Annotated in this window: 55 protein-coding genes (1 of these 55 running past the window's edge); 25 read left to right on the forward strand and 30 right to left on the reverse strand. The window is 57.4% G+C overall.

Annotation, left to right across the window (positions count from 1 at the left end; genetic code table 11):
- The first annotated feature begins 132 nt into the window (after nt 1-132).
- From PHT20_RS00880 to PHT20_RS00890, 3 genes are all read left to right on the forward strand, one after another.
- Nucleotides 133-1,488 (forward strand): acyltransferase family protein, encoded by a 1,356-nt coding sequence (locus PHT20_RS00880; protein ID WP_301019018.1) that lies wholly within the window; start codon nt 133-135, stop codon nt 1,486-1,488.
- A gap of 600 nt (nt 1,489-2,088) precedes the next feature.
- On the forward strand, nt 2,089-2,829 hold the full coding sequence (locus tag PHT20_RS00885; protein WP_300081349.1) for a glycosyltransferase family 2 protein: 741 nt from the start codon (nt 2,089-2,091) through the stop codon (nt 2,827-2,829).
- Nucleotides 2,830-3,109: 280 nt separating this feature from the next.
- Nucleotides 3,110-4,306, forward strand: coding sequence for an amino acid aminotransferase (locus tag PHT20_RS00890; RefSeq protein ID WP_300081352.1), 1,197 nt, complete (start codon nt 3,110-3,112; stop codon nt 4,304-4,306).
- Nucleotides 4,307-4,320: 14 nt separating this feature from the next.
- Here PHT20_RS00890 and PHT20_RS00895 read toward each other — a convergent pair whose 3' ends face one another.
- Nucleotides 4,321-5,226 (reverse strand): dienelactone hydrolase family protein, encoded by a 906-nt coding sequence (locus PHT20_RS00895; protein WP_301019019.1) that lies wholly within the window; start codon nt 5,224-5,226, stop codon nt 4,321-4,323.
- 206 nt (nt 5,227-5,432) lie between these two features.
- On the opposite strand from PHT20_RS00895, the gene PHT20_RS00900 reads away from it, so the two are divergent.
- From PHT20_RS00900 to PHT20_RS00910, 3 genes are all read left to right on the forward strand, one after another.
- Nucleotides 5,433-6,674, forward strand: coding sequence for a 3-methyl-2-oxobutanoate dehydrogenase (2-methylpropanoyl-transferring) subunit alpha (locus PHT20_RS00900; RefSeq protein WP_301019020.1), 1,242 nt, complete (start codon nt 5,433-5,435; stop codon nt 6,672-6,674).
- An 80-nt stretch (nt 6,675-6,754) separates the two neighbouring features.
- Nucleotides 6,755-7,759, forward strand: coding sequence for an alpha-ketoacid dehydrogenase subunit beta (locus PHT20_RS00905; protein WP_301019131.1), 1,005 nt, complete (start codon nt 6,755-6,757; stop codon nt 7,757-7,759).
- Between the two features lie 3 nt (nt 7,760-7,762).
- Nucleotides 7,763-9,085, forward strand: coding sequence for a dihydrolipoamide acetyltransferase family protein (locus PHT20_RS00910; protein WP_301019021.1), 1,323 nt, complete (start codon nt 7,763-7,765; stop codon nt 9,083-9,085).
- Nucleotides 9,086-9,088: 3 nt separating this feature from the next.
- Here the strand turns inward: PHT20_RS00910 and PHT20_RS00915 are convergent, their stop codons facing one another.
- Genes PHT20_RS00915 through PHT20_RS00945 form a run of 7 tightly spaced genes read right to left on the reverse strand, consistent with a single transcriptional unit; the run spans nt 9,089 to nt 15,195 of the window.
- Nucleotides 9,089-10,171: a chemotaxis response regulator protein-glutamate methylesterase gene (locus tag PHT20_RS00915; RefSeq protein ID WP_301019022.1), complete on the reverse strand. Its 1,083-nt coding sequence runs from the start codon at nt 10,169-10,171 to the stop codon at nt 9,089-9,091.
- 10 nt (nt 10,172-10,181) lie between these two features.
- The gene (gene cheD, locus PHT20_RS00920; RefSeq protein WP_300081368.1) at nt 10,182-10,829 is read right to left on the reverse strand and encodes a chemoreceptor glutamine deamidase CheD; all 648 of its coding nucleotides are present in this window, start codon (nt 10,827-10,829) and stop codon (nt 10,182-10,184) included.
- On the reverse strand, nt 10,816-11,676 hold the full coding sequence (locus PHT20_RS00925; RefSeq protein ID WP_301019023.1) for a CheR family methyltransferase: 861 nt from the start codon (nt 11,674-11,676) through the stop codon (nt 10,816-10,818). The genes cheD and PHT20_RS00925 overlap by 14 nt, the downstream gene beginning before the upstream one ends.
- A 21-nt stretch (nt 11,677-11,697) precedes the next feature.
- Entirely contained in the window at nt 11,698-12,186 is a 489-nt protein-coding gene (locus PHT20_RS00930) for a chemotaxis protein CheW (protein WP_301019024.1), read from the reverse strand.
- Between the two features lie 29 nt (nt 12,187-12,215).
- Nucleotides 12,216-14,360: a chemotaxis protein CheW gene (locus PHT20_RS00935; RefSeq protein ID WP_301019025.1), complete on the reverse strand. Its 2,145-nt coding sequence runs from the start codon at nt 14,358-14,360 to the stop codon at nt 12,216-12,218.
- A gap of 47 nt (nt 14,361-14,407) precedes the next feature.
- A complete protein-coding gene (locus tag PHT20_RS00940; RefSeq protein WP_301019026.1) occupies nt 14,408-14,770 on the reverse strand; it encodes a response regulator in 363 nt (120 codons plus the stop codon).
- A 32-nt stretch (nt 14,771-14,802) separates the two neighbouring features.
- The gene (locus PHT20_RS00945) at nt 14,803-15,195 is read right to left on the reverse strand and encodes a hypothetical protein (RefSeq protein WP_300081415.1); all 393 of its coding nucleotides are present in this window, start codon (nt 15,193-15,195) and stop codon (nt 14,803-14,805) included.
- Nucleotides 15,196-15,323: 128 nt separating this feature from the next.
- Between PHT20_RS00945 and PHT20_RS00950 the strand changes: the two genes are divergently transcribed.
- Together PHT20_RS00950 and PHT20_RS00955 are read left to right on the forward strand one after the other, a co-directional pair.
- Nucleotides 15,324-16,436: a sensor histidine kinase gene (locus PHT20_RS00950; RefSeq protein WP_300081383.1), complete on the forward strand. Its 1,113-nt coding sequence runs from the start codon at nt 15,324-15,326 to the stop codon at nt 16,434-16,436.
- Nucleotides 16,433-17,062: a response regulator transcription factor gene (locus tag PHT20_RS00955; RefSeq protein ID WP_301019027.1), complete on the forward strand. Its 630-nt coding sequence runs from the start codon at nt 16,433-16,435 to the stop codon at nt 17,060-17,062. The genes PHT20_RS00950 and PHT20_RS00955 overlap by 4 nt, the downstream gene beginning before the upstream one ends.
- A gap of 6 nt (nt 17,063-17,068) precedes the next feature.
- Here PHT20_RS00955 and fliR read toward each other — a convergent pair whose 3' ends face one another.
- From fliR to fliF, 13 genes are all read right to left on the reverse strand, one after another.
- Nucleotides 17,069-17,836: a flagellar biosynthetic protein FliR gene (gene fliR, locus PHT20_RS00960; protein ID WP_300081389.1), complete on the reverse strand. Its 768-nt coding sequence runs from the start codon at nt 17,834-17,836 to the stop codon at nt 17,069-17,071.
- Between the two features lie 10 nt (nt 17,837-17,846).
- Nucleotides 17,847-18,116, reverse strand: a complete 270-nt coding sequence (gene fliQ, locus PHT20_RS00965) for a flagellar biosynthesis protein FliQ (RefSeq protein ID WP_300081391.1) — start codon at nt 18,114-18,116, stop codon at nt 17,847-17,849.
- Between the two features lie 9 nt (nt 18,117-18,125).
- Nucleotides 18,126-18,869 (reverse strand): flagellar type III secretion system pore protein FliP, encoded by a 744-nt coding sequence (fliP, locus tag PHT20_RS00970; protein ID WP_301019132.1) that lies wholly within the window; start codon nt 18,867-18,869, stop codon nt 18,126-18,128.
- Between the two features lie 38 nt (nt 18,870-18,907).
- Nucleotides 18,908-19,225, reverse strand: coding sequence for a flagellar biosynthetic protein FliO (locus tag PHT20_RS00975; protein WP_301019028.1), 318 nt, complete (start codon nt 19,223-19,225; stop codon nt 18,908-18,910).
- Nucleotides 19,226-19,231: 6 nt separating this feature from the next.
- The gene (gene fliN / locus PHT20_RS00980) at nt 19,232-19,669 is read right to left on the reverse strand and encodes a flagellar motor switch protein FliN (RefSeq protein ID WP_301019029.1); all 438 of its coding nucleotides are present in this window, start codon (nt 19,667-19,669) and stop codon (nt 19,232-19,234) included.
- On the reverse strand, nt 19,659-20,663 hold the full coding sequence (fliM, locus tag PHT20_RS00985; RefSeq protein ID WP_301019030.1) for a flagellar motor switch protein FliM: 1,005 nt from the start codon (nt 20,661-20,663) through the stop codon (nt 19,659-19,661). Before fliM ends, fliN begins: the two co-directional genes overlap by 11 nt.
- Nucleotides 20,664-20,681: 18 nt before the next feature.
- Nucleotides 20,682-21,266 carry a flagellar basal body-associated FliL family protein gene (locus PHT20_RS00990; protein ID WP_301019031.1) on the reverse strand — a complete coding sequence of 195 codons (585 nt, stop codon included), beginning with the start codon at nt 21,264-21,266 and terminating at the stop codon, nt 20,682-20,684.
- A gap of 115 nt (nt 21,267-21,381) precedes the next feature.
- Entirely contained in the window at nt 21,382-22,704 is a 1,323-nt protein-coding gene (locus PHT20_RS00995) for a flagellar hook-length control protein FliK (protein ID WP_301019032.1), read from the reverse strand.
- Nucleotides 22,701-23,165: a flagellar export protein FliJ gene (gene fliJ, locus PHT20_RS01000; protein WP_301019033.1), complete on the reverse strand. Its 465-nt coding sequence runs from the start codon at nt 23,163-23,165 to the stop codon at nt 22,701-22,703. Before fliJ ends, PHT20_RS00995 begins: the two co-directional genes overlap by 4 nt.
- 3 nt (nt 23,166-23,168) lie before the next feature.
- Entirely contained in the window at nt 23,169-24,593 is a 1,425-nt protein-coding gene (fliI, locus tag PHT20_RS01005; RefSeq protein WP_301019133.1) for a flagellar protein export ATPase FliI, read from the reverse strand.
- Nucleotides 24,583-25,278 carry a FliH/SctL family protein gene (locus PHT20_RS01010; RefSeq protein WP_301019034.1) on the reverse strand — a complete coding sequence of 232 codons (696 nt, stop codon included), beginning with the start codon at nt 25,276-25,278 and terminating at the stop codon, nt 24,583-24,585. Before PHT20_RS01010 ends, fliI begins: the two co-directional genes overlap by 11 nt.
- 2 nt (nt 25,279-25,280) lie before the next feature.
- Nucleotides 25,281-26,279 carry a flagellar motor switch protein FliG gene (fliG, locus tag PHT20_RS01015; protein WP_300088411.1) on the reverse strand — a complete coding sequence of 333 codons (999 nt, stop codon included), beginning with the start codon at nt 26,277-26,279 and terminating at the stop codon, nt 25,281-25,283.
- A gap of 47 nt (nt 26,280-26,326) precedes the next feature.
- Nucleotides 26,327-28,018, reverse strand: a complete 1,692-nt coding sequence (gene fliF, locus PHT20_RS01020) for a flagellar basal-body MS-ring/collar protein FliF (RefSeq protein ID WP_301019035.1) — start codon at nt 28,016-28,018, stop codon at nt 26,327-26,329.
- Between the two features lie 176 nt (nt 28,019-28,194).
- Here fliF and fliE point away from each other — a divergent pair, with 176 nt between their 5' ends.
- The 17 genes from fliE (at nt 28,195) to PHT20_RS01100 (ending at nt 47,714) form a co-directional block, all read left to right on the forward strand.
- Nucleotides 28,195-28,512 (forward strand): flagellar hook-basal body complex protein FliE, encoded by a 318-nt coding sequence (fliE, locus tag PHT20_RS01025; RefSeq protein WP_301019036.1) that lies wholly within the window; start codon nt 28,195-28,197, stop codon nt 28,510-28,512.
- A 119-nt stretch (nt 28,513-28,631) separates the two neighbouring features.
- The gene (gene grxD, locus PHT20_RS01030) at nt 28,632-28,958 is read left to right on the forward strand and encodes a Grx4 family monothiol glutaredoxin (protein WP_300088246.1); all 327 of its coding nucleotides are present in this window, start codon (nt 28,632-28,634) and stop codon (nt 28,956-28,958) included.
- Nucleotides 28,959-29,073: 115 nt separating this feature from the next.
- Nucleotides 29,074-31,248: a methionine--tRNA ligase gene (gene metG / locus PHT20_RS01035; RefSeq protein WP_301019037.1), complete on the forward strand. Its 2,175-nt coding sequence runs from the start codon at nt 29,074-29,076 to the stop codon at nt 31,246-31,248.
- Between the two features lie 130 nt (nt 31,249-31,378).
- Nucleotides 31,379-31,696 (forward strand): hypothetical protein, encoded by a 318-nt coding sequence (locus tag PHT20_RS01040; RefSeq protein WP_301019038.1) that lies wholly within the window; start codon nt 31,379-31,381, stop codon nt 31,694-31,696.
- Between the two features lie 5 nt (nt 31,697-31,701).
- Complete coding sequence (locus tag PHT20_RS01045; RefSeq protein WP_301019039.1) at nt 31,702-32,004, forward strand: type II toxin-antitoxin system RelE/ParE family toxin; 303 nt, start codon at nt 31,702-31,704, stop codon at nt 32,002-32,004.
- Nucleotides 32,005-32,240: 236 nt separating this feature from the next.
- Nucleotides 32,241-32,531, forward strand: coding sequence for a helix-turn-helix domain-containing protein (locus PHT20_RS01050; protein WP_301019040.1), 291 nt, complete (start codon nt 32,241-32,243; stop codon nt 32,529-32,531).
- On the forward strand, nt 32,531-33,865 hold the full coding sequence (locus PHT20_RS01055; protein ID WP_301019041.1) for a type II toxin-antitoxin system HipA family toxin: 1,335 nt from the start codon (nt 32,531-32,533) through the stop codon (nt 33,863-33,865). The genes PHT20_RS01050 and PHT20_RS01055 overlap by 1 nt, the downstream gene beginning before the upstream one ends.
- 26 nt (nt 33,866-33,891) lie before the next feature.
- A complete protein-coding gene (locus tag PHT20_RS01060) occupies nt 33,892-36,495 on the forward strand; it encodes a DNA methyltransferase (protein ID WP_366520864.1) in 2,604 nt (867 codons plus the stop codon).
- Nucleotides 36,395-37,846, forward strand: a complete 1,452-nt coding sequence (locus tag PHT20_RS16695; RefSeq protein WP_366520865.1) for a type IIL restriction-modification enzyme MmeI — start codon at nt 36,395-36,397, stop codon at nt 37,844-37,846. The genes PHT20_RS01060 and PHT20_RS16695 overlap by 101 nt, the downstream gene beginning before the upstream one ends.
- A 61-nt stretch (nt 37,847-37,907) precedes the next feature.
- Nucleotides 37,908-38,876: a LysR substrate-binding domain-containing protein gene (locus tag PHT20_RS01065; protein ID WP_301019042.1), complete on the forward strand. Its 969-nt coding sequence runs from the start codon at nt 37,908-37,910 to the stop codon at nt 38,874-38,876.
- Nucleotides 38,877-39,147: 271 nt separating this feature from the next.
- Entirely contained in the window at nt 39,148-41,154 is a 2,007-nt protein-coding gene (locus PHT20_RS01070; protein WP_301019043.1) for a proton-conducting transporter membrane subunit, read from the forward strand.
- Entirely contained in the window at nt 41,151-42,083 is a 933-nt protein-coding gene (locus PHT20_RS01075; RefSeq protein ID WP_301019044.1) for an NADH-quinone oxidoreductase subunit H, read from the forward strand. The genes PHT20_RS01070 and PHT20_RS01075 overlap by 4 nt, the downstream gene beginning before the upstream one ends.
- Nucleotides 42,080-42,670, forward strand: coding sequence for a hypothetical protein (locus PHT20_RS01080; protein WP_301019045.1), 591 nt, complete (start codon nt 42,080-42,082; stop codon nt 42,668-42,670). Before PHT20_RS01075 ends, PHT20_RS01080 begins: the two co-directional genes overlap by 4 nt.
- 106 nt (nt 42,671-42,776) lie before the next feature.
- Nucleotides 42,777-43,826, forward strand: a complete 1,050-nt coding sequence (locus PHT20_RS01085) for a PDDEXK nuclease domain-containing protein (protein WP_301019046.1) — start codon at nt 42,777-42,779, stop codon at nt 43,824-43,826.
- A gap of 82 nt (nt 43,827-43,908) precedes the next feature.
- The gene (locus PHT20_RS01090) at nt 43,909-45,348 is read left to right on the forward strand and encodes a proton-conducting transporter membrane subunit (protein ID WP_301019047.1); all 1,440 of its coding nucleotides are present in this window, start codon (nt 43,909-43,911) and stop codon (nt 45,346-45,348) included.
- Between the two features lies 1 nt (nt 45,349).
- On the forward strand, nt 45,350-46,927 hold the full coding sequence (locus PHT20_RS01095; RefSeq protein ID WP_301019048.1) for an NADH-quinone oxidoreductase subunit C: 1,578 nt from the start codon (nt 45,350-45,352) through the stop codon (nt 46,925-46,927).
- Between the two features lie 22 nt (nt 46,928-46,949).
- Entirely contained in the window at nt 46,950-47,714 is a 765-nt protein-coding gene (locus PHT20_RS01100; RefSeq protein WP_301019049.1) for a 4Fe-4S dicluster domain-containing protein, read from the forward strand.
- Between the two features lie 25 nt (nt 47,715-47,739).
- On the opposite strand, the gene PHT20_RS01105 is transcribed toward PHT20_RS01100, so the two are convergent.
- The 9 genes from PHT20_RS01105 to hyfB form a co-directional block, all read right to left on the reverse strand.
- A complete protein-coding gene (locus PHT20_RS01105) occupies nt 47,740-48,927 on the reverse strand; it encodes an ATP-binding protein (protein ID WP_301019050.1) in 1,188 nt (395 codons plus the stop codon).
- Between the two features lie 109 nt (nt 48,928-49,036).
- Nucleotides 49,037-50,056, reverse strand: a complete 1,020-nt coding sequence (locus PHT20_RS01110; protein ID WP_301019051.1) for a virulence RhuM family protein — start codon at nt 50,054-50,056, stop codon at nt 49,037-49,039.
- A complete protein-coding gene (locus PHT20_RS01115; protein WP_301019052.1) occupies nt 50,053-50,391 on the reverse strand; it encodes a hypothetical protein in 339 nt (112 codons plus the stop codon). Before PHT20_RS01115 ends, PHT20_RS01110 begins: the two co-directional genes overlap by 4 nt.
- A 121-nt stretch (nt 50,392-50,512) precedes the next feature.
- A complete protein-coding gene (locus PHT20_RS01120; protein ID WP_301019053.1) occupies nt 50,513-51,040 on the reverse strand; it encodes an NADH-quinone oxidoreductase subunit B family protein in 528 nt (175 codons plus the stop codon).
- An 11-nt stretch (nt 51,041-51,051) separates the two neighbouring features.
- On the reverse strand, nt 51,052-52,638 hold the full coding sequence (locus PHT20_RS01125) for an NADH-quinone oxidoreductase subunit C (RefSeq protein WP_301019054.1): 1,587 nt from the start codon (nt 52,636-52,638) through the stop codon (nt 51,052-51,054).
- Between the two features lie 4 nt (nt 52,639-52,642).
- Nucleotides 52,643-54,097 (reverse strand): hydrogenase 4 subunit F, encoded by a 1,455-nt coding sequence (locus tag PHT20_RS01130; protein WP_301019055.1) that lies wholly within the window; start codon nt 54,095-54,097, stop codon nt 52,643-52,645.
- A 2-nt stretch (nt 54,098-54,099) separates the two neighbouring features.
- Nucleotides 54,100-54,759, reverse strand: a complete 660-nt coding sequence (locus PHT20_RS01135) for a formate hydrogenlyase (protein ID WP_300084862.1) — start codon at nt 54,757-54,759, stop codon at nt 54,100-54,102.
- A complete protein-coding gene (locus PHT20_RS01140; protein WP_301019056.1) occupies nt 54,759-55,712 on the reverse strand; it encodes an NADH-quinone oxidoreductase subunit H in 954 nt (317 codons plus the stop codon). The genes PHT20_RS01135 and PHT20_RS01140 overlap by 1 nt, the downstream gene beginning before the upstream one ends.
- On the reverse strand, nt 55,709-57,545 hold the 3' portion of the coding sequence (gene hyfB / locus PHT20_RS01145) for a hydrogenase 4 subunit B (RefSeq protein ID WP_301019057.1). The gene runs 188 nt beyond the window's last position; the window shows 1,837 of its 2,025 coding nt (coding positions 189-2,025); its start codon lies beyond the right edge, outside the window — the gene reads right to left on this strand; the stop codon is at nt 55,709-55,711. Before hyfB ends, PHT20_RS01140 begins: the two co-directional genes overlap by 4 nt.

Genomic DNA, 57,545 nt, shown 5'->3' on the forward strand with positions numbered 1-57,545 from the left:
TAGGCGTGCCAAGTTAGTTATCGGGATGCTCGCTCCCAAAGAATTTTCTCGGCATCGACCCCGTCACCTCCACCCTAGAGTTTCTTTCATCATCCGGGGCGTCGGCTTGGATTCATGACAGTTAGTTTTTTTATGCTGCCAACCCGCGCATGGGAGCTGTTGGCAGGTGTGATGCTGGCACAGGGCATGTTGCCTGCGCCCCGTAGCGTGCGAGGGGAGTGGTTGCGCGCAGGGGTTGGCATGGGTTTGATCGCTTTCGCGTTGGTGTTTTATACCGAGAAAACGCCTTTCCCTGGGCTTGCAGCCCTACCACCTGTACTGGGTGCGGTGTTGATTATTTCTGCAGGTTTGCGTAACGCGCGGGGGGTAAACGTTTGGTTGTCAAGCAAGCCCATGGTTTTCATTGGGCAAATTTCATACCCTCTTTACCTATGGCATTTTCCGCTGTTGGGGTTTGCTGGTTACATGAGTCTGACTGGTTTGGGCGTGGCGCAAACGGTTGCGGTGAATGGGGTGATTGTGTTGTGCGCGCTGGTGTCTTGGCGGTTTGTGGAGCAGCCCATACGCCAACGCAGAGTGTTGGCTGGTCAACGGTTGATGTTTGCGTTTGGGGTGGCGTGCATTGCAGTCACGTTATTGGCCGGGCTGTTAATCCATTTTGGCCGTGGTTTTGAGTCGCGTTTTGAGGGTGACCGCCAGAAAATTGTACGTGCTATGACAGACCGCATAGCCAACAAAGATGCCTGCATGAACTTTGCCCCAGATCAGATTTCCAAGGGTGAGTTGTGTCATCTGGGTGTAGAAGACATGAGCCAGACTGATGTAGTGGTGTGGGGTGATTCGCACGCTGGGGCATTAGCCCCTGGCATTGCAGACATGGCAGCCAATGCGGGTAGAAGTGCCTTGTTTGCCGGGCAACATGGCTGCGGGATAGGCTTGCATTTCCAAGAAACGGGCTGGTCAGATCGAGCCTGTGTAGCGTTCAGCAAGGCCATGCTGGCTTACCTGATGACAACACCAAGCATCAATAAGGTTGTACTGGTGTCGCGCTGGAGTTCACTGCGCGCACCACCACTGCAAGCACCGGCGAAATCAAGTCCAGCATCTGTTACAGCGGCGCAGGCATTGGGTCAAGTGGTGGCGCAATTGAGAATGGCTGGCAAACAGGTGTGGCTGGTTGGCCCGGTGCCAGATGTCAAAACCTTGGTGCCAAGGGCGTTGTATTTGAAGTCAATGGGTTTTGCGCAAGACTTTGAAATCAGGCAGAGTTTGGCGGAATACGTCGAAATTCAAAAAAACACACTTGCAGTGCTGCGCCATTTGGCAGAGCAACCCGGTGTGTCATTGGTGTTGCCGCATGAGCGGCTGTGTCAAACCGCGTGGTGCGACGTAGCACAAGACGGCTACCCGCTGTATTTTGATGACAACCATCTGTCAACCCATGGTGCAAAGATTGCTGCTCAAGTATTAGCACCCCTATTCAAGTAACCTATTTTGAAAATCTCCGTCATCACCGCCGTTTACAACCGCGAAGATTCCATCACCCAGGCGGTGCAGAGTGTGCAGGCGCATACAAACTGACAGCCGAAACAAGTGCTATTGTGGTATTCTTTTTTGCATGCACACCATCATCACACCTTCGCCAGTCAAGCGGAAAGCACCAGGCGCTGCCTCTAATGTCCGTAAGACAGCCTTCAGGTCGTCGTCTGCGCCTATGCGTGCCGTACCAAAGCTGAGCACGGAAGAAGATTCTTTTCTAAGTGGCATCACTTCCACCGGGCAGTTCACAATCAAAAAATCTCAGGGTATGTATGCCGGTGCACGGTCATTGCGCATCGTGAAATAGCAAAGTGGATGAAGGTTCGCGTTACAAGCCAGCTTACGGCGCAGTTGCTCGCTGTTGGCGCGCATGATCTTTGGTTGCCAGTGATTCAAAAGCTTCTTGCAGACTTTGTGGTCGTCGCGGACAACTTTGATTTCAATGGGTCAATTCCCTAAGGGTAGGTTGACGTCATTGATGATTGCGACATCTATCCGATAGGTATTAGTAGCTCTGCTATTTGTAGCAAAACATCAGAAAGTTGCGTTTTGAAAATCACCGTCATCACCGCCGTTTACAACCGCGCAGATTCCATCACCCAGGCGGTGCAAAGTGTGCAGGCGCAGTCTTGGCCTAACGTGGAGCATGTGGTCATAGACGGGGCGTCCACCGACGGCACCTTGCAGGCGCTGCAGGCATGCATGAACGCCCAAACTGTGTGGGTCAGTGAGCCAGACAAAGGCATTTACGACGCCCTCAACAAAGGGCTGGCGCGCGCCACCGGCGATGTGCTGGGCTTCATGCATTCAGACGACTTTTATGCCGACAAAGATGTGCTGCAAAGCGTGGCCGCCGCCTTTGCCAACCCCGCTGTTGATGCGGTGTATGGCGACCTGGACTATGTGGCCAAGGCAGACCCAGCGCGCATCATTCGCCGCTGGCGCTCGGGGCAATACAGCGCCGCCAAGCTGACCCACGGCTGGATGCCGCCGCACCCCACGCTGTATGTGCGCCGCAGTGTGTTTGAGCGCTGGGGCGGGTTTGATACCCGTTTCAAAATCGCCGCAGATTACGACGCCATATTGCGCTACTTTGGCCAGGGCAAGATTGCGCCCGCCTACATTCCCCGAGTGTTGGTCAAAATGCGCTTGGGTGGTGAAAGCAACCGCTCGCTGGCGCGCATTTGGCTCAAAACCCGTGAAGACTACCGCGCCCTGCGCCGCAATGGGGTGGGCGGCATGGGGGCGCTGGTATGGAAAAACCTGAGCAAGCTGGGGCAGTTTGTGTGAGGGCCGAGCGGTTTGCCAATGGTGTCTTTTGCTTTGGGCAGGGCGGGTAGTCAGCATTGGCATCATGTACATGTTGGGTTGCGGGTGATTTACTACTTTTGGTCAGGCAGTGACCAATTTTGGCCGAGTCCAGACCGATTTCAACCTGACGGCGAAACCATGCATCGTGCGAACTGGCTTTCTGCTGGTGCTGCACAAATTCCCGCATGTAGTCACGCAGCATCCGTACAAACCCGCAGTCTAAAATCGAGCGATTTTTTAACCACCAAGAAAGCCTGTCATGTCTCTCTTTTCCGCCGTCGAAATGGCCCCTCGCGACCCCATTTTGGGTTTGAACGAACAATTTAACGCTGACACCAACCCCGCCAAAGTGAATTTGGGTGTGGGCGTGTACTTTGACGACAACGGCAAGCTGCCCCTGCTGCAATGCGTGCAAGCCGCTGAAAAAGCCTTGCTCAGCGCTCCCAAGCCGCACGGCTATTTGCCCATTGACGGCATTGCCGCTTATGACGCTGCCGTGAAAGCGCTGGTGTTTGGTGCCGACAGCGAGCCGGCGGCCTCTGGCCGTGTGGCCACGGTGCAGGCATTGGGCGGCACGGGTGGTTTGAAGCTGGGTGCTGACTTTTTGAAAAAGCTCAACCCTGCGGCCAAAGTGCTGATTTCTGACCCCAGCTGGGAAAACCACCGCGCGCTGTTTACCAATGCCGGTTTCACGGTGGAAAGCTACCGCTATTACGACGAAGCCACCCGCAGCTTGAACTTTGCCGGCATGTTGGCCGACCTGAATGCCGCCGCCGCTGGCACCGTGGTGGTGTTGCACGCCTGCTGCCACAACCCCACTGGTTACGACATCACCCCCGCCCAATGGGACGAGGTGATTGCCGCGGTGAAAACCCGTGGTTTGGTGCCGTTTTTGGACATGGCTTACCAAGGCTTTGGCTACGGCCTGGCTGAAGATGGCGCGGTGATTGGCAAGTTTGTGGCCGCTGGGCTGATGTTTTTTGTGTCCACGTCATTCAGCAAGAGCTTTAGCCTGTATGGCGAGCGCGTAGGCGCTTTGAGCGTGGTGTGCAAAGACAAAGAGGAAATGGGTCGGGTGTTGAGCCAGCTCAAGATTGTGATTCGCACCAACTACAGCAACCCACCCACTTTTGGTGGTGCGCTGGTGGCCGCCGTGCTGAGCACGCCAGAGCTGCGTGCGCAGTGGGAGCAAGAGCTGGGCGAGATGCGGGTGCGCATCAAGGCCATGCGCCAAAAGCTGGTGGATGGCCTGAAAGCCGCTGGCATTGCGCAAGACATGAGCTTTATCACCACGCAAATTGGCATGTTCAGCTACTCAGGCCTGAACAAAGACCAAATGGTGCGCCTGCGCAATGAGTTTGGCGTGTATGGCACAGACACCGGCCGCATGTGTGTGGCCGCGCTCAACAGTAAAAACATTGACTATGTGTGTGCCAGCATAGCCAAGGTGATCTAAATCGCATCAGCCCGTCAAGCCACACCGTGCGTTTTGAACCAGTTCAGGGCACGGGCAAAGCCGTCTGCGGCGGGCTCTTTGCGGTAGCTGGGGCGGTAGTCGGCATGGAAAGCGTGGGGTGCGTCGCGGTACACCACAAATTCTGAGGCCTGTGCCGCCGCATTGCCCTTGGCGGCAGCCAGGGCGTCTTTCATTTGGTTGATGGTGGTCAGGGGAATGCCTTTGTCTTCGCCGCCATACAGCCCCAGCACAGGAGCTTTCAGTTGGGCTGCCAACTCCAGCGGGTGCTTGGGCGTGAGTGCGGTAGAGGCACCGACCAAACGGCCATACCAGGCCACGCCAGCCTTGACGTGCTGGCTTTGCTCGGCATAAAGCCAGGTGATGCGCCCACCCCAGCAAAAGCCGGTGATGCCCACTTTTTTCAAATTACCACCATGGGTGCCGGCCCATGCCACGGCACCGTCCAGGTCTTGCATGACTTGCGCGTCGGGCACTTTAGACACCACTTCGGCCATCAGCTTGGCCATTTCACCGTAGCTGCCTGGGTCGCCCTGGCGGGCGTACAGATCGGGCGCAATGGCCAGGTAACCGGCATGCGCCAGGCGGCGACAGGTATCGGCAATGTACTCATGCACGCCAAAAATTTCTTGAACCACCAAGATCACTGGCAAGTTTTTCTTGCCTGCGGGTGCGGCGTGAAAAAACGGCACAGCAAAGCCGTCCACATCGTAAATGCCCTCGCCTGTGACCAAGCCTTGCGCGCTGGTTTTGATGGCGGTTTGCGCCATGATGGGCATGGTGCTGGCGGCGTAGCCCACCCCCAGCGCCACTTTCATGGCGGTGCGGCGGCTGGTGCCTGCCAGTGTGGATTGGCCGGGCAAGAGAGCATCGAAGTCTTTGGCTTGGTCTGGGGTCAACATGAAACAGCTCCGTGGTTGAAAAAAACCTGCAGCATAAAGCGCCTTGCAACTTGAGCTTTTTGTAGGGGTTTGCGGTATGCTTTGCACCGCAAACACGGCTGCTGGTGATCCTGACAGCGGGTTTGCACCTACCGCGTCACGTGCTTTACCCCTGGCACAAGACGCTATTTCTTTTTTGACCACAAGTCTGCAAGGAGACCCTCACCATGCCACAGCGCAAACCCCTGCATCTGCACGTGCCAGAGCCCACTGGCCGACCCGGGCACGACACCGATTTTTCTTACCTGCCCTTGTCTGCCGCCGGTGCCAAACGCCGCCCGCCGGTGGATGTGGCTGCCGCGCAAACCAACGACCTGGCCTTTGCGCTGATTCGCGTGTTAGACGACTCCGGCCAAGCCCAAGGCCCTTGGGACCCCCACATCAGCCCCGAAGTTTTGAAACGCGGCCTGCGCGCCATGATGCTGACCCGAGCCTTTGACGCCCGCATGCTGATAGCCCAGCGGCAGAAAAAAATGTCGTTTTACATGCAGTGCCTGGGTGAAGAGGCCATAGCCTGCGCCCATGCGCTGGCCATTGGCGAGGGCGACATGTGTTTTCCCACCTACCGCCAGCAAGGGCTGCTGCTCAGCCGCCCCGACAACCAGATGGTTGACATGATCTGCCAGCTCTACAGCAACACCCGCGACCCCATGAAGGGCCGCCAGCTGCCGGTGATGTACAGCAGCAAAAAACAAGGCTTTTTCTCTATTTCTGGCAACCTGGCCACGCAGGTGATTCAAGCCGTGGGCTGGGCCATGGCCAGCGCCATCAAGGGCGACGACAAAGTGGCCAGCGCCTGGATTGGCGACGGCGCCACCGCCGAGGCTGACTTTCACACCGCGCTGACCTTTGCCCACGTTTACCGTGCGCCAGTCATCATCAACGTGGTCAACAATCAGTGGGCCATTTCCACTTTTCAAGCCATTGCCGGCGGTGAAGGCACCACCTTTGCAGCACGCGGCGCGGGCTGCGGCATTGCCAGTTTGCGGGTGGATGGCAACGACTTTCTGGCCTGTTATGCAGCCAGCAAATGGGCGCTGGAGCGCGCCCGCTCCAGCTTTGGCCCGACGCTGATTGAGTGGGTCACTTACCGCGCCGGCCCGCATTCGACCAGCGACGACCCCAGCAAATACCGCCCCGCGAATGATGCTGCACGCTTTCCGCTGGGTGACCCCATTGCCCGCCTGAAACAGCACCTGATGGCGCTGAACGTGTGGACCGAGGCCGAGCACCAAGCGACCCAAAAAGAGGTTGAAGCCGAGGTGCTGGCTGCGCAAAAAGAAGCTGAGACCTACGGCACCCTGGCCGACAGCCATACCCTGGATGTGGTCAGCATGTTTGAAGATGTGTACCAACACATGCCTGTACACCTGCTGCGCCAACGCGCTGAACTGGGAGCCGCAGCATGAGCCAGCACGCCACCCCAACTTCAGCACCCAACCAAGCCGGTGCAACCCTGCCCAGCAAGGAGTCCACGCCACCCACCCCCATGACCATGATCCAGGCGCTGCGCTCGGCCATGGACGTGATGCTGGCACGCGACCCCGATGTGGTGGTGTATGGGCAAGACGTGGGCTACTTTGGTGGCGTGTTTCGCTGCACCGAAGGGCTGCAGCAAAAATACGGCAACCAGCGCGTGTTTGACGCGCCTATTTCAGAGGGCGGCATTGTGGGCACGGCCGTTGGCATGGCTGCCTACGGCTTGCGCCCGGTGGTAGAGATTCAGTTTGCCGACTATGTGTACCCGGCCACAGATCAGATCGTGTCAGAGGCAGCGCGCCTGCGCTACCGCTCGGCGGGCGACTTTACCTGCCCAATGACGATTCGCATGCCCTGCGGCGGCGGCATTTATGGCGGCCAAACCCACAGCCAAAGCCCCGAGGCCATGTTCACCCAGGTGTGTGGCCTGCGCACGGTGATGCCGTCGAACCCGTTTGATGCCAAAGGCTTGCTGATTGCTGCCATAGAAAACAACGACCCTGTGATCTTTTTGGAACCCAAGCGCTTGTACAACGGCCCGTTTGACGGCCACCATGAGCGCCCGGTGGTGCCCTGGAGCAAACACCCACTGGGTGCCGTGCCTGAAGGTTATTACAGCGTGCCGCTAGACACGGCTCGCATCACCCGCGCCGGTGCAGCGGTGACGGTGATCGCCTACGGCACCATGGTGCATGTGGCTGAGGCTGCGGCGCTTGAGTCTGGCGTGGACGCTGAAATCATTGACCTGCGCAGCTTGTGGCCGCTGGACCTGGACACTGTGGTGGCATCGGTCAAGAAGACTGGCCGCTGCGTCATCGTGCACGAAGCCACCCGCACCAATGGGCTGGGGGCGGAGCTGATGGGTCTAGTGCAGGAGCATTGCTTCTACCACCTGGAGGCGCCCATTGAGCGCGTGACCGGCTGGGACACGCCCTACCCTCACGCGCAAGAGTGGTCTTACTTTCCGGGGCCCGCGCGCGTGGCGGCGGCTTTGCAACGTGTGCTGGAAGGCTGAACCATGAGCATCAAAACCATCAAAATGCCAGACATTGGCGAAGGCATTGCCGAAGTGGAGCTGGTGGCCTGGCATGTGCAAGTGGGCGACGAGGTGACCGAAGACCAGATTTTGGCCGACGTGATGACCGACAAAGCCACGGTTGAAATCCCCTCACACGTGGCTGGCACCGTGCTCAGCCTGGATGCAGTGGTGGGGCAAGTGGTGGCTGTAGGCACTGAGATTATTCATATCAATTCGGCTGTAGCGCCCGTATTACAAGCACAAGCAGCTATTGATAATGATGCAAGCAGTGAAGTCTGCGTTGACACCGTACCCACTCTAGCAAGCGCACCAGCAACAGCACCAACACCTGTATCGGCACCAAATGCACCCAGCCCGGCCTTACCCCCTCCCTCTTTTGGAGAGGGTTGGGGTGGGGGTTTGCCAGCCCGTCCAACCACCCACTTGCGCCCGATTGCCGCGCCCGCCGTGCGCAGGCGCGCCTGGGAGCTTGGCGTTGACCTGAGCCAAGTGCCCGCCACGGGGCCTGCCGGGCGCATCAGCCAGGCTGACCTGGCAGGTTTTGCTGCAACCCACTCCATAAATAATAGCAACTCATGCAATGAAGACGAGCGCTACAGGCCAATGGATGCCACAGAAATGGTGCCCGTGATCGGCCTGCGGCGCAAAATTGCGCAAAAGATGCAAGAAGCCAAGCAGCACATTCCGCACTTCACTTACGTCGAAGAAATCGACGTGACTGAGCTGGAGACACTGCGCGCACAGCTCAACGCCCAACACGCCAACCAACGTGGCCGATTGACGCTGCTGCCCTTTTTGATGCGCGCCATGGTGATGGCTGTGCGCGAGCACCCGCAAGTGAACGCCCGGTTTGATGATGCGGCCAACATGCTGACCCGATTTTCAGCGGTGCATTTGGGCATTGCCACGCAAACGCCTGGGGGCTTGATGGTGCCGGTGGTGCGCCACGCCGAAACGCTTGACCTGTGGGCCAGTGCCGCCGCCGTGACGCGTGTCAGTGAGGCCGCCCGCAGTGGCCACGCCACCCGCGAAGACTTGAGCGGCTCCACGCTGACCCTGACCAGCCTGGGGGCGCTGGGTGGTGTGGTCAGCACACCAGTCATCAACTACCCCGAGGTGGCCATTGTGGGCACCAACCGCATGGTGGAGCGGCCGGTTTTTCAAGGCGGGCTGGTGGTGGCGCGCAAACTAATGAATCTATCAAGCTCGTTTGACCACCGGGTGGTTGATGGCATGGATGCGGCCAAATTCATTCAGCACATCCGCACGCTGCTGGAGTGCCCAGGCCTGCTGCTGGTGTGAGGGTTAAACCCTGAAACGGTCGGCCGTGGCGTTGAGCTTGGACATCAGCGCGGCGGCGATGTCTTTCAGGGGCAGCACTTCGTCTGCGGCGCCATGGGCAATGGCTTCTTTGGGCATGCCAAACACCACGCATGAGGCTTCGTCTTGGACGATGTTGTAGCTGCCAGCGTCTTTCATCTCACGCATGGCACGGGCGCCGTCGTTGCCCATGCCGGTGAGCATGATGCCAAAGGCGTTGCGCCCAGCCACCTTGGCGCCTGAGCGAAACAGCACCTCGACCGAGGGTTTGTGCCGGTTCACCGGCTCGCCGTCTTCCACCACAGCCACGTAGTTGGCACCACTGCGGTCAATTCTGAACTGCTTGCCGCCCGGTGCCAGGTAGGCATGGCCGGGCAAAATGCGCTCGCCGTACTCGGCTTCACGCACAGCAATGCGACACAGGTTGTTGAGCCGAGCAGCAAAACTGGTGGTGAAGCCAGGTGGCATGTGTTGGGTAATGACAATGGCTGGAAAGTCAGCCGGCAATGGCATCAAGACTTCTTTGATGGCCTCGGTGCCGCCGGTTGAGGCGCCAATGAACACCAGCTTTTCAGTCGACACCCGGCCTTGCAAGCCGCCTAACATGGCGGCAGGCTGCGCCTGGGGTGTGGAGGTCTTATTGACCTGCGCCACGATGCGCCGAATGTGAGCGCTGGCCGCAATGCGGATTTTTTCAACAATTTGACTCGACAGCTCGTTGATGCCATCTGCCACGCCCATGCGTGGCTTGGAGACAAAGTCCACCGCGCCCAGCTCCAGGGCTTTCATGGTGACCTCGGCACCGCGCTCGGTCAGTGTGGAAATCATCACCACGGGCATCGGGCGCAGGCGCATCAAACGGCCTAAAAAATCAATGCCGTCCATGCGCGGCATTTCAATGTCAAGGGTGATCACGTCGGGGTTGAGCTCGCGAATCATCTCGCGGGCAATCAACGGGTCATGCGCGGCACCCACACACTCCATGTCGGGCTGGCGATTGATGATGCCCGCCAACAAACTGCGCACCAGCGCCGAGTCATCTACCACCACCACACGAATTTTCTTCAATTCAGCACCTTCAAAACAAATCAACAGAGCCACCGGAGGTAGTCTTGGCCAACGAGGCGGCGTTGCCCTTGCGCTCTTCCACCGCCAGGGTTTCGGGGTGAGAGTGCGCCAGCCGCTTGACCAAAGCCTTGCCCGTGGTCGGGAAAAAACACACCTTGCGTGGGTGGATGTCGAGCACGTCTTGCGACACCACCGGAATGCGCTCGGTGGCCAGGTAGTCGAGCACAAACTTGGTGTTGCGCTCGCCCACGTTCATCGAGGTAAAGCCGGCCATGACCTGAGCGCCACCAAACACTTTGGCTTGCATGGTTTCGCGCCGCGCCCCCATTTTGAGCATTTGGTTGATGAGCAGCTCCATGGCATAAGAGCCGTAGCGTCCACCACCGTCGGCACTGTCGCCGTCAGGCAGCATGAAATGGTTCATGCCGCCGGCGCGGATGCGTGGGTCCCACAAACAAGCCGCAATGCAGGAGCCTAGCACGGTCATGATCATCAAGTCTTCGTTCGACACAAAATACTCGCCAGGCAACACCTTGACGGCGTCGTACTGAAAGTGATGGTCGCTGTAAAAAAACGAGGCTTCGCCCGGGTTGCGCGGCAAAGATTTCAGGTAGTCAACCCTGGAAGCGCGGGCACGAACCACTTTAACGCCGCTCATACACCGTCTTTCCCTTGAGCACAAACAAGTCACGCGACTCACTGAAGTTTTCAGCATGCCCCACAAACAAAAGCCCGCCGGGCACCATGACGCGGTGGATACGCTCGAGCACTTTGCGCTGGGTGGGGGCATCAAAGTAAATCATCACGTTGCGACAGAACACCACGTCAAAAGGCTCGCGAAATGGCCAATCATCTCGCACCAGGTTGACACTGATGAAGTCCACCATGCGCTGCAGCTCAGGCTTGACCCGCACCATGCCACTGTTGCCACCCTTGCCTCTGAGAAAATATTTTTGAAGCTGCGCTTGCGTGACATTTTTCAGGTTTTCCAGCCGGTAGACGCCTTGCGCTGCGCTGGCTAACACTTTGGAGTCGATGTCGCTGGCCGTGAGCTTGAGGTGGGCGTTGCTGCCCAGGGCATCGGTGGCCGTCATGAGGATGGAATAGGGCTCTTCACCAGTAGAAGCTGCACTGCACCACACGCGCCATGGCGCATGACCGGGATGGCTTTGAAGATACTCACTGAAAATGTCAAAGTGATGGTGTTCGCGAAAAAACGAGGTCAGGTTGGTGGTCAGCGCATTGATGAATTCTTGCCACTCAGAGCCCTCTTGGTTTTCCAGCCAAGTCAAATAAGCCTTGAAGCTTTGGTGCCCGGTTTCACGCAGGCGGCGTGACAAGCGGCTGTAGACCATGGCGTGTTTGCCATCGTGCAGGCTGATGCCAGCGCGCTGGTAAATGAGCTTTTGCACGCGGTCAAAGTCTGCATCTGACCAAGCAAACTCACGCCCTTGCACCTCACTCATGCCGGCGTCTGGCTGAAATTGTCCGGCTAAAACTGACATGCGTGTGCGGGGGGAATGACCTCAGAAGGCGTCTGATGACAAGCCCATGTCAGGGGCGGACATGAGTTTTTCAATGTCAAGCAAGATCAACATGCGATCAGCCAGGGCACCCAAGCCGATGACGCAGTCGCGGTCAATCACGCTGTCGACCTCTGGCGCGGGGCGCTGGTCTTCAGCCGAAAGCTCCATCACGTCGCTGACCGAGTCCACCACAATGCCCACAATGCGGTGATGCAAGTTGAGAATGATGACCACGGTGAAGGCATCGTATTGCGCCTGGGCGCAATTGAACTTCAAGCGCATGTCCACAATCGGCACGATGGTGCCGCGCAAGTTGACAACGCCTTTGATGAACGAAGGGGCGTTGGCAATGCGTGTGGGCGGCTCATAGCCACGGATTTCTTGCACTTTCAGAATGTCAATGCCGTACTCTTCACGGTCTAGCCGGAAAGTCAGGTATTCACGGGCACCCACAGCCAGGGCGTCGTTCATTTTTTCTATTGCACTCATCTTTTTTCTCCTGAGGTGAGTTGGGCGGGTCAGTGGCGAGACCGGCGAACCAAGGCAGCAGTGTCCAAAATCAAGGCCACTTTGCCGTCGCCCAAAATGGTAGCGCCCGACACATTGGGCACTTTACGGTAGTTAGACTCCAGGTTTTTCACCACCACTTGCTGTTGGCCCAGTAGTTCATCCACCAAGAGCACCACCCGGCTGCCTTCGGCCTCGATCACCACCATGATGTCACTGGCTCTTTCGGTGTCAAAGCGCGGCACCTGAAAGACTTTTTCAAGTTCAATGACCGGCATGTATTCATCGCGCACCTTGACCAATTGGGCATCTTGACCCACTGTGCTGACGGCATTGGATTTGACCTGGAAAGACTCTACTACCGACGACAACGGCAATATGTAAACCTCGTTGCCTACGCCTACCGACATGCCGTCCATGATGGCCAGCGTGAGCGGCAGTCTCACCGACACTTTCATGCCATGACCTTCATCTGATTCAATGTCTACTGTGCCATTGAGTGAGGTGATGTTGCGCTTGACCACATCCATGCCCACACCGCGGCCAGACACATCGGTGACCACTTCAGCGGTCGAGAAACCTGGTGCAAAAATCAATTGCCAGACCTCAGCATCGGTCATGGTGTCAGACACATCCAGACCTTTTTCACGCGCCTTGGAGAGGATTTTTTCGCGCGACATGCCTTTGCCGTCGTCGCGCACCTCAATCACAATCGAGCCGCCTTGGTGTGCCGCGGAAAGGGTAATGGTGCCCGTTTCAGATTTACCGGCTTTGAGTCGATCAGCGGGCAGTTCAATGCCATGGTCACAACTGTTGCGCACCAAATGCGTGAGGGGGTCGGTGATTTTTTCAACCAGGCCTTTGTCAAGCTCAGTGGCCTCGCCCTGGGTCACAAAGTCAACTTTTTTACCCAGTTTGCTGGCCAGATCACGCAGCATGCGTGGGAAACGGCTGAAAACGATGGACATGGGGATCATGCGAATCGACATCACAGACTCTTGCAAGTCGCGGGTATTGCGATCCAGGTCTGTCAGCCCGGTGAGCAGTTGTTGGTACAGCGCCGGGTCAAGTGCGCGGCTGTTTTGCGCCAGCATGGCCTGGGTAATAACCAATTCACCCACCAGGTTGATCAACTGGTCAACCTTGTTGATGGCCACCCGGATGGTGGCGGCTTCGGGCTGTACGCCGCCCGCTGGGGCAGCGCCGGCTGGTCTGGCTGCAGCTTTGGCCACTGGCACAGGTGCTGGTGCTGGTGCTGAAGTGGATTCAACCGCTTGCGCCATTGCTGGCAAGGTGGGAACTTCGGGGGCTGCAGCAGGGGCAGACGTGCCAGGAGCACCGGGAGCGCCGTCAAAAAAGCCAAAAGTTGCCTCTGGTTCGGCCGATTGTTCTTGAATCTGGACGTTTTCACGTGCCACATGAAACACAAAAAGGTCAAGCAAGTCTTCATTGCTTGAGGTGGTCAACACATCAAACAATCGGCTGCCTGGTGCTGCACTTGGCACCTCTTTGACATCTCCCAAACCTGGAATGTCCCGAAACAATTCCATCAATGCATTGGCATGGTCTTGGCTTTCCATGTGCGCGATGGTGATCAGCAAATGACGTTTGCCGTCAGGGTCTGCACCTTTAGATGGCGCAGGGGCTGCAACGGCCACCGCTGCAACAGGCATTGCCACAGGAGCTGTTACTGGCTCTGCAACAGGCGCAACCACGGGTGTAGCCACGGTTTCACCCGCCACCAGTGCACGAATCCGGCGAACCAAGTCGACCGTGGATGGCCCCTCGCCAGTGTCACCCGTTTGGTGACGCGCCAGCAAACTGCGCGATGCGTCTGCCGACTCAAGCAACACATCGACCATGGCCGCATTGGGCATCAGCTCGTGGCGGCGCAATTTATCCAGCAAAGACTCCATTTGATGCGTGAGCTCTGCCACATCAGAAAAACCAAAAGTGGCGGCACCGCCCTTGACCGAGTGGGCACAGCGAAAAATGCCATTGAGCTCTTCATCGTCCGCCGTTTCCAAATTCAGACTAAGCAACATTTGCTCCATCAAATCGAGGTTTTCACCAGCTTCTTCAAAAAAGATTTGGTAAAACTGACTCAGATCAAAGTCTGCGCCTGAGCTGCCTGATTCTTGATGTACATCTGCCATCACGGTCTCCTGAGAATATGGACGTTGCCTGCGTTGGTGAGGCGGTGTTACTTGATTACTTTTTTGAGAACTTCAATCAGCCGCACGGGGTCAAAAGGCTTGACCAACCAACCGGTCGCACCCGCCGCCCGGCCGGCTTGCTTCATGAGGTCACTGGATTCGGTTGTCAACATCAAAATAGGAGTGGTTTTGAAATTCGGGTGCTCGCGCAGTTTGCGCGTCAAACCCAAGCCGTCCAGACGTGGCATGTTTTGATCGGTCAACACCAAATCAAAGGTTTGAGTTTGGGCTTTTTCAAAGGCATCTACGCCATCAACAGCTTCAACCACCTGGTAACCGGCGCCCACCAATGTGAATGACACCATCTTGCGCATCGACTGCGAATCATCAACAGCTAGGATCAAAGGCATGAAAAACTCCGACAAATTCAGACATAAAACATTTAAAAAAGCTCAATGGAACCCGCTTGCATTTCATCTTGTGTGACCGGGTTGGGACGCTCCGGAACTTCTTCAACAAATGGCACTGCATCACCATCTTCAAACCCCATGGCATCTGAAGCCAAACGGTAAGCGCAACCCTGCAAAATTTTGGAGGTGTGCCCGATCAACTGTGAGGCCATGTCTTGAAACTGCAATTCGGTCACTGCCGCGTGCAATGCGGCGCGCGCTTGCTCCAGCTCCTTGACGGTTGCCAAATCAGGGGCGGACAGGCCTGCGCTGGCTTGCGTGAAACGCAGCATCAAATTCTCCATGGTGTGCGCCAACAAGCCATCGAGTCGATTGAGGTCGTGCACAACCACCAACAGCGAGTCCTGCACCTCAGCCACCAGCATCAAGGGCAGTTCGACGGTGGGTACTGAAAATGATGTTTGATCAGGCGAAACAGCCAATCATCTCTCCTGTGAGCGGGAAGCCAAAAGAATAAGCCTTACCATTGCAGACAATCATAGCGCCAATCACCATGCGTCAAGCTTCAAACTCAGCCCCCTTGCGAATACTGCACCTGGAAGATTCCACGCCAGATCATGAGCTGGTCAAGCGGGCGCTTAGCAAGGCTGAAGTTTTTGCTGTGTTGACTCAGGTAGACACGCTAGAAGGTTTTTCAAATCTTCTCTCAACGGCTGAGTTTGATGTCATCTTGGCTGACTACAGGCTGCCAGGCTTCACGGCTTTGGATGCCTGGCAAGTGCTTCAGAAATTGAAGTTGCGCACGCCTTTTGTGTTGCTCTCAGGTGCCATTGGTGAAACAGCTGCTGTGGCAGCTATCCAACTGGGCATGAGCGACTACCTGCCCAAAGCAGACTTGAGCAAACTTGGGAGAGTGGTGAATCGTGCCTTGGAAGTGCACCACATGCAGCTAGAAAAAGAGGCTGCACACCTGGAACTGGCAGCGTCTGAAAAGCGTTTGGCCAGTTTCGCTGAGCACTTGCAAAGCGCCATCGAACAAGAGCGTGCAGCCATTGCGCGCGAAATTCACGATGACATTGGGGGCTCTTTGGCCGCCATTCGCTTTGACCTGGCCTGGGCCATGCGCCACACCCATGATGAGTCCTCTTTATCTCATTTATCCAGTGCCAACGAGATGCTCTCGCACGCCTTGCAAGCCAGTCAGCGCATCATGATGAATTTAAGGCCGGCGGTACTCGATCAAGGCTTGGTGGCTGCATTGCATTGGCTGACCACTGATTTCTCAAAAAGAACCAGTTTGCCGGTCAACCTGCGGGCACCTCAGAAAATTGAGTCTTTGAGCAAGGCGGTGCAGTTGACTGCCTACCGTACCGCACAAGAAGCACTCACCAACATCAGCAAATATGCCTGCTGCAGTGCAGTTCGTGTTGAACTTTCAGACAGTGGAGGGCTGTTGACTCTTGAAGTCAGCGACGATGGCATCGGCGTCACCGAGCAAGACATGGCCAAAGCCAGCTCTTTTGGCATCAGAGGTTTGAAGGAGCGTGCGCGAACCGTGGGCGGATGGGTAGATGTGAGCTCGACAGAGAGCCATGGCACGTCGATCACGCTCTCTATCCCCCTTGACTCAGAGTCAACTGAATTTCTTGGAGAAGCCAACACATGATCAAAGTCATTCTTTGCGACGACCATGCCATGGTGCGCCGTGGCATACGCGACACCTTGTCTGAAGCGGTAGACATTCAAGTGACCGCCGAATCTGGCAGCTATGCAGAAGTGCGCGAAGCCATACGGTCGAATGCCTGCGATGTACTGGTGTTAGACATCAACCTGCCAGGACGCGGCGGGCTGGAGGTGTTGGCTAGCCTGCGAGAAACAGAGTCGTCCATCAAGGTTTTGATGGTGTCGATGTACCCTGAAGATCAATACGCGATTCGTTGCCTCAAGGCGGGCGCTCAAGGCTATTTGAACAAGGCCGGTGACCCGGCGGAGCTGATTGCCGCCGTGCGCACTTTGGCGCAGGGACGCAAATACGTGACCCCGGTCGTGGCTCAAATGCTGGTGGAAAACCTCAACACCCCTGAGAGCAGCAGCCCGCACGCGAGTTTGTCAGAACGAGAGCTGCAAACCTTGTTGAAAATTGCCTCAGGCAAGCGCTTGTCTGACATTGCCCAAGAGCTGATGCTGAGCCCAAAAACAGTGAGTGTGTACCGCGCCCGGGTGCTTGAAAAACTCAAGCTTTCCAACAATTCTGAATTGACCGTGTACGCCATACGCAACGGCTTGGTCTAACTTTCTTTACTTTGGCGCAAAGATATCAATGGCATGATTCATCAAAGCCAAAAAGGGTTGATCCAACATAGGTAACGTGGCAGCCATGCCCACCAGCCCGACGGTCAAGGTGATCGGAAAACCAATGGCGTAGATGTTCATCTGTGGTGCCACGCGCGACACAATGCCCAACGCCAAATTGGCGAACATCAGCATGCCAACCATGGGCAACGACATCCATAAACCGGTGGCAAACAGATCTGCCCCGAGCTGCTGAATTTTCATCAGCCTGAGGGCTTCAAGGAAATTTTGATCGAGTGGAAACGCGGAAAAACTTGAAATAACGGTCATCAACACCAGCATGTGACCGCCCATGACAACAAACATGAAGGTTGCCATTTGGCCAAAAAATCGTGCCACAGCGCTGGACTGAGACCCCATGGATGGGTCAAAAAACGAGGCAAAACCCAGCCCCATCTGAAACCCTACCACTTCACCTGCCAGCTCTACCGCGGCCAACACCACGCGCAAAGCAAACCCGATAGCCAAACCTACCCCGACTTGCTGTAATACAGCTCCCATGGCACCTGCAGAATTGATGCTGACAACCGCCTGATCTTGCAAACTGGGTTGAGCGGCTAGCGCAACAAAAAAAGCCAGCCCGATGCGGGCACGCACAGGAAAAGCTTTTGAAGAAAAGATGGGCGCAGAAGTGAACAGCGCCAAGGTGCGTAAAAAAGGCCAGATCAGCGGCGACAACCATGTGGTAAGTTGCGCCTCAGAAAAAGTAATCACAGCAAAAAAGTTACATCACAGAGGCAGGTATGGCCTCAAGCATGCGCCGGATGTAATCCACCAGCGTGCCTAACATCCAGGGCCCGGCCAATGTCAACACGGCAATTGCAGCAATCAATTTGGGCACAAACGCCAAGGTGGCTTCATTGATTTGCGTGACCGCCTGAAAAATACTGATCAGTAATCCAACCACCAGTACAACCCCCAGAATAGGGGCTGAAATCATCAACAACATCCACAGCGCATCTTGCCCCATGGACAACACCAATTGAGAGTTCACATCTCGTCCTTAAACGACAAAACTGGCAGCCAGTGACCCCAACAACAGATTCCAACCATCTGCCAGTACAAAAATCATCAACTTGAAAGGCAAAGCCACCAACACAGGCGAGAGCATCATCATGCCCAGCGACATGAGCACACTGGCCACCACAATGTCGATCACTAAAAATGGAATAAAGATCATGAATCCAATTTGGAAGGCCGATTTGAGTTCACTCGTCACAAACGCCGGAATCAACACCCGCATGGGCGCGGTGTCTGCCGTGGTGGCGACATCGAGCTTGGCCAGCTTAACAAACAAAGCCAAGTCAGATTGACGTGTTTGCTTGCTCATGAACTGGCGCATGGGTACTTCAGCCTTGAGCAAGGCTTGATCAAAAGGCAAAGTGTTGGTGCTGTATGGCAGGTAAGCATCGTTGTAGACCTTGTCCAGGGTGGGTCCCATGACAAACAGCGTCAAAAACAGTGACAAACCCACGATGACCTGATTGGGCGGCACAGACTGCGTGCCCAAGGCTTGCCGCAGCAAAGACAGCACAATGACGATGCGGGTAAAACCCGTCATCATCAGCAAAATGGCAGGCAAAAATGAAAGCGCCGTGAAAAAAAGCAGCGTTTGCACCGGCACCGAGTAACTGGTGCCGGTGCTGCCCGTGCCCAGCAACAACGGTAACTGTGCAGAGTTTTGTGCCCATACCACCGCTGGCACACACAGCATGGACATGACCATGCATTTCGCAGCTCGCGACATCACCCACCCATTCAAAATGTGCTTCATCCCGATACGCGTCAAGACGGCTCCACCATGGAAGTGGCTTGCGTTTGCACAAGACTTGAGGCAAACGCCACCGGAGCCACAGAGGTGTGTAAACACGAAATGTGTTGTGGTGTCACGCCCAAGGTCAGCCAAACGCGTGCCTCAGGTGGACCCACCTCTACTGTGACCACCTTCTGATGGGTACCAACACTGACAGCAGAAACCACACGCGAGACGCTAGACACGCCAGACAACTTGCCACCTGCACGTGCTTGCAGCCACTTCAGCCCCACAGGTACCAGCGCCAGCAACACCACAAACAACAACACCGACACCCAAGCCTGCGTCATCACACGTCAACCTTTGCTGACGCGGCGCAAACGCTCAGACGGGGTCACCACGTCGGTCAAACGAATGCCAAATTTGTCATTCACCACCACCACTTCACCTTGTGCAATGAGGTAGCCGTTCACCAACACATCCATCGGTTCACCTGCGAGTGCATCGAGCTCCACCACCGACCCTTGCCCCAACTGCAAGATGTGCTTGATAGGCACTTTGGTGCGCCCAAGTTCCACAGACAGCAGCACCGGAATGTCCAACACACGGTTGATGTCGTTGATTTGGGTGTCCGTGCCGCCCGAATAACTGGGCGTGGCGTTACCCGACAACACACCACCCGATTCATTTTTGGCGGTAGCAGCGGCAGCAGTTTCAGCCGTGTTTTGCTCCATCAGGGCTTCGGCCCAATCTGCCATGCCATCGTCTTCGACCGGGGTATCTTCAGTTGCCATGTTTATCACCTTTCCAATTGAGGTCGTTGCTCCTCAGGCATTTGTCAATCTTCAACGCATATTTGGCGTTGTGCGTGCCGTATTGGCATTCAAAAATAGGCACCCCATCCACCTTGGCTTGAATGCGGGGCTGTCGATCCAGCTCAATAAAGTCACCGACCTTCATGGCAATCAGCTGCTCAACAGTCGCATCAGCATGCGCCAACTCTGCCACCAGCACCACCGGTGCGGCTTGAATTTCTTGCGTCAACACATTCACCCAACGCCGATCCACTTCAATGGAATCGCCCTGGGTTGATGAATACAACACATCACGAATCGGCTCAAGCGTGGCGTAAGGCATGCAAATATGCACCGCACCCGTGATTTCACCAATTTCCAACTGAAACGTAGTGGATACCACAATTTCACTGGGCGTGGCAATGTTGGCAAACTGTGGCTGCATTTCAGAGCGCTGGTATTCAAGCTCCAGCGGGTAAATGCCCGTCCAGGCCTTTTTGTACTCTTCGGTGATCACATCCACCATGCGGTTGATCACCCGCTGCTCGGTGGCTGAAAAATCTCGCCCCTCAATGCGGGTCTGAAACTTGCCAATGCCGCCATACAGCGATTCGATCACACCAAACACCAACGCTGGCTCGCACACAATCAAGCCGCTGCCGCGCAATGGACGAATGGCAACGATGTTGAAATTGGTGGGGACTGCCAACTCACGCAAGAAAGCGCTGTAGCGCTGCACACTGACGGGGCCCACAGAAATTTCAGGGCTGCGGCGAATAAAGTTGAACAACCCCACCCGCAAGTTCCGCGCAAAACGCTCGTTGACAATCTCCATGGTGGGCATGCGTCCACGCACAATGCGCTCTTGGCTAGAGATGTTGTACGACCTGACCTCGCCCGTTTCAGCCGCCTCTTCCACCATTTTCTGGCTCTCGCCAGTGACCCCCTCCAGCAGGGCGTCAACTTCTTCTTGCGATAGAAAAGACTCACTCATGATCTGTCAAGCACCAGATTACTGCACGATCAAGCTTGAAAACAGCACACCCACCACCGGGTATTGAACGGCTGCTTTCTTCTTTTTCTTTTTGCTGGGTGCGGGATCTTCTTCTTCACCACCGCCAAACGGCACCGACGTTTCGCGAAGAATTTCTTCAATCAACTTTTGCTTGCCTTCTGAAGAAAGCAATTCGTCGGCAGTTTTTTGCGACAACAGCATCAGCACACTGCTGCGGATGGTTGGCATGTAAGCCTTCACGGAATCCGACGCATGGGCATCAACCACTTCAAGAGTAATGCCAACTTGAGCCACTCGCTCACCACCAGGGTCGGCCAAGTTCACCACCATGTTGTCCATGGGCAAATATACGGGTGGCGTTTTGGCCGCATGCGCTGCCGCAGCTGGCGCATGGTCTGCAGCGGCACCGTCCCCCCCTTCTTCAGCTGCCGCAGCTGCCGCAGCGGCTTTTTGCTTCATGTATAAAAAGCCACCACCACCGCCTAAAACCAATACCAAAACTACACCAATGATGATGAAGAGTTTCTTCTTGCTTTTGGGTGCAGCCTTGGCCTCATCACCCTCTTCATGTTTGGTCGCCACAATTTTTCCTTTACAACACTGGGACTGATTGATTATTGAGCACAGGCGTACGATTGACTTTGCAATAAACGGCTATAAAACCCTTTACACATCTGCCTAGCTGGGTAGTCTACCTTCAGACAAACAAATCCAAGGAGCGCCCCACGCCAGAAGAATGTGTGCGATTCTCCACCGCCTCCAGCGCTTGCGTCTGCACCACTTGGAGTGTTTGGCCACCCGATTTGGGCCGACGCTCACCCGCTGATTGCCCGCCAGCAGCTGACGAACCGATGGTCACACCAGCCAATTGGAGCCCTTGGCTTGTCAGCATGTCTTTTAATTGAGCTGTGGCATTCTCTAAAACTTGCCGAACGCCAGCCTGATCCGTACGAAACTCGATTTGAGTTTGGTCGCCATTCAGCGAAATGCTCACCTCCACAGGGCTGTCACCCAAACCCTCAAGGGTGAGCTCTGCAGATTGCACGCCCTGGCTGGCCCAATAAGTCACGGTTTCGGCCACAGCCCCCTCAGCCACCATCGCTGAAGGCGCAGTCACTTGAAATACGGCATCAGCACGATTCATTGAACTCGTGGCTTGCCCAAACATGCCTTCAAAACTGCGAGAGTCTGTGCCACCTGCCCCCGATTTAGCGTTGGAGCGTGGAGCTTGGCGCACCAGATCAAACCCGTTGCCCAAAGATAAGGCAGCATCTGAGAGCACAGGCGAAAGTCCTGTGGTGAAAAAGTTTGCATTGGCCAACTCTGGCTGAGTTTTTGCCACTGGCACAGACAAAAAAGACTGGTGTGAGCTTCGCTGTGCCAGCAGTTCATGCACAGGGCTCAAACCAGCGGCATTGGGCGTGGTGGGCTCTGACGAGCCTAATGAAATTTGCGAAGCTGCGAAGGGTAATAGGCGATCGGCCTCGTTTTTTGGAGACGACACCCCTGGTTTTTGAGTGCCCGGCGCAGCTCTGCTTAGAGCTCCATCCTTTGCCAAATTTAAAACGGCCACAGGTTGAAACCCATTCACTTGCAGCGCGGGTGCAAGTAAGGATGTCACCAAAGCACTTTGTGATGATTCAGCAGCGTTGGCAAGTGCGAGGTCAGTGGGCACCTGAACCGCCAACCCGCCTGCGTTTGCCAAGGGCATGGTAGTGACAAGGTCTGAACCAGTGTCACTTTCAACAGCAAGTGCTGGTTCAGACACCAGAGCAAGCGCCGCAACAGAAGGGCTAGCACCCAAGAGCGCAACGACATCGGCTTGCGCAACAACTGTTGATTCATCCTCCACAGACACTGTGGCAGGCATGCCATCTGTTGCGTCAGACAAGGCAGACACAAACGAAAACTCGCCTGCACCAGCCGCTTGCGCATTCACTTGCCCCAGCGAATTGGATTTAGTTGCACCGCTGGCATGAGCCTTGCTGGTCTGCGGTGTGGTTTGGATGTCGATGCTCATGGCTGGTTCTCCAAAATTTGTCGTTGCTGCCTGAGGGTTTGCATGGCTGCAAATTCGTCCATTTGTTTTTGCTCCCTGCGTTGCACCAGTTGGTTGGCTTGGGCACGGCGTTTGTCCATCAGCAATTTCAAACTGGCCATGTGCAGCTCGGCTTTCAATAAATCTTGCTGGGCACCGTGCTCACGCTGTTCGGCGCCAAGCAACACCCCCTGCTGCAAATCAATCGCTTGGTGGAGCCGCGCCATGAACTGCCCATGGTGAAGCAACAACTCTGGGGTGGTGCTGATTTGGGCGCGGGTCAGCCAGCGTTGCTCGGTCTCATCTGAATACTGTTGCAGTTGATTCATTTGATCGTGGGCAAACGCGAGTGCATACCGTTGTTTTTGCAATTCAGCCAAAGCTTGGTCACGTTTGGATAAAGCCAAATCTATGGCAAGTTGGAGCGTTTTGAAGTGGCTCATGGCTTACCCCGCTTGGCTCATGTCTATCGGCTCACCCAAAACCTGCGCCATGTCGCGCACACTGTCACTCATGGAAGCGCGCTCAAACATGTCTTGCTGCAAAAACTGCTCCATGGGTCCACGCAAGGCAATGGCCTCATCCAACGCCCGATCGGCGCCACCCACATAAGCGCCAATTTGAACCAAATCGCGCCCTTTTTGGTACGCTGAATACACCGCTTTGAAGCGTCTGGCCGTCCGAAATTGACTTTGCGAGACCACGTTTTGCATCACCCGCGAGGCCGATTGTTCAATGTCTATGGCCGGGAAATGACCCGCCTCCGCCAGTTCGCGGGACAACACAATATGCCCATCCAAAATGGCGCGCGCGGCGTCAGCAATCGGATCTTGCTGGTCATCGCCTTCTGACAACACGGTGTAAAACGCAGTAATCGAGCCCACTCCGTTGAGCCCATTGCCACTGCGTTCAACCAATTGGGGGAGCTTGGCAAAACAAGACGGCGGGTAACCTTTGGTGGCGGGTGGCTCGCCAATGGCCAAGGCAATCTCACGCTGCGCCATGGCATAGCGAGTGAGGGAATCCATCAGCAGCAGCACATGCTTGCCTTTGTCTCTAAAGCTCTCGGCCACTGCCGTGGCATAGGCCGCGCCTTGCATGCGCAACAGCGGCGGTGCATCGGCCGGGGCGGCTACCACCACCGCTCGCGCTCTGCCTTCTTCGCCCAAAATGTCTTCAATGAACTCTTTTACCTCTCGGCCACGTTCACCAATCAACCCCACCACAATCACATCAGCCTGGGTGTAGCGCGCCATCATGCCCATCAGCACGCTTTTCCCCACGCCCGAGCCAGCAAACAAACCCAGGCGCTGCCCGCGCCCGACCGTAAACAAAGCGTTGATGGCGCGAATGCCGGTGTCAAGTGTGTCGCGCACTGGCGCGCGATCCATGGCGTTGATGGGGTGGCGATCCATGGGGACAGAACTCACATCCACAATGGGGCCCATGTAGTCCATGGGCTTGCCATGGGCATCGACCACACGTCCCAGCAAACCGTCGCCCAAAGGCAAACGCAACACCCCTTGCCCAAACTCACGCTGCGTTTGACGGCGTTCACCCAGCATGGGCACGGTCACATAGGCCGGAGCTGGCACCACACTGGCACCACTGGCCAACCCATGCACATCGCCAGCAGGCATTAAAAATGCCCGGTCATTTGAAAACCCAACCACTTCAGCCAACACGGGGGCTTGCGCGCGCATGTTCACCCAGCATTGCGAACCCACTGGCACGCGAATGCCCACCGCCTCTAACACCAAACCCGTCAGCCGTGTCAGCGTGCCACGGGTCTCCAGGCACTGGCCGCTTTGCACACGGCGGGTGGCCTCAGCAAAAAAGGCTTGCCATTGCCCGGTGCAATCAGTGGCCATCATCTGCCACCTCCCACAGGTTATCCAACCCCAACGTAGCCACCACCCGCTGCCATCTTTTTTGCAAACTGGCATCGACCACCATACCCGCAGACTCCACTACACAACCACCTGGCAGCAGCGCCGGGTCGGCACGCAGGGTGATGGCCATGCTGGCAAATTCTGCAGCTGCCAATGGCTCTAAAACCTCCAAGTCTTGCGGGTGCACGCGCACCACAGCAGAGCGGTGCTCGGCGCCCAGCAAATCCAGCGCTTCATGAATCACGGGCATCATCACATTGGGATTCACAGACAACTCTTGGCGCAACACCTGGCGAGCCAAATCACAAGAAAGCTGCAACACCCCCTGTGCCATGACTTGTTGGGCTTGAGACAACTCAGCCTGCGCTGAGGCAAACAACTGGGCAAATTTCTGCGCCGCTTCTTGCGCCTGGTTGGCCAAAAAATCAGCCATTTGCTGCTGCACCTCAGCCTGCGCCTGTTGACGGCCTTGCGCCAGGCCGGCGGTGTAGCCATCTTGGTAACTTTCTTGCTGTTTGGTCTGCAACTGTTCTTCGCTTAAGGCGTCTGCCCGAGCTTTGGCCTGCGCTTGCAGCAATTGAGCAGCGGTGTCGATGGCACCAAATTGCCACTCTTGCACCGCATCAATTTCTTCACCGGGAATAAAGCGGGTGTAGTTGCGCATACTCACACCATGGCGTCGTCGGCGCCACCGCCAATGACAATCGTGCCTTCGTCGGCCAACCGACGCACCACTTTCAGAATTTCTTTTTGCTGTGCCTCCACTTCCGACAAACGCATGGGCCCGCGCGACTCCAGGTCTTCCCGCAACGTCTCAGCCGCACGGGTAGACATGTTGGCCAAGATTTTCTCTTTGAGTTCAGGCTGTGCACCTTTGAGTGCCACGATCAAAACGTCTGACGACACTTCTTTCAACACGGTTTGAATCGACTTGTCGTCGAGCTTGATCACGTCATCAAACACAAACATCTTGTCCATGATTTTTTGCGCCAAATCTGGATCGTGGTTGCGAATGGACTCAATCACCGTACCCTCAATGGCGGTACCCATCAAATTGATCATTTCAGCCGCAGTTTTGACACCACCCAGAGAAGATTTACGCATCTTGTCGCCACCTGCCAACACCTTGAACAACACTTCGTTCAAGTCTTTCAAAGCCGAGGGCTGAATGCCCTCCATGGTGGCCACGCGCAACATCACCTCATTGCGCTGGCGCTCGGTGAAAAATTTCAAAATGTCTGCGGCTTGGTCAAAGTCCAGGTGCACAAGAATAGCCGCCACAATTTGCGGGTGCTCGTTGCGCAGCAGCTCAGCCACACTGGAGGGTTCCATCCACTTCAAGCTCTCGATGCCCGACACGTCACCACCCTGCAAAATGCGGTCAATCAGCAAGGCCGCTTTGTCGTCGCCCAAAGCTCGCTTGAGCACCGAGCGCACGTAGTCACCTGAGTTAGACACCAGCAAGCTTTGTGCGGCGGCCACGCCGGTGAATTTATCCACCACCTCATTGACCCGTTCACGCGTGATGGCCTTGGTTTTGGCAATGGCCTCGCCCAGCTTTTGCACTTCTTTGGGCGATAAATGCTTGAACACCTCTGAGGCCTCGGCTTCCCCCAAAGACATCATCAAAATGGCTGCATCTTCTAGTCCGTCACTTTGCGACATATTTCTTTATCCTCATCCATCCTGGCAAAACCCTGGTGCAGTGCGGCTTACGCAGGCGCTTCACCATTGATCCAGGTCTTGACAATGTTAGCTACCGCTGCAGGGTTGTCGCGGGTTAATTTGCGGGCTTCTTCAAGCGCCAAGTCGGCTGGACTGATCTCAGCGGGCTGGGCTGATGCGCTGGCTGGGCCAGCCAGCAACGGCCGGTCTGGCTGCTCGGCCTCTATGGCATCCAACTGGCCGCCACGCTCGCGTTCTGTCTCGGAAATCTTGACAGGCTGGGCCATCACTTTCAATGCTGGCCGCACCGCCCCCATCAACACCAAGGCACCAAAAAGCAGGGTGCCCAGCGGCCAGGCAAAGCTGCGAGCCAGGTCAAGCAGCTCTGGCTGTTGCCAGAAGGCCAACGGTTGTACCGTGTTTTTCTCAAGCGTAAAAGGCGCAGTCACCACATTCACCGAGTCGCCCCGATCTTTGTTGAAACCCACTGTTTCACGCACCAGTGCAGTCAACTTTTCCATTTGGGCATCGCTCATAGCCGCTGTGGTGGTTTTACCCTTGGCGTCGGTGGTGGTTTGGTGGTTGATGATGACCGCTGCATTGATGCGCTTGACCATGCCTGTGCTGCCGCGCACCACACGCACCGTTTTATCCACTTCGTAATTGATCACAGATTCACGCCTGCCACCGTTGGCTCCCGTGGCGCCATTGGCAGCGCTCAAGGGTTGCGCTGCGCCATTGATCGCGGCGGTGGTAGGCCCCGGGGGTTGATTGGTGGTGGCACCCGGCACGCCAGTGGGCGGGTTGGCACCCGCTGCGGCACCGGCTGTTTCTAACAACTGCTGGCTTCTGATGGCAGTGGCATCGGGCGTTTGATTGGGTTTAAACAGCTCTGAGGTGGACTCGGTTTGAGAAAAATCTAACTCCGCAGTGACTTGTGCCCGCACGTTTTGCCGCCCCACCACAGGCTCCAAGATGTCCAAAATGCGGCTGCTGTAAAGCTGCTCAATCTGCTGCACATATTGCAATTGCTGCGCATCTGCACCCAAGCCACCCACATTGTCTGCAGGTGTGGAGAGCAGTTTGCCGGTGTCGTCCAACACACTCACCGCTTTCGGATCCATCTCTGGCACGCTTGAGGCCACCAAGTGAATGATGCCCGCCAATTGCCCGCGATCCAGACTGCGCCCTGCGTTCAAGCTGACCAACACCGATGCCGACGGTTTTTGCTGGTCTCTGAAAAACCCATTTTGGTTAGGCAAGGCCAGGTGCACCCGGGCGCTTTGCACCGAATTCAACGCCTGAATCGAACGGGTCAACTCGCCTTCGAGCCCACGCTGAAACGTCAATCGCTCTTGAAACTGGGTCATGCCAAACCGGTTGGCGGTATCCATCAGCTCAAAGCCTGTGACAGAAGCTTTGGGCAAGCCCTGTGAAGCCAGTTTGAGTCGGGTGTCATACACCAAGTTGGCGGGCACCAAAATGGCGCCGCCACCTGCGGCATATTGGTAAGGCACATTCATGGTGGTGAGCTGGGCCACGATGGCGCCCCCGTCTTTGTCAGGCAAGTTGGCATACAACACACGCCATTCAGCCTGGCGCCCCATCACCAAACCGATGATGCCAATGGCCACAAACAGCACAATGCCCACCCCCAGGCGAAGCTTTTGAGCCTGATCCAAACCAGCCAAACGCTGAACAAATGTCGGGTTAATGGGTATTGCAAGTGCGGCTGTCATATCAATCTTCCGTAGCAAAAGGGCGTGATGCACCTCTGTTGAAGTTGATTATTAGACCCACCCGGCAAAACATGAGGTTAAAAAGACCTGCTTTTCCCCCTTACTTCAAATTTATGTTTTGCCAAGTGCGTTGCTAGCATCCATGTCAACCCCACACCTTCAGGGCTAAAGACACCATGAACCTCAGATTAACGCCAAATACGATGCCGGTTGCGGTGCGCCCCAGCCTCTTGGGCGGGCAAGCCTCCAGCCCATTGGGTGGCGCTCAATCAGGCGGTTTTTCTGGTGCACTCAAAAGCGCCCTCAATACAGTCAGCGCCGCCCAAAACGATGCCACCCGGCTACAACGTGAAGTGCAGCTGGAAAACCCCCAAGTGAGCTTGGAAGAAACCATGGTGGCCATCCAAAAAGCGCAAATTGGTTTCCAGGCCACCCTGCATGTGCGCAACCGCATGGTGCAGGCCTACACCGACATCATGAACATGCAGGTCTAGCGCTCAAAACTGTACATATTGAGCGCTTTGAAGCACCCATAAGCCAAACAGGGTCACCCCCCAGGGTGGCTTTGATGGTGAAATAATCCTGCCTGTTTTTACTCAAAGGAATTTTCAGCATGAGCGACACCCAACAACGCATTGACGACCTGGTCAAACAAAACGACATCTTGCTCTTCATGAAAGGCACTGCCAGCTTTCCACAGTGCGGCTTCTCTGGCCGTGCCGTGCAAATTTTGAAAGCCTGCGGGGTTGACCCCAAAGCCATCAAAACCGTGAACATTTTGGAAGACGACGCCATCCGCGCTGGCATCAAGGAATACAGCAACTGGCCCACCATCCCGCAGTTTTACCTGAAGGGCGAGTTCATTGGCGGCTCTGACATCATGATGGAAATGTATGAAAAGGGCGAATTGCAAACCATGTTGGGCACACCAGCCGCCTGATCTGCACAACCACTTCAACAGCCAAGCGCGGGCAGTCGCAAGACCCCCGCGCTTTTGTTTGCCGCCAACACGCCCGACTAAAATCGCGGCTCTTTTCCCCACGATTGCCCCCGTCATGACCCGCCAACTCTTTGTCACCACCGCCCTGCCCTACGCCAACGGCAATTTCCACATTGGCCACATCATGGAATACATCCAGGCCGACATCTGGGTGCGTTACCAGCGCATGATGGGCAACGCGGTAGATTTTTGCGGCGCGGACGACACCCATGGCGCACCCATCATGATTGCCGCTGAAAAAGCCGGCATCACCCCGCAACAATTTGTGGCCAACATTGCTGCCGGGCGCAAGCCCTACCTGGATGGCTTTCACATCCGTTTTGACAACTGGCACAGCACCGACGCGCCAGAGAACCACGCGCTGGCACAGGCCATCTACCGCAGCCTGCGCGACCACAAAGACGGCTCGCTGATAGAAGTTCGCACCATCGAGCAGTTTTTCGACCCCGAAAAAAACATGTTTCTGCCGGACCGCTTCATCAAAGGTGAATGCCCCAAGTGCCACTCAGCAGACCAGTACGGCGACAACTGCGAGCAATGCGGTGCGGTGTACGCCCCTACTGATTTGATCAACCCTTTTTCGGCGTTGTCTGGCGCCAAACCCGAACTCAAAAGCTCAGAACACTTCTTCTTCAAACTCTCCGACCCACGCTGCGTGGCGTTTCTGGAAAGCTGGACGCAAGACGGCAAGCTGCAGCCCGAAGTGGCCAACAAGATCAAAGAATGGTTCACCGTGCGCACCAACCCGGACGGCACGACCAGCGAAGGCCTGGGCGACTGGGACATCAGCCGTGACGCGCCCTACTTTGGCATTGAAATCCCCGACGCACCGGGCAAGTACTTCTACGTTTGGCTCGACGCGCCCATTGGCTACCTGGCCTCGCTGAAAAACCTGTGCACCAAGCGCGGTGTGGACTACGAGGCCTACATGGCCAACCCGTTGCTTGAGCAATACCACTTCATCGGCAAAGACATCGTCACTTTCCACACCCTGTTCTGGCCCGCCACGCTGCATTTCAGCGGCCGCAAAACGCCCAACAACGTGTTTGTGCACGGTTTCCTGACAGTGAACAACGGCGAAAAGATGAGCAAGAGCCGTGGCACCGGGCTGGACCCACTCAAATACCTCAAGCTCGGCATGAACCCCGAGTGGCTGCGCTACTACCTGGCAGCCAAACTCAGCGCCCGCAACGAAGACATCGACTTCAATGCCGACGACTTCATGGCGCGAGTCAATGCCGACCTGATTGGCAAATTCGTCAACATTGCCAGCCGAGCCGCCGGCTTTCTGACCAAGCGCTTTGACGGCAAATTTGGTACCGTGGGTGAAGATGGCGCAGCGCTGCTGCACGACATGCGCGGCCAATCATCCGCCATCGCTCAACTCTATGAAGCCCGCGAATATGCCAAGGCCATGAAAGAAACCATGAGCCTGGCCGACCGCGTGAACGCCTTTGTGGACGCCAACAAACCCTGGGAGCTGGCCAAACACCCCGAGCAAACTGCGCGTTTGCAAGACGTGTGCACGGTGTGCCTGAAAGCCTTTCGCATCCTGACCTGCTACCTCAAGCCGGTGTTGCCAGAACTGGCGGCGCAAGTCGAGCGGTTCTTGAACATTGCCCCCTTGAGCTTTGCCAACATCACCCAACCGCTTGAAGCTGGCCATGTGATAGACACCTACCAGCACCTGATGCAGCGCGTGGATGCCAAGCAACTTGATGCATTGTTTGAGCCTCTAGAGCAGGTAGAACAAGCGCATATAGCTACAGAATTAGCAGCAAATGCAAAAGCTGGCGACAAAAAAACAGCCAAAGCCGCCGCCCCGGCGGTAGCGGCAGACCCGACCGCCCCTGGCGGTGAGGCCGTTGCGCCCACCATCACCATCGACGACTTTGCCAAGATCGACCTGCGCATTGCCAAAATCTTGAGCTGCACGGCGGTAGCCGGCTCCACCAAGCTGCTGCAATTGACGCTGGACGCAGGTGAACAAGACGAGGCCGGTCAGCCCAAAACCCGCAACGTCTTCAGCGGTATTGCCAGCATGTACCAGCCCGAACAACTGGTCGGCAAACTCACCGTGCTGGTGGCCAACCTGGCTCCGCGCAAGATGAAATTTGGCGTGTCTGAGGGCATGGTGCTGGCCGCCAGCCACGCCGACGAAAAAGCCCAACCCGGCATCTACGTGCTGGAACCGTTTGCCGGAGCCCAGCCGGGCATGCGCATTCACTAGAAATCGCCACCCCGAGGGGCGAGGCATAGAGGGCAGCTGGCCGATGCGAGTCTTGGTGACTTGCCTGTGGAGCGCGGTGCCAAAGTTCAAAGGTAGTAATATTTGACTACCTAACGAATTGGAGCAAAAAATGCACGCCACCAGCATCGCGAGTAAACCAACCAGTTTGAAGTTGCCCGCAGCGCTCAAAACGCAGCTTGAAGATGATGCGCGCAAAGCTGGCCTAAGCCTGCACGCGTTCATGGTGCAAACCCTGGCCGAATCAGTACGCCGCACACGTCAGCGTGAAGCATTCACGCGTGACGCCATGACCGCCTTGAGCGACATGAAGACCAGTGGATCAGGCTACGAACTGGGTCATGTCCGTGCTTATTTCTCAAATTTGGCCAATCACCACAAAGGCTTACAAGCTAAGCCGCAAGACCTAGCACCTACGCGTCTGGGCTGATTTTTATGTCTGGTGTGTTCCTGAGCCAAGCAGCATTTGACGATCTACTTCGGCTGGAGGAATTTCTGGTCGAGTCAGATGATCTGATGGCGAGTGAGTTGCTGGACTTCATCTTGGACGCTTTGCAAGTTTTGACGCATCAGCCCGGCATCGGTCGACCCGTTGAGGGTGGACTGCGAGAACTCATTATTTCGCGTAGGCGCAGCGGTTATCTGGCGCGCTACGAATTCGACGAGGCCCGCGATCTGGTTCTTGTGGCACGCATTCGCCATCAACGTGAATCCGGATACGCGCAAGGCGAGCTTTGACAAAGGGAAACAACCCAGCCCGAACAACTGGCATCTACGTGCTGGAGCCGTTTGCCGGAGCCCAGCCGGGCATGCGCATTCATTGAGGGTGAGTCAGAAATTGGTCTGACAACTGCTCGCGCAGCGCCGCGAGGTCTCGCGCACGCCATGCTTACTATTTATCATCTTTAAATGATTAATTGACATCATCACATTTAAGTAATATGCTGATAATATTACTTAGAGGTAATTTTTTCATGGACTATCGCATCGCCATTGCAGACCAACTCGCGCCGCAACTGCGCTCTATGCGCAAAGCGCGCCAACTGAGCCAGGCGGACCTGGCTCTCAAACTAGGCGTTACCCAGTCACGCATCGCAGCCATTGAGCGCAACCCTGCGGCAGTCAGCACCGGGCAGCTGCTGGAGATTCTGAATATTTTGGGTGTTGACCTGGTCTTGCGTGATACGCAGGCTCAGGCTGGCGACAGCTCTTCACAACCCGACAATCCCAAAAATTCCAGCACCGGCTCACAAGGAGAGTGGTAATGGGCGCACTGGCCATCTGGATGAATGGAGAAATGGTCGGCACCTGGCGCGTGGGGCGCACCGGCCACCACCAGCTGGACTACGCGCCGTCCTGGCGAGCCTCGGCGCGCAGCCGTCCACTGTCTCTGTCGCTGCCATTCACGGCCGACAACCGGCTGGAGGGCGACGTGGTTCGCAACTATTTTGACAACCTGCTGCCTGACAGTGATGGCATTCGCAAGCGCATCAGTGAACGCTTTCGCACCAAAGGCACAGATGTCTTCACGCTGCTGCAAGCGGTTGGCCGAGACTGCGCGGGTGCGGTGCAACTGCTGCTGCCAGGCGTGACCCCACAAGGCTTTGATCAACTCAGGTACGAGTCACTCACGACTGAGCAAGTGGAAAATCATCTGGCTGCTTTGGGCTCCCAAATCGGCGTGGGGGCACAGGATGATGAAGAAGATTTGCGCCTGTCCATTGCCGGTGCGCAAGAAAAAACAGCATTGCTCCAAGTCAACGGCCAATGGTGTCGCCCCCTGGGTGCCACGCCCACCACCCATATCCTCAAGCCACCGATTGGCATCACCACCGGACGCAACCTGGACCTGCGCCTGTCTGTTGAGAACGAATGGCTTTGCAATCAAATTGTGCGCGAGCTGGGTTTGCCCGCAGCCGAGTGCCAGATGCAGAACTTTGGCGCACGGCGGGCGCTGGTAGTCCAGCGCTTTGACCGAAGCTGGCACCCAGCGGGTTGGATTGCCCGCTTGCCCCAAGAGGACTTTTGCCAAGCCAAAGGGGTTGCCAGCAACCAGAAGTACGAGCAGCAGGGTGGTCCCAGCATCGAGGCCTGCCTCGAGGTGCTCAAAGGCGGCGCGGCTTTCCATGAAGACGGGCGAAACTTCTTGTGCGCCCAACTGCTGTTTTGGTTTCTGGCGGCCATCGACGGGCATGCCAAAAACTTCTCCCTGTTTGTGCTGCCCGGTGGCCGCTACCGGATGACACCCCTGTACGACGTGCTTTCTGCTTGGCCGCTGATCGGCACCGGCCCACACGCCCTGCAGTACAAAAAGACCAAGCTGGCCATGGCTGTTCGCGGCAAGTCAGCACACTACAAGCTGTGTGAAATCCAGCGCCGCCATTGGCAAGCATTGGCCAAACGCAGTGCCGTGGACGGCGCTTGGGATGCCATGCTGGACATGACGCAGCGATTGGACGCAGCGCTGACGGCCGTTGAACAACGCTTGCCAGCCGACTTTCCCGCAGAACTGGCACGCGCTGTATTCCAGGGCGTGCGCCAGCACTTGGAGCAGTTCAATCGAAGAGGGTTGCCGGCGGACGATGCCGCCGGCGAATGACCTCGCCCATTTGCTATGCTTTCCCAATGCACCCCACGCCCTCCACCCTGCCAGCCGACACCGCCGCCCACGCCTTCATCACCCGCTGGCGCGGCTGCACCGCCAGCGAACTCTCTACCGCGCAGAGCTTTGTGATCGACCTGTGCGCCCTGCTGGACGTTGACAAACCGCACCCCACCCCCGATCAAAGCTACATGTTCGAGCGCCCGGTCACCTTCCAGCATGGTGACGGCACCAGCAGCCCTGGCCGCATTGACTGCTACCGCCGGGGCGCGTTTTGCCTGGAGTCCAAAAAGCTCAAAGCCGCGGGCCACACCAAAGGCTTTGACGACGGCCTCTTGCGCGCCCGCAGCCAGGCTGAAAACTACGCCCGCGCCCTGCCCGCCAGCGAAGGCCGCCCGCCCTTTGTGCTGGTGGTCGATGTCGGCACGGTGATTGAGGTGTATGCCGAATTCAGCCAAAGCGGTGCCACCTACACACCGTTTCCCGACCCGCGCAGCCACCGCATTCGCCTGGAAGACCTGGCCAAAGCCGAGGTGCGCGCGCGCCTGCGCCAAATCTGGCATGACCCGCACAGCCTGAACCCGGCCGGTATCAGCGCCCGCGTGACACGCCAGGTAGCCGACCTGCTGGCGCGCCTGGCCAAGGCCATTGAAAGCAACCCGGCTTATGAGTCAAATAAGCCTCTAGAGCAAACGAATCAAGCGCGAGTAGATCCTGAAAAGATAGCATCTTTCCTGACCCGCTGTTTGTTCAGCATGTTTGCCGAAGACGTGGGTCTGCTGCCCAAAGACGCCTTCATAGGCTTGCTCAAAACCCACCGTGCCGACCCGCCCCTGCTGCGCCTGATGCTGCAAAGCCTGTGGGCTGACATGGATCGGGGTGGTTTTTGCCCAGCGCTGGCCAGCCGCGTACTGCACTTCAATGGCAAATTGTTCAAAGAGCCCACGTCTGACGGCTACAGCCTGCTACTGAAACCAGAGCAAATTGACCTGCTGATCGAAGCCGCCGGTGCCAACTGGCGCGAGGTCGAACCGGCCATTTTTGGCACCCTGCTGGAGCGTGCCCTGAACCCCACCGAGCGCCACGCCCTGGGCGCCCACTACACACCGCGTGCTTATGTGGAGCGGCTGGTGCTGCCCACGGTGGTGGAACCCCTGCGCCTGGAGTGGGCCAACGCACAAGCCGCCGCGCTGGTGTTGGCGCATGAAGCCGCTGAACTGGAAGCCAGCCCACCCGTGGCCAAAGGCGGCACAGATGCTGCCAGCTTTGACCGCCAGCAGCTCAAAGCCGACCAGCTCGCCAGCCAGCGCCATGCCGCCGCCGTGCGTGCCAAATGGCGTGAGGCACGGGCGCAGGTCAAGGCCTTTCACCACCGGCTGTGCAGCCTGCGCGTGCTCGACCCGGCCTGTGGCAGTGCCAATTTTTTGTATGTGACGCTGGAGCATTTGAAGCGCCTGGAGGGCGAGGTGCTCAACCAGTTGACCGCCTTGGGCGACGCCCAAGATGCGTTAACTGAGGGCACTGAAACCGTGACCTTGCAGCAGTTGCAGGGCATTGAGCTCAACCCGCGAGCCGCTGCGCTGGCCGAGCTGGTGCTGTGGATTGGCTGGCTGCAGTGGCACATTCGCACCCAAGGCAACGCCGCCGTGGCCGAACCCGTGGTGCACAACTACCACAACATCGACTGCCGCGACGCCGTGCTGGCCTGGGACAGCCGGGTGCCCGCGCATGACGCCGCCGGCCAGCTGCTCAGCCGCTCGGACGGTCTGAGTGTCAAACCGCACCCGGTCACCGGGGAATGGGTGCCCGATGAAACTGCGCAGGTGCCACAGTGGCGCTACCTGGGCGCGCGCCAGGCGGCTTGGCCGCAAGCGGATTTTGTGGTGGGGAACCCGCCTTTTATTGGGGCTGCTGCCATGCGCTCAACGCTGGGTGATGGTTATGTGCAAGCGCTGCGCGCGGCCTGGCCGCAAGTGCCCGAGTCAGCTGATTTTGTGATGTTTTGGTGGGCACGCGCCGCCGCTTTGGTGACTGCCGGGCAAGTTGAACGCATGGGGCTGATCACCACCAACAGCCTGCGTCAGACCTTTAACCGGCGGGTGGTGCAGGCGGCGTTGGACGGGCGTTTGAATTTGGTCGATGCTGCTTTGGGGGGCTTGGCTGTGGCAAATGCAGGGGCGGCTGCGGGTTTGGGTGGCGCTGGGGCTGGCATGGCCGGGAGCCTCATACTGTCAAATGCCCAGAAATCGGCTCCCGGCCATGCCAGCCCCAGCGCTGAGACGCCTGTTGCACTCAGGCCTGCTTCAAACAGCCAAAACCGGACGGCCAGTTCAACTGCAAACGCAACAGCAACCGCAAACGCACAAGCTGCTGCGCTGCACCTGGCCTTTGCCATTCCTGACCACCCGTGGGTGGACAGTGCCGACGGTGCTGCCGTGCGCATTGCCATGACCGTGGTCGCACGCGCAGATGCAACAAGCGCCAAGCCGCTAGCACAAAGGGGGTCAAATTCACGCCGATTTGACCGTGGGCGCCAAGCTGGCCGACGCGCAGCCGCTCAAGGCCAACCAGAACTTGAGCAACCGCGGAGTTCAGCTGTTTGGTGCAGGTTTCATTCTGACCCCTGATGAGGCCGCAGCCTTGGGCAACCCCGCCATCGTCAAGGACTACTGCAACGGGCGCGACCTGACTGACACCCCGCGTGGCGTCAAGGTGATTGACGCGTTTGGGCTCAGCGCTGACCAGCTGCGCTTGCAATTCCCGGCAACGTTTCAATGGCTGCTGGAACGCGTCAAACCGGAACGTGATCAGAACAACCGAGCAAGCTACCGTGACAACTGGTGGTTTTTTGGCGAACCTCGCAAAGTGCTCAGACAGCAACTCGCCAACCTGCCGCGCTACATCGCCACCGTCGAAACGGCCAAGCATCGGGTGTTTCAATTTCTGGATGCCAGCATCTTGCCGGACAACCGTCTTGTTGCCATTGCTTTGGACGATGCCTTCTGCCTTGGTGTGTTATCCAGCCATGTGCATCATGTGTGGGCGCTGGCAACTGGTGGCACGCTTGAAGACCGCCCGGTCTATACCAAGTCAATTTGTTTTGAAACCTTCCCCTTTCCCAGCGAAGACACCGGCCTGACCCCGGCGCTGCGCGAAAAAATCAGCGCACTTGCCGAGCAGATCGACCAACACCGCAAGCGGGTCTTGGGTCTTTTGCCATCCACTGCCAGCTCACACGCCCACACCGCCCCGGCGCACCACGCACCCGCGAACCCACTATTTCAACAGGATAATCAGCCTCTAGCGCTTATGAATAAAGCACAAGCAGCTATCAATTCAGTATCAACCATGACCACCGCCAGCCCCGCCAAGCCAGACAAAAGCCTCACGCTGACGGGTCTTTACAACGTGCTGCAAGCCCTACGCGTTGGCCGAGCGCTCACCGCCAAAGAAAAGCACATCCACAGCGCTGGGCTAGTGGGTGTGCTCAAAACCTTGCACGACGAGCTTGACGCGGCTGTGCTGGCCGCCTACGGCTGGGGCGATCTGGCACACATGCCGTCACCCAGCCAGGCCAAAGACGAACTGCTGCAGCGCCTGGTGGCGATGAACCAGCGCCGTGCCTTGGAGGAAGCCAACGCACAGGTGCGCTGGTTGCGCCCAGCGTTTCAAAACCCACTCTCTAAAACAGAGCTACCCATGCAGGTACAACAAGCGCTAGAGGTCGATTTGGCATCTAACCCTGCCAGCCGTGCGAAGTTGCCTGAAAGCTGGCCAGCCACCTTGCCAGAGCAAGTCAAAGCCGTGGTGCAGGTGCTGAGCCGCAACCCGGGCGCGTTGACACTGGCACAAATTGCAGCCCACTTCGGCACCAGCGCCAGCCTGAAAAAGTCCCTGCCCACGCTGCTGCAAACCCTGGAAGCCCTGGGTCGCGCACACCGGGTAGCAGCCAACGGTGCCGAGCTGTGGCGGGCGTAGACGAGCATGGCACCACGGCTCTCGTTTGTAGACTCACACCATCGCAACTTTCCCCGTTCATATGGAAACCAAATGGCTTGAAGACTTTGTGAGCTTGGCTGAAACCCGCAGTTTCAGCCGCTCTGCGCAGCTGCGCCATGTGACACAGCCAGCTTTTTCGCGGCGCATTCAGTCGCTGGAGGCGTGGGCGGGCACAGACCTGGTAGACCGCAGCAGCTACCCCACGCGCTTGTCGCCCGCCGGGCTCACGCTCTACGGCCAGGCGCTGGAGGTGTTGCAGGCCATTCAAACCACCCGCGCCATGCTGCGCGGCCATGTGTCTGCGGCGCAGGATGTGATTGAATTTGCCGTGCCACACACGCTGGCATTCACCTTTTTCCCGGCCTGGGTCACCAGCTTGCGCAGTCAGTTTGGCCCCATCAAAAGCCGCCTGATTGCGCTCAACGTGCACGATGCCGTGATGCGGCTGGTAGAAGGCAATTGTGATCTGCTGATTGCCTACCACCATGCATCTCAACCTTATCAGCTGGACGCTAACCGCTATGAAATGGTGAGTTTGGGTGAGGAAACCATTGCCCCTTATTGCAAACCAGACGAGCATGGCAACCCGCTGTTTGAGCTGCCTGGCAAAGCCGGGCGCCCGCTGCCGTTTTTGGCCTATGCGCAGGGCGCTTACCTGGGGCAAATGGTGGATTTGATTTTGAAGCACAGCAGCGCCCCCATCCACTTTGACCGGGTCTACGAAACCGACATGGCCGAGGGGCTGAAAGCCATGGCGCTTGAAGGCCATGGCGTGGCATTTTTGCCTTTGAGCGCGGTGCGCAAAGAGTTGCGCGCCCATCAGCTGGTGAGCGCAGCACCGGTAGACCTGAAAGACTTGACCATCACCATGGAAGTGCGTGCCTACCGCGAGCGAGCGCACAACGGCCTGGCCAGCACAGCCCGCGCAGGCAAAGCCATGCCCGACCCAGCCCACACCAGCGCCCAAGCGCTGTGGCAGTTTTTGCAAGAGCACCGCAACGCGGTTTAACTGAACAAGTCCCGGTGAGACTGCGTGCCGGACGAGGCAAGTTGCGAGACAGTTTGGCCAGCGTAAAATCCGCAGCTTCATGAAACGCCTTGCGCACGCCCTCACCCACGGTCAAACCCTGATGCTTTCCAAGCGTCGCCACTTTGACATGCGCTTGCACCACAGTGGGCCACCGCACCGCACTTGAACCGCTTTTGTTCAATGTTTTGTGGTGCATCATGACGCTATTCCCCTTTCCATTTTCCCAAGTTAACCCCCTTAGGTTGCTCGCATGAACCAGTTGTTGGCTGCAGCGTTGACGCTGATTTTGGGTGCCGTGCTGGCCATGCTGCCGGTTAAAAACGGTTGGCGTGCTGCCTTTGGCATCGTCTCGCAAAGCCTGGCCACGGGCTTGACCTGGGCTGCGGTGTGGCCGGTGTTTGCTGGCAATACCGAGCCTTATGTCGAGCTGCCCTGGGGTTACCCAATTGGCGCGGTGCACTTCAGGCTGGACGCACTGGGCGCCTTCTTTTTAAGCTGGTCGTTGCCCATGACGCTGTTAGGAGCGGTGTATGCCGTGGGCTATTTACGCAAATACTTTGACTCAGCCCGTCACGTGGGCGTGCACTTTGCGCTGCTGAACATGATTTCGCTCTCGTTTTTGATGGTCTACACCGGCGAGCATGCCGTGACGTTTTTGATGGGGTGGGAAATTGCCGCGCTATCGGCCTGGCTGCTGGTGATTTGGGACTACAGCAACCAAAAAGTGCGCTTTGCTGGCTTCAATTACCTGGTGTCTACCCACATCGGCCTGATCTTTTTGGTAGCGGCGTTCATGATTTTGTACACCCAAACGCAAAGCTGGTACCTAGACGACTTTGGCGACTGGATGAGCACCCACCCCGGCACCATTCGCAACACGGTGTTTTTGCTGCTGCTGACCAGCTTTGGGCTTAAGTCGGCGTTTTTTCCCTTTCACTCGTGGTTGCCACGCGCCCACGCAGCTGCCCCGGCCAATGTGAGCGCCTTGATGTCGGGCGTGATCCACAAGGCTGGCCTGTTTGCGCTGCTGCACTTTTTGCTGATTCAGGGCAAGCCCGATGCCTGGATGGGCTGGGCGCTGATCGCGTTCTCGGTCACTTCAGCGGTGATTGGCGGGCTGTACACCGTGGGGCAGCGCGACCTGAAGCGCCTGCTGGGGTATTCGTCTACTGAGAACGTGGGCATTGCCGGCATTGGCTTTGGCATTGGCACGCTGGGCCTGGCCTGGGACGTGCCGGGTCTGGTGGCGCTGGGCTTTGCTGGCGGCTTGCTGCACATCTTGAACCATGCGTTTTTCAAATGCCAGCTGTTTTATGCTGCAGGCTGCGTCTACCAAGCCAAGCATGGTGTGGACATTGATCGCCTGGGTGGTTTGGCCAAGCTGATGCCGCTGACCGCGGTGAGTTTTTTGATTGGCGGCATTGCCATCTCGGCACTGCCGCCGTTCAACGGCTTTGCCAGCGAATTTTTGATCTACAGCGGCTTGTTCACCGGCGAGACGATTGGTGTGTGGGCCAAGCTGCTGCTGGCCGGGGTGGCCACGCTGCTGGCGTTTGTGGGGGCGGTGTCAGCGCTGTCCATCACCCGTGCTTATGGCGTGATTTTCATGGGGCAGTCGCGCGACGACACCTTGCCCGCCGGGCACGAACCCAGCAATTGGATGCTGGTGCCCTTACTGGTGCACACCGCAGGCACCGTGCTGCTGGGCTTGATGCCCGTGCTGGGGCTGGCGCTGGTAGCGGCACCCACCCGGCTGTTTTTGCATGCCGTGCCCGATGCCATGACCGAGGAAGCCATGCAACACGTGCACGAGGTGCTGAGCCGGGTGAGCCTGATTTCGGTGTCGGTTGCCGCACTGATTTTGCTGGCCTGGGGGTTGCGCCGTGCCCTGCGCCGCCAAGCCCCGGCGGCTGGCCCCACCTGGGGCTGCGGCTACACCGCAGGCAGCGCCCGGGTGCAATACACCGGCAGCAGTTTTGCCAGAGATTTTGCCAACAACTACCAAAGTGTCATGGTGCTGCTGAAACGCCAAAAAGCGCCGCAAGGCTATTTCCCTGAGGACGCTTACCTCATCACCGACTGTGTGGACGCGGTCGAGCGGCGTTTGTACAACGTCATTGGCCATGGCGACGAGTCCGCCAGCCTGATCTCCAAACTCATGCACGAAGACGACCCGCGCCTGGGCTTTGCCCTGGGGCTGGCCGCCGTGGTGGCCATTGCTGCACTGGTGGTACTGGCACAAGGAGCCTTGCCATGACGCTGACCACCTGGTTGACGCTGCTGCATGTGGCGCTGGTGCTGACCATGCCGTTTGTGCTGGTGGGGGTGATCAACCGCACCAAATCGTTGTGGGCGGCGCGCAAAGGCCCGTTGCTGCTGCAGTCTTACCACGACCTGCGCCGCCTGCTGCGCAAACGCCCGGTGGTCAGCCACACCGCCACACCGCTGTTTCGGCTGGGGGCTTATGTGGTGCTGGTGTGCGCGCTGTGCGCCATGGCCTTTGTGCCGGTGCTGGGGCAGTTTGCGCCGCTGTCGTTTGCCAACGACTTTGTCGCGGTGGCCTACATCTTGGGGTTGGCGCGCATTGTGCTCATGCTCTCGGCCATGGACGTGGGCAGCCCGTTTGAAGGCATGGGCGCCGCGCGCGAAGCCAAATTTGGCGCATTTGCCGAACCTGCGCTGTTTTTGTTGCTGGGCACACTGGGCGCTGCCACCGGCTTGAGCAGCTTTGCCGACATGTTTGGCCACGTGCACCACACGCCTTATTACCTGCTGATGGTGCTGCCGCTGGCTTTGGCGCTGCTGATTTTGCTGCAAACCGAGGCTGCCCGCGTGCCGGTAGACGACCCCCTGACCCACCTGGAGCTGACCATGATTCACGAGGTCATGATTCTTGACCACAGCGGCCCCGAGCTGGCGGCCATGCAATACGCCGCCGGCCTGAAGATGACGCTTTACGCCGGGCTTATGGCCACCCTGCTCAACCCCTTTGACCCCTTGTCTGCGCCCCTGTTTGCCACCGCCACTTCCGTGGCGCTGATGCTGGCAGTGGCCGTGGTGGTGGGCTGCTTTGAGTCGCTGATGGCGCGGCTGCCACTGAAATGGGTCACCCGCTATGTTTGGCTGGCGGGCTGGCTGACACTGCTGGCCGCGGCAACAGTGGGTGTCACAGGAGGTGGCTTATGAATGTGGCCAACAACCCCAGCCTGGCCTTGATCGCCTGCTTGCTGGCCACCTTGATTCCGGTCTTTTTTGGCAAATTGGCGGTCACCCCCACCTGGCTGAGCCTGCAGGCGCTGGCCTTGGGCTGGATCACCCTCAACAAGCACCACGAGCTTGACTTTCATGCGCTGGAAGCTGGGCTGGAGATTTTGATCATCCGCGCCTGGCTGGTGCCGCACCTGCTGCGCCGCACGCTGGCATGCACCCGAGCAGCCGAGCACGATGTGATGCCGTCCAACCTGTTTGCCTGGGGCGTGGCGGTGGCGTTGATCATTTTGGCATTTCAGTTTGGCGACGGCGCCCGTGCCGATGTGCGTGCGCTCACGCTTGGGGTGGCTGCCGCCACCGTCACCATTGCCTTTTTGGTGCTGGCCACCAACCGCGAGCCGGTAGCGCAATTAGTAGCGCTGCTATTCATGGAAAACGCACTGGCGTTGTTTGAGTCGCTCATGCCAGAGCCCTGGCCACTGCCGGTGCACGTGGCTGTGAGCAGTGTCTATGTGGGTACCGTGGCGGTGGGCAGCTGGCTGATACGGGGGCAGCGTTTGTGAGGGGCTGGAGGTCAGACGGTCAAATTCGTCACGAGACTCGTGACGAATTTTTGCGATACAGCCTGCTATCGTCCCAACAAGCTTTTTTCAAGAATGAAAGCCTGACATGACCCGTATGACAAACCCCTTGCTGCCGCCCGCCGAGCTACTGGAAGCCTTGCGCAAACTGATTCAGCAAGGCCGCCAGCAGGCGCTGCGTGCAGTGGACATGGTGCAGGTGCAAACCTGCTGGCAAGTGGGCCGCCACATTGTGGAGTTTGAGCAGGGCGGCGAGTCGCGTGCAAGTTACGGCAAAAAGCTGTTGCCCCGGTTGGCAGAAGTGTTGACACAGGAATATGGCAAGGGGTTTGATGCGTCAAACCTGCGCTACATGCGCTTGTTTTATCAGGCCTTCCCAATGTGTGACGCACTGCGTCACGAATTGAGCTGGACGCACTATCGACTGTTGCTGCGGGTCAGCGACGAAAAAGCCCGCCAGTGGTACATGAACGAGGCCGCCGCGCAAAACTGGAGTTCGCGCGCACTCGACCGGCAAATCAACACCTTGTATTTTGAGCGCTTGCTGCTCAGCAGCGACAAGACCAGCGTGACCGAAGAGGCCAATACCAACATCGCAGCATTGCCCCAAACACCCAGAGAGTTTGTGCGTGACCCAGTGTTGCTGGAGTTTTTGGGTTTGCCTGGCATGGGCAAACTGCTGGAATCGAAGCTGGAGCAGGCGTTGATGGACAAGCTGCAAGGCTTTTTGCTGGAGCTGGGCAAGGGTTTTGCCTTTGTGGCGCGGCAGCAGCGCATCAGCACCGAGACCAAAGACTTTTACATTGATCTGGTGTTTTACAACTACCTGCTCAAGTGCTTTGTGCTGATTGATCTGAAAACCGGCGACCTGACGCATCAGGATGTCGGCCAGATGGACATGTATGTGCGCATGTACGACGACTTGCGCCGTGGCTCGGACGACAACCCCAGCGTCGGCATTTTGTTGTGTGACCACAAAGATCAGGCGCTGGTGCGCTATTCGGTGCTCAACGACAGCGAGCAAATTTTTGCCAGCAAGTACCGCCTGGTGTTACCTACCGAAGAGGAGCTGCGTGCCGAAATTGCCCGGGAACGCGAAGCCATTGAGGACGGGCGCAGAAATGAAGATGCCGAATGAAACCCCACAGCCATATTGACACCAAGCCCAGGTAAAACAAGCGATGACAGCTTCAAATTCAATAGCAAATCAAGCCCCCCCAATGTCTTCAGCAGCAGCCCACCACCCGTTCGCCAGCCACATGACCGACGAGCTGATGCACGGCACGCACTGGATCTCGCCCGCGCTGGTGGGCATCGCCTTGCTGATGTGGTTGACGGCCATGGCAGTGTTTTTAACCCACCCTTTGAGCGAGTTGCCGCTGTATTTTGCCCACCGCTATTTGGTGCTGGATGCCACCTCGATGCTGTTCATTGTGGTCATCAACACGGTGTTTCTGGGCATTTGTGTCTACCTGTACTCACGTGAGCGCAACACCCCGCAGCTGACCCACGACATTCGCTCGCGTGCGGCGCTGATGCTGCTGTTCATGGCCGTCATCAACATCGGGTTGATGGCGCACCACTTGGTGCTGCTGTGGACGCTGATTGAAATCAGCACACTGTGCGCTGCGCCGCTGGTGGCACGCGGCGATGGGGTCAACGCGCGCGCCACCGCCTGGCGCTACATGCTTTACTCCAGCATCACCCTGGCCATCACCTTTTTGGGCTTCATGGCGCTCTCGCAGTCAGCGCACCTGCGCGGGGTGGAAGTGAGTTTCATGGTTGACCAGTTGGGTGAATCCCTCACCCGCGAGAGCGATGCCTGGCAGCGGCTGGGCTTGTCATTCATGCTGTTTGGCCTGGGTGGCAAGCTCGGGCTGGCACCGCTGTATGGCTGGTTGCCCGAAACCTATGAGGCCGCGCCCACCACCACCAGTGCGCTGCTGGCCTCGGTGCAATTCAACATCAGCGTGGTGGCGGTGTTTCGCATTCTTCAGATTTTTCATGGCTTCGAGGCCGGGTTTGTGTCGCAAGAGCTGCTCATCATGGGCTACATCTCGCTGGTGGTGGCGGCCATTCAGATCATGGCCAGCAAAAACTACAAGCGCCTGATCGCCTACGCCTGCGTCAGCTCCTCTGGGGTGATTGCACTGGGCTTGTCGGTGGGCAAGGCGGCGGCCTATGGCGTGGTGCTCTACATCGTGAGCAACGCGTTCGTGAAGTCGCTGCTGTTTCTGACCGCTGGGCGCATGCGTGGGGTGTATGGCACCAACGAGGTGGGGCCCTTGAGCGGGCTGATCCGCACCCTGCCGGTGGCCGGGTTGTTGTTTGCGCTGGGCATTTTTGCCCTGCTGGGGTTTCCGCCATTTGCCAGCTTTTTGGCTGAAATGCTGATCTTGTCGGGCATTGTGCAAGCCGGTAACTTGCTCGCCTTCACCTTGATGTGCGTGATGTTGACGGTGATCTTTGTCGCCACCGGGCGCACCGTGTTCCCCATGCTGTGGGGCACACCCAAGGTGAGCGTCAGCGCACCACCGCAGTCGTGGATCACGCTGCTGCCCAAGCTGGGCTTTGTGGCGGTGCTGGTGATGCTGGGCACCTACACCCCCGACCCCATCACCGACCTGCTGCGTGCGGTAGCGGTCTCCATTGGCGGCTGACATGACCCACACCATCCTCCCCTTGCCCACCATGTCCGCCCTGAACGCCGTTTCCATGCCCTCCACCGCGCCGCTGCAACCGCTGCTGCAATGCGACTTGAGTCACCACTCTTTACTCTCAATTAAAGAGCTAGTAGAGCAATGTAGACAAGCGCTAGAGGCCAATTCGACCCTTATTTCCTGGTTTGGCCGCGCCAGTGTCAGCGGCGAACCTGCCGGGACGGTGGTCACTGCAGTGCTGTTGCCAAGCGGCCAACCGCTGCAAGTTTTGCGTGGCCATGCTGAGCCCGGCCAAAGCTACCCCAGCATGAGCGTGCAGTTTCCGGCAGCGCAAATTTATGAGCGCGAGCTGTGGGAGCAAACAGGCCTGGTGCCGCAAGGCCACCCTTGGCTCAAACCGGTGCGGTTTGAAGGCCAGCGCCAAACCCACATGGCGGACTACCCGTTTTTCAAAATGCGTGGCGCCGAAGTGCATGAAGTGGCGGTGGGGCCCATTCACGCCGGGGTGATTGAGCCGGGGCACTTTCGCTTCATGTGCCATGGCGAACAGGTCTACCACCTTGAAATCCAGCTCGGCTACCAGCACCGCGCAGTCGAAGCGCTGCTGCTGCAACGGCCTCCTGAGCGCTTGAGCCCACTGGTGGAGTCGGTGGTGGGCGACTCGGTGGTGGCTTACACCTGGGCCTTTAATGCGGCGCTGGAGTCTATGGCTAATAAGCCTGCAGCGCCCACCACCATTGCGTCACGTGCTATTGGTTTAGAGTTGGAGCGAGTCGCCATGCACTTGGCCACTTTGACCGGTCTGGCCACTGACATTGCCTACCTGCAGCCTGCGGGCACTTACCAGCGGTTGCGCACCGCCATCATCAACGCCAGCCAGCGCGTCTGCGGCAACCGTTTTGGCAAGGGCTGGATTCGCCCCGGTGCCGCTGCCGCCATCAGCGAGGCTTTGCGTACCGATGTGCTGAACACCTTGCGCGCCTTTTTGCCCGACTTTCAGCAGGTCAACGCCCTCATGCGCACCAGCCGCAGCGTGCAAGCCCGCTTTCAGGGCGTCGGCACGGTCAGCGCCCAAACGGCTCGCGAGCTGGGGTTGACCGGTGTGGTGGCGCGTGCCAGCGGCTTGCAGCTTGACCTGCGCCACGCCTTGCCCGGCGTAGCCTATGGGGCAGCACCGGTGCAGCCGCAGACACAACTCAGCGGCGACTGCTGGGCGCGCATGTGCCAGCGCATGGCCGAGGCTGAAGCCAGCACCCAATGGCTGCTGGCACTGCTGGCACACCCCGCGTTCAACTTGGCTGACACACCCGCGCCGTTTGCACCCCTGGCCAGCGCGGGCTGCCAGACCTGGCCGTTGCAAGCCAACGCCTTGTGCGTGTCGCTGGTCGAGGGCGTGCGCGGCCCGGTGCTGGTGGCGCTGGAGACCAACGCACAAGGCCAATTGATTCACGCCAAAGTACAAGACCCCAGCTTGGCCAACTGGTTTGGGCTGGCGTTTGCGCTGCGTCGGCAAGCCATCTCTGACTTCCCCATTTGCAACAAGAGTTTTGACCTCTCGTATTGCGGCAACGACCTTTAACCCCACCGCTTGTGACCCCACCATGTTTCAATCTATCGCCGTTCGCAAAGCCCAAGGGAGCCAATTCATACCTGACCTGCGTGCCGCCCAGCCGGGTGGTTTTCGTGGCAAGCCTGTCATTGCGGCGCAGGCGTGCGCGACCGACTGCCACGCCTGCGCAGAGGTTTGCCCGTCAAGCGCGATTGCCCTCAATGCCAGTACCGCAGACGCTGTGGCCATTGACCTGGGGCGCTGCGTGATGTGTGGCGACTGCGCACCGGTCTGCCCCAGCCAGAAGTTGAGCTTCAACAATGATGTCAAGTTGTGCGCCACCACCCGCGCTGGGCTGGTGGTGACGGCAGCACGCCCCAACCTGGACCCAGTGGCGGTATCGGCAGAGCTGAAAAAACGCTTTGGCCGCTCGCTCAAACTGCGCTCGGTCTCAGCCGGGGGCTGCAATGGCTGCGAGATGGAAGTGAACGCCTGGAGCAATGTGAACTTTGACATTGGCCGCTACGGCATCGACCTGGTGGCCAGCCCGCGCCATGCCGATGGCATTGTGCTGACGGGCGTGATCAACCGCAACATGATGAACGCGCTGCAGATTTGCTGGGATGCGATTCCAGAGCCCAAACTGGTCATTGCTGTGGGGGCCTGTGCGATTTCAGGTGGCGTATTTGCCGACAGCGATGCATTGAACCGCGAGTTTTTGGACAAATTTCCACCCAGCCTTTACGTGCCAGGCTGCCCAGCGCATCCACTGACGTTCATCAGCGGCATCATGGATGTGCTGGGGATAGCGAGCTGACTACGGGCTTGTAAATTAATCACTTTCAATTCGCTTCAAACTCAGGAATGGCTCGAATCATGAATTCATCAAACAGCGGCACGGTGAACGCCATATCACCATGTGCAGGGCTATAGATCATTCCCTTTTTGATGAGTTTGGAACGGACCGGCCCCATCCCCTTCACCGTCATTTTCAAAACTGTGGCAATGTCGCCCGTGCGATGGCTGCCCGGGCCAAGGTGGGCCATGGCACGAAGAAAATTCTTTTCTCCTGGTGTAAGCCGGTCATAGCGAACACGAAAGAAATTCTTGTCGAGCCGACGCGTTACTTCTGTTGTGGCATTGAGAACAATTTCAAGCGTGATCGGGCTGGCCTCTGCCATGTTCCATGATTGGTAGCCCCATTCCTGGATGAAATAGGGGTAGCCGTGGGTGAGGCGAAACACCTCACGCAGCGCATCGTCGTCAAATTCAACGCCCACATGCCGCGCTGGGTCACGCAAAGCCATGGACGCATCTGCTTCAGACAGTGCGCCAATTTCAGGATAGTTGAACAATCGCTCGGCATAAGACTTGGATTCTCCGGCCATGCCAGGTAGCACTGGCAAACCCGCTGCGAGCAACACCAATGGCAGTTGTTTTTGCTGCATTTTGTGCATCGCCATGATGAGCGCACCCAGCTCTTTTTGGCTCAGGTACTGAATTTCGTCGATCAGAATAGCCACCGCCGTCTGACGCTCCAGCGCCGCCTCTGCGATAGCGACAAACAGGTTGGGCAGGTCAACTTCTAGGTCGCCACTGTCGGCAGTCCCTTTGGCGGGCTCAATGTCCAGTCCCAGTGCCACGTCATTGACCGTTAACTTGATGCTGCCAATAAAGCTGCGTAACACGGCAAGCCCACGCTTGACCTTGTCTCCCGCGCCTTTGATGCGATCCAGCTCAAAAAGCAAACCCCGCAAGGCCGGATAAATCAACTCACCCAATGGCTTTTCTTCATGCGCTTCCAGCAGAAGCGTCTGATAGCCTTCGGCCTTGGCCATGCGCTCGATGTCGTTGAGCAAAACGGTTTTTCCGACGCCACGTAAACCCGTTAACAAAAGACTTTTTTCTGACCGTTTTTGCTTGACCCGTCCCAACAGGATGCGTGCTTGCTCAAGCAGCGGAGCCCGGCCAACCAGCTCGGGTGGTGGCGCCCCAGCGCCGGGGGAAAAGGGGTTGTTGATGGGGTTCATGGTCATTCCTAATAAAGTCTAAATAATTCTATCTAAATTCAGATAGACATTGTTAGGCTTTGTTGGTCTTTGGGTGAGAAGACCTATGCAAGCCTGAACACTTTCATCATCACTGCGGCTTCATTTGACGTTTTTGGGGCAACTGTTTGACCATGCGGTCAAAGTCAGACTCGAAGTGCTGATCGTCCAACACCCGAAACTTGTCAAACTCGTGTTCAGCGTGGGCTTTGGCCAATTGGGCTGACACCTTGCCCGCACCTTGCAAAATCTCGCGGTCGTTCAGGGTCAAAAACCCCTCCAGCTTGGTCACCCAGTCCACCATGGTCATGGCCACGCGCCGCATGGCCTGCCCTTCGGCAAACACCAAGTATTGCTCGGCCAGGTTGTTGAGTGCCAGCAGTTCATCCTCGCTCAGATAGTTTTTGGCAATACTCACATCTGTTTTGCGAATGCGTGCGCCGTCCCAGTTGGTCAAGCCCATGTTGGGCTGGCTGCTGTCGGCACGGGCAGCAATCAGTTCTGCCGCAGTCTGGCCGTGAATGGCGAAATGCACCTTGTTTTGCACGGTAGCAAAAAACGTCTGAGTGACATGCGCCGTGGGGTCGTAGTCAACGCTGGTAGCGTAAATGTCGGTAATTTTTTGGTAGAAACGCCGCTCGCTGGTGCGAATGTCTTGCAGGCGACGGGTCAGCTCGTCGAAGTAATCGACGCCCTTGCCGGGGTTCTTCAGTCGCTGGTCGTCCAGCACAAAACCCTTGGTGATGTACTCCTTCAGCTTGTCGGCAGCCCATTGGCGAAAGCGCACCGCCACCGGGCTGCGCACCCGAAAACCCAGGGCCAGCACCATGTCCAGGTTGTAGTGCTCTACCTCGCGGCTCACTTCGCGCCCGCCCTCGGATTGAACTGTTCGGAATAACCGAACAGTTGCCGCTGGCTCCAGCTCCGCATCCTCAAAAATGTGCTTGATGTGATCGCTGATGGTGCCCTTGGCCTTGCCAAACAGCTCGGTCAACTGCTTCTGGCTGAGCCACAAGGTTTGCTCTTGCAGCCGCACGTCTACCCGAGTGGTGCCGTCTTCGCTCTGGTAGATCAGGAATTGGGGTGATTCCGATTGGGGCAAATCGCTCATGCGGTCACCCTAAACACCTTCATCACCTCATCCCCCAGGTGATTGATGAATTTCACCGCCACACGCCCAGACTTCGGCTTGTCAAACGGTCGTGAGGTGTCACTGTTCAGCGTGTCCCAGGCTTCCCGGTCAATCTCGGCTTTGAGGGTGGCTTTCAGGGCACTGTACGAGTCATTGGCGACAAAAAAATAGGCGTGGCGCACGAAGAAGCACTCTTCGCTGTATTCGATGTCGATGCACCGGCAGGCAATGCCGTCAGATTCCAACTCCCAGTGCCGCTGCGGGCAGTCGTAGGGAGAGTTGAGAATGGGGTGGTCGAAAAATGGATTTGCCATGAACTGTCCCTGCTATTTTTCTCTGATTTTTTAACTACACGCCACGACCCATGTCTGGGGCTTTAGACGCAGTTCAAAAGCACCCGCACCACAACTGCGATCGTGCGAATCTGCCAACAACTCAGTCAGCAGATTTGATGCGGCGGCGCACGGCTTTCAAAATGCCGCGCAAAATTTCAAGCGGGGGTGGTGGGCAGCCGGGAATGGTTTCATCGACCGGGATGATGTTGGCCACCTGACCACATGTGGCGTAGCTCTGGCCAAACACACCGCCATCGCAGGCACAGTCGCCCACAGCCACCACCAGTTTGGGCTCTGGCGTGGCATCAAAAGTGCGCCTGAGCGCAGTTTCCATGTTGCGCGAGACGGGGCCAGTCACCAACAGCATGTCGGCATGGCGTGGACTGGCCACGAATTTGATACCCAGACCTTCCAGGTTGTAATAGGGGTTGCCAAGTGCATTGATTTCAAGCTCGCAGCCATTGCAAGAGCCCGTATCCACCTCGCGGATAGTCAACGCTTGACCCAAAATTGAGAGCAGCTCATGCTGTATTCTAGAGGTCTCCAGGGCATTTTCATCACCAATATCTGGTGCCGGCTCACTCACCGTGCCGACCCGGCCAATTTGTCGCAAAACTTTCCAAACCATCGCCGTTGTCCTTACAGGTCGTGACCTGAATAGCTCAGGTTAAACGATTTATTGATGAGCGGAAAGTCCGGCACGATGTTGCCCATGATGGCGTGCTCCAGCACCGGCCAGTTTTGCCACGAGGGGTCATGCAAATGGCAGCGCTCAATGCGGTGAGCCTGCTCTGCCCCAGCCAATTCAAGCGCCACAAACAGCTCGCCGCGCCAGCCCTCTACCCAACCCGCGCCGCGTGAGGCTTGCGCTGGCAAGGCCACCGTGCAAGCGATGTCGCCCACCGGCAAGTCTTCCAACATGCGGCGAATCAAACGCAAAGATTCAAACAGCTCATCAAACCGCACCGCCACACGGGCAGCTACGTCGCCGTTGTGGTGCGAGGCCATGGCCACATTCAACCCGGAATAAGGGGCAAAGGGGTGGTCGCAGCGGACATCCCACACCTGGCTGCTGGCGCGCCCCGCCAAGCCGGTCAGCCCCAAGCGTGAAGCCAGTTCAGGCAACACGCGACCCGTGGTCATGAACCGATCTTGCAGCCCAGCGTGCGATTCATAAATGCGAAACAGCGTGCGTACTTCTTTTTCAACCGCCTCACCGAGGTGAATCAACAGGTCGCGTTGTGCGCGATCGATGTCAACGCTCACGCCACCCGGCACGATACAGTCCATCATCAAGCGGTGCCCAAACACGGCTTTGGAGCCGCGCAACCAGTCTTCACGCAAGCGCGAAAACTGCGCCAGGCCAAAGGCAAACGCAGCGTCGTTGCCTAACGCACCCAAGTCGCCCAAATGCGCAGCCACACGTTCGCGCTCAAGCAGAACAGCGCGCAACCAAGCGGCACGCACCGGAATGGTGGTTTGACTGGCCGACTCTAGCGCCATGCAATACGCCCAGGCATAGGCTACCGTGCTGTCGCCACTGACGCGCCCGGCCAGGCGCACCGCCTGCAAGGGTGGCAACTGGGTCATGCGCAGCTCAGTGCCTTTGTGGGTGTAACCCAGGCGCTGCTCCAGCCGCAGCACTTTTTCGCCCACCACAGAAAACCTGAAATGCCCCGGCTCGATGATGCCCGCATGCACTGGGCCGACCGGAATTTCATGCACGCCATCGCCCTCAACCCGCACAAAATCATAGTTTTGCAGCGCTGTGGCGGGCAGTTCAGCAGCAGGTGCGGCACCGGCTTGCAGCGGAAAATAGTCTGCCGGCCAGGCGCCATGGTTGAGCCAGGGGCGGGTGTCTTGGGCGTTTTGTGCATGCACCCCTGACAAGTCAGCGGCAGCGCGTTGCATGCGTGCAGCTGCGGGAAACATGTCGCTGAGATCAGGGTAAACCCACTGACCGTTGACTTGACTGAGCGCCAAGTCAAGCCAAAACGCACCGTCCAGCGTGACATAAGCCGCACACACCCGCGGCTGGCCTGCGGTACCTTCGCCATCTGATGGGTTGGCAACAGCTGGCGCAGCCCACAAGGCCAGCAAGCGCCCGCCTTCATCGCGCACCGCACTGGCGGCCACCCGCCATTGGGCGGCAGTCACCTGGGCGTACCCGATAGGCACTGGGGCAGCCAATGCCTTGAATTCAAGCGCAAGCTCTGGAATTTGCATGCCTCTAGCCTCCCAACATGCTGGCGGCTTGCACATACCAGCCGTTCAAATAGGGTGGAATAAACAAGCCCAACACCAGCGCCAGCGCCAAGTGCACAAACACCGGTATCAGCGCCGGTGGATGCGCCAGGGGCTTGAGTGTGGTGTCACCAAACACCATGGGCAAGACGCGGATCAAAATCGACGCAAAGGCCACACCCAGCGCCAAAAACAAAAACGGTGCCGCCCAAGGCTGCTCGCGCATGGCGGTGGTCAAAATCAGAAACTCGCTGGCAAACACGCCAAACGGTGGCATGCCCAAAATGGCCATCACACCCAGCATCAAGCCCCAGCCGACGGTGGGGTTGACCTTGATCAGGCCGCGAATTTCGCTCATGACCTGGGTTTTGGCTTTTTGCGTGGCATGCCCCACGGTGAAGAAAATGGCAGATTTCACCAGCGAGTGCACCGTCATGTGCAGCAAACCGGCAAAGTTGGCCACCGGCCCGCCCATGCCAAAAGCAAAGGTGATCATGCCCATGTGCTCGATGCTAGAGTAAGAAAACATGCGTTTGACATCTTTTTGCCGTGACAAAAAGAAGGCCGCCACAGTGACCGAGAGCAGGCCAAACCCCATCATCAACTGCCCCGCCATGGGTGTGCCCAAAGCGCCATCGGTGAGCACCTTGCAACGCAGCACGGCGTACATGGCCACATTGAGCAACAGGCCCGAGAGCACGGCCGACACCGGTGTGGGGCCTTCGGCATGGGCATCAGGCAGCCAGCTGTGCAGTGGCACCATGCCAATTTTGGTGCCATAACCAATCAGCAAAAACACGAAGGCCAGGGTGATGATGGTGGGGTCAAGCTGACCTTTGATTTGGTCGAGGTGCGTCCACAGCAACGTGGCGTGCTCGGCGCCCAAGGCTTTGTCAGCCGCCATGTACAACAAAATGGTGCCAAACAAGGCCTGCGCAATGCCGACACCGCACAAGATGAAGTATTTCCAGGCCGCTTCCAGGCTGGCCGAGGTGCGGTACACCGACACCAGCAGCACGGTGGTGAGGGTGGCAGCTTCCATGGCGACCCAGATGATGCCCAGGTTGTTGGTGGTAAAGCCCAGCAGCATGGTGAAGCTGAACAACTGGTACATGCTGTGGTACAGGCGCATGCGCGGCGGTGTCATCTTGCCGTGGTCTTGCTCAATGCGCATGTAGGGGCGCGAGAAAATGGCTGTGGTCAAGCTGACAAACGCCGTCAGGGTGACCAAAAACACATTCAGCGGGTCAATGAAAAACTGCTCATGCCAGAGCAGCTGCGGCCCGTTGTCGATGACCTGGATGGTGAGCTCGCAGCTGGCCAAAAACGTCATCAGACTGAACGCCACATTCACATCGCGGGCATAACTGCGGTGCCCGGTCAAGGCCAAGGCCAACCCGCCCAGCAAAGGTATACCCAACACAAAAAGCAGTGGATTCATGGTCAGTCTTCCTTGAGCGCTTCAAGGTTGTGGATGTCAAGACTGTCAAATTTTTCGCGAATCTGGAACATGAACACACCCAATATCAACACCCCCACCAACACGTCCAGCGCAATGCCGAACTCCACAATCATCGGCATGCCATTGGTCACCGTGGTGGCGGCAAAAATCAAACCGTTTTCCATCGACAAAAAGCCAATCACCTGCGGCACGGCTTTGGAGCGGGTGATCATCATCATGAACGACAAAAACACGCAAGCCAGCGCAATACCCAGCGAGCCACCGGCTATCGAGTCTGACAGGCGCGACACCGGCAGCGCCAAGCTGAAGGCAAAAATCACCAGCGCAATGCCCACCAACATGGTAGTGGGTATGTTGAAAAGCGTTTCAACGTCCCAGCGCACATTGAGCTTGCGAATGACGCGGTGCAACATCCAGGGAATAAACACCACTTTGAGCACCAAGGTGAGCAGACCCGACACATACAAGTCAGGTTGCTGGGTGACATAACCCAGCAAAAATGAAGCCGCCACCAACGCCGCGCCCTGGATCATGAACAGGTTGATCAAAGACACAATGCGGCGCTGCGAAATCATGGCAAACGACAGCAACAAAATCAACGTGGCAAACAGGTTGATCAGCTGCGGGGCAAACTTGAGCATCATGCGCCCACCCCCAGCAACACATTCACCAGCAAGCCAATCACGGCCATCAAAAACGCGGTGCCCAGAAATTCAGGCACCCGAAAAATACGCATCTTGGCGCTCAGCGTTTCGATCAAGGCCAGTAAAAAGCCCCCAATGGCCAGCTTGATGACCAGCACTGGCAAGGCCAGCATCAAAGCCAGGGGCGAATTGGCCTCAGCCACCCCCCAAGGGAAAAACAGTGCCAAGCCCACGCAAGAATAAGCAAACAGTTTCAAGGAAGCAGCCCACTCCAGCAGCGCCAAATGGCGCGCTGAATACTCCAGAATCATCGACTCATGGATCATGGTCAGCTCCAGGTGGGTGTCTGGGTTATCCACCGGCACCCGTGCGTTTTCAGCCAATGACACCATGGTGAAAGCCACACCAGCCAGCAGCAAACTGGGGTAAATGGCCAGTTCGCGGTGCGCCAAAGTTTCCACAATGGCTGTCAGCGAGGTTGAGCGGGTGATCATGGAGGCACAAAACAGCACCATCAGCAGCGCTGGTTCAGCCAAAAAACCCACCAACATTTCACGCCGTGCACCCAGTGTGCCAAACGAGGTACCCACATCCATGGCTGCCAAAGAAATGAAAACCCGTGCCAACGCAAACAGCCCCACCAAGGCAATGGCATCGGCCGCTGGCGACAGCGGAAGGTCGGTCGACAAGGTGGGAATGATGGCGCTGGCCAGCAGCATGCAACTGAAAATTACATAGGGGGCGGTGCGGTACAACGGCGAGGCGTGCTCGGCCATCACCGACTCTTTGTTGAACAGCTTGTGCAACATTTTGTAGGGCTGCAGCAAGCCTGGCGCTGATTTGTTTTGCAGCCGCGCCCGCCATTGATTGACCCAACCTGTCAACAACGGCGCCAACACCAAAGCCATTACCATGGCCAGCAATTGGGAAAAAATGCCCAGCACGCTCATCGCTTCACCACCAAAAGCACCACAATCAAGGTCACAAAGCTGTACATCAAATACACCGCAATGCGCCCCTGTTGCAGCAAACCAATGACCTTGGAGATGCGCTCCACCAAGTTGGCCACTGGCACATACAGCCAATACCACAGCGGGTCCTCCAGCGTGACCTTGTAGTGCGGATGCGCATCCATGGCGCTGGGCAGTTCACGCTTGAGGCGGAAAAACGGCTCGAAAATTTGCCGAATGGGTTGGCCAAAACCCTCTGCCGTGTCTTGCATGCGCGCTGTTTGCCATGGGTAGCCACAATCCCAAGGCGGCACCCGACGCATGCGACCGTGGTAGAGCTTGCGCACCAGCAAAAATGCCAAGGCAAAACTGGCCAGCACACCCAAAAGAAAAATCGCCGGGGCATAGCTGGCACGCGCCACACTCACCGGCACCAGCAGCCAACCGCTGTCGGCCACGGTGTGTGCCAAACCAGCACCCACCAAGAGTTTGGTGGCAGGGTCAATCAAAGAAATCACCTGGTTGGGAAACAACCCCAACGCCACACAACCCACCACCAGCCAGACCATGCCGAGCCGCTCCCAGGGACCAGCATCATGTGCGTGCGACAAGTTTTCTTCGCGGGGTTGCCCCAAAAAGATCACCCCAAAATATTTCACCATGGTGTAGCCCGAGAGCGCGGCAATCAGGGCAATCAACGCAGCCATCACCGGCACCAACATGTCTAAAAACGAACTGGGCAAGCCGGTGGTGAACAAGAAACTTTGTAGCAACAACCACTCGGCAATGAAGCCACCAAAAGGCGGCAGCCCCGCGCAGGCCAACACACCAATCAGCGTAGGCCAAGCCACCCAAGGCATGTAGCGCATCAACCCGCCCAATTTGCCCAAACTGCGCTCGCCAGTGGCGTGCATCACCGCCCCGGTGCTGCAAAACAACAGGCTCTTGAAAAAAGCGTGTGCCAGCATGTGGTACATGGCGGCTGTCAAAGCCAGGGCCGACAAAGCCTTCATGCCGTAGGCTGAAAACAGCAGCGACAAGCCAAACCCCGCGCAAATCAATCCAATGTTTTCAATGCTGGAGTAAGCCAGCAGGCGTTTCATTTCTACTTGCACGGTAGAGAACACCACCCCAAACAACGCGGTGGTCAACCCCACCCCCATCAGCAACACGCCCCACCACCAAATTTGGTCTTGCAGCAAATCAAAACTGACCCGCAAAATGCCGTACAACGCAATCTTGAGCATGACCCCGCTCATCAACGCCGAAAACGGTGAAGGTGCGGCCGGATGCGCCTCTGGCAACCAAGCGTGCAGCGGCAAAATGCCGGCCTTGGCACCGAACCCAAACACCGCCAGCACAAACGCCACCGAACCCCAAAACGGTGTCAGGTGCTGCGCCCGCATGTTGGCAAAGGTGTAGTCACCCGTATTGGCCTGCAGCAAGCCAAAACACAACAAAATGCCCAGCGCACCTATGTGTGCCACCAGCATGTACAAGTAGCCCGCGTTGCGAATTTCAGGAATGCGGTGGTTGGCCATCACCAAAAAGAACGACGAAAACGCCATGGTTTCCCATACCACCATGAACACATAGGCATCATCTGCCATCACCACCATGGCAATGCTGGCCAAAAAAATGTGGTATTCGAGGCAAATCAACCCCGGTGGCGTACCCTCACCCTGGCGGAAATAGCCCGCTGCAAAGGCTGACACGCCCGCCGATACGCCACCAATCAAAAGCAAAAAATAGGCAGAAAGACTGTCTAGCCGCAAATGAAACGGCAGCTGCGGCAAACCCAGCGGCAGCACCGCGGTTTCTGGATCGCTGAAC

Origin of the sequence: Rhodoferax sp., from assembly GCF_028715765.1 — a bacterium.
Classification (GTDB): Bacteria; Pseudomonadota; Gammaproteobacteria; order Burkholderiales; family Burkholderiaceae_C; genus Rhodoferax.

Excerpts from the sequence above, each read along its gene's own strand:
- fliI (WP_301019133.1), bottom strand. The coding sequence starts at position 24,593 with ATGGCCACTGATTGCACCGGGCAATGGCAAGCCTTTTTTGCTGAGGCC.
- PHT20_RS01110 (WP_301019051.1), bottom strand. The coding sequence starts at position 50,056 with ATGAGCGATTTGCCCCAATCGGAATCACCCCAATTCCTGATCTACCAG.
- fliG (WP_300088411.1), bottom strand. The coding sequence starts at position 26,279 with ATGTCGCAAAGTGACGGACTAGAAGATGCAGCCATTTTGATGATGTCT.
- PHT20_RS00880 (WP_301019018.1), top strand. The coding sequence starts at position 133 with ATGCTGCCAACCCGCGCATGGGAGCTGTTGGCAGGTGTGATGCTGGCA.
- PHT20_RS01010 (WP_301019034.1), bottom strand. The coding sequence starts at position 25,278 with ATGCGCAACTACACCCGCTTTATTCCCGGTGAAGAAATTGATGCGGTG.
- PHT20_RS01075 (WP_301019044.1), top strand. The coding sequence starts at position 41,151 with ATGACGCTGACCACCTGGTTGACGCTGCTGCATGTGGCGCTGGTGCTG.
- PHT20_RS01050 (WP_301019040.1), top strand. The coding sequence starts at position 32,241 with ATGGACTATCGCATCGCCATTGCAGACCAACTCGCGCCGCAACTGCGC.
- PHT20_RS01100 (WP_301019049.1), top strand. The coding sequence starts at position 46,950 with ATGTTTCAATCTATCGCCGTTCGCAAAGCCCAAGGGAGCCAATTCATA.
- PHT20_RS00935 (WP_301019025.1), bottom strand. The coding sequence starts at position 14,360 with ATGGCAGATGTACATCAAGAATCAGGCAGCTCAGGCGCAGACTTTGAT.
- fliJ (WP_301019033.1), bottom strand. The coding sequence starts at position 23,165 with ATGAGCCACTTCAAAACGCTCCAACTTGCCATAGATTTGGCTTTATCC.
- PHT20_RS00925 (WP_301019023.1), bottom strand. The coding sequence starts at position 11,676 with ATGTCAGTTTTAGCCGGACAATTTCAGCCAGACGCCGGCATGAGTGAG.
- PHT20_RS01090 (WP_301019047.1), top strand. The coding sequence starts at position 43,909 with ATGTCTTCAGCAGCAGCCCACCACCCGTTCGCCAGCCACATGACCGAC.
- PHT20_RS01095 (WP_301019048.1), top strand. The coding sequence starts at position 45,350 with ATGACCCACACCATCCTCCCCTTGCCCACCATGTCCGCCCTGAACGCC.
- PHT20_RS00975 (WP_301019028.1), bottom strand. The coding sequence starts at position 19,225 with ATGACGCAGGCTTGGGTGTCGGTGTTGTTGTTTGTGGTGTTGCTGGCG.
- PHT20_RS01065 (WP_301019042.1), top strand. The coding sequence starts at position 37,908 with ATGGAAACCAAATGGCTTGAAGACTTTGTGAGCTTGGCTGAAACCCGC.
- PHT20_RS00945 (WP_300081415.1), bottom strand. The coding sequence starts at position 15,195 with ATGCTGGTGGCTGAGGTGCAGGACTCGCTGTTGGTGGTTGTGCACGAC.
- PHT20_RS01135 (WP_300084862.1), bottom strand. The coding sequence starts at position 54,759 with ATGCTCAAGTTTGCCCCGCAGCTGATCAACCTGTTTGCCACGTTGATT.
- PHT20_RS00905 (WP_301019131.1), top strand. The coding sequence starts at position 6,755 with ATGACCATGATCCAGGCGCTGCGCTCGGCCATGGACGTGATGCTGGCA.
- fliN (WP_301019029.1), bottom strand. The coding sequence starts at position 19,669 with ATGGCAACTGAAGATACCCCGGTCGAAGACGATGGCATGGCAGATTGG.
- PHT20_RS01060 (WP_366520864.1), top strand. The coding sequence starts at position 33,892 with ATGCACCCCACGCCCTCCACCCTGCCAGCCGACACCGCCGCCCACGCC.
- metG (WP_301019037.1), top strand. The coding sequence starts at position 29,074 with ATGACCCGCCAACTCTTTGTCACCACCGCCCTGCCCTACGCCAACGGC.
- PHT20_RS01070 (WP_301019043.1), top strand. The coding sequence starts at position 39,148 with ATGAACCAGTTGTTGGCTGCAGCGTTGACGCTGATTTTGGGTGCCGTG.
- PHT20_RS01105 (WP_301019050.1), bottom strand. The coding sequence starts at position 48,927 with ATGAACCCCATCAACAACCCCTTTTCCCCCGGCGCTGGGGCGCCACCA.
- fliE (WP_301019036.1), top strand. The coding sequence starts at position 28,195 with ATGAACCTCAGATTAACGCCAAATACGATGCCGGTTGCGGTGCGCCCC.
- PHT20_RS00895 (WP_301019019.1), bottom strand. The coding sequence starts at position 5,226 with ATGTTGACCCCAGACCAAGCCAAAGACTTCGATGCTCTCTTGCCCGGC.
- PHT20_RS01140 (WP_301019056.1), bottom strand. The coding sequence starts at position 55,712 with ATGAGCGTGCTGGGCATTTTTTCCCAATTGCTGGCCATGGTAATGGCT.
- fliF (WP_301019035.1), bottom strand. The coding sequence starts at position 28,018 with ATGACAGCCGCACTTGCAATACCCATTAACCCGACATTTGTTCAGCGT.
- grxD (WP_300088246.1), top strand. The coding sequence starts at position 28,632 with ATGAGCGACACCCAACAACGCATTGACGACCTGGTCAAACAAAACGAC.
- PHT20_RS00900 (WP_301019020.1), top strand. The coding sequence starts at position 5,433 with ATGCCACAGCGCAAACCCCTGCATCTGCACGTGCCAGAGCCCACTGGC.
- PHT20_RS00930 (WP_301019024.1), bottom strand. The coding sequence starts at position 12,186 with ATGAGTGCAATAGAAAAAATGAACGACGCCCTGGCTGTGGGTGCCCGT.
- PHT20_RS01115 (WP_301019052.1), bottom strand. The coding sequence starts at position 50,391 with ATGGCAAATCCATTTTTCGACCACCCCATTCTCAACTCTCCCTACGAC.
- fliM (WP_301019030.1), bottom strand. The coding sequence starts at position 20,663 with ATGAGTGAGTCTTTTCTATCGCAAGAAGAAGTTGACGCCCTGCTGGAG.
- PHT20_RS00995 (WP_301019032.1), bottom strand. The coding sequence starts at position 22,704 with ATGAGCATCGACATCCAAACCACACCGCAGACCAGCAAGGCTCATGCC.
- PHT20_RS00955 (WP_301019027.1), top strand. The coding sequence starts at position 16,433 with ATGATCAAAGTCATTCTTTGCGACGACCATGCCATGGTGCGCCGTGGC.
- PHT20_RS01130 (WP_301019055.1), bottom strand. The coding sequence starts at position 54,097 with ATGAATCCACTGCTTTTTGTGTTGGGTATACCTTTGCTGGGCGGGTTG.
- PHT20_RS01125 (WP_301019054.1), bottom strand. The coding sequence starts at position 52,638 with ATGCAAATTCCAGAGCTTGCGCTTGAATTCAAGGCATTGGCTGCCCCA.
- PHT20_RS01040 (WP_301019038.1), top strand. The coding sequence starts at position 31,379 with ATGCACGCCACCAGCATCGCGAGTAAACCAACCAGTTTGAAGTTGCCC.
- PHT20_RS00890 (WP_300081352.1), top strand. The coding sequence starts at position 3,110 with ATGTCTCTCTTTTCCGCCGTCGAAATGGCCCCTCGCGACCCCATTTTG.
- PHT20_RS01045 (WP_301019039.1), top strand. The coding sequence starts at position 31,702 with ATGTCTGGTGTGTTCCTGAGCCAAGCAGCATTTGACGATCTACTTCGG.
- fliP (WP_301019132.1), bottom strand. The coding sequence starts at position 18,869 with ATGTCGCGAGCTGCGAAATGCATGGTCATGTCCATGCTGTGTGTGCCA.
- PHT20_RS01120 (WP_301019053.1), bottom strand. The coding sequence starts at position 51,040 with ATGGTTTGGAAAGTTTTGCGACAAATTGGCCGGGTCGGCACGGTGAGT.
- PHT20_RS00950 (WP_300081383.1), top strand. The coding sequence starts at position 15,324 with ATGCGTCAAGCTTCAAACTCAGCCCCCTTGCGAATACTGCACCTGGAA.
- PHT20_RS01085 (WP_301019046.1), top strand. The coding sequence starts at position 42,777 with ATGACCCGTATGACAAACCCCTTGCTGCCGCCCGCCGAGCTACTGGAA.
- PHT20_RS00940 (WP_301019026.1), bottom strand. The coding sequence starts at position 14,770 with ATGCCTTTGATCCTAGCTGTTGATGATTCGCAGTCGATGCGCAAGATG.
- PHT20_RS00910 (WP_301019021.1), top strand. The coding sequence starts at position 7,763 with ATGAGCATCAAAACCATCAAAATGCCAGACATTGGCGAAGGCATTGCC.
- PHT20_RS01080 (WP_301019045.1), top strand. The coding sequence starts at position 42,080 with ATGAATGTGGCCAACAACCCCAGCCTGGCCTTGATCGCCTGCTTGCTG.
- cheD (WP_300081368.1), bottom strand. The coding sequence starts at position 10,829 with ATGAGCGGCGTTAAAGTGGTTCGTGCCCGCGCTTCCAGGGTTGACTAC.
- PHT20_RS01055 (WP_301019041.1), top strand. The coding sequence starts at position 32,531 with ATGGGCGCACTGGCCATCTGGATGAATGGAGAAATGGTCGGCACCTGG.